The organism is Hyphomicrobium facile (assembly GCF_900116175.1).
GTDB classification, from domain to species: domain Bacteria; phylum Pseudomonadota; class Alphaproteobacteria; order Rhizobiales; family Hyphomicrobiaceae; genus Hyphomicrobium_B; species Hyphomicrobium_B facile.
In genome coordinates this window covers 574,938-632,608 of sequence record NZ_FPCH01000001.1, presented here as the reverse complement: position 1 = coordinate 632,608, position 57,671 = coordinate 574,938, and the positions used below count along the sequence as shown (strand labels likewise).

The following is a 57,671-nucleotide window of genomic DNA, read 5'->3' as shown; positions in this document are numbered from 1 at the left end:
GTTCCCGATACGCGATGCGGTGGCTTCGCTTCGAGCTTGCGCACGAGCCAATCGAGATCCGCTTCGTTGCGCTTCGTGACTTTGGCGAGAACGCGCGTTCCGCGAACCCACGTAAACATGATGATCGCCAGCATGCACGCGATCGCGAGCGGCACCCAGCCGCCTTCGAAGAGCTTCAGAATGTTGGCTGAGAAGAACGCCTGTTCAATGAGCAGAAGCGGAATGACGATGAGCGCCACGCGCCAGAGCGGCCAGCGCCAGCACTTCCAAATGACGAAGAACGCCATCAGCGTGTCGATGACCATGGCGGCCGTAACCGAAACGCCGTACGCCGCCGCCAGATTGGACGACGTGCGGAACGCGAAAATCGCGACCAGGACGGCGATGAAGAGGATCCAGTTGACCCTCGGCATATAGATCTGGCCTGCCATGCTCTCGGACGTATGCCGGATCTCGAACCGCGGCACGAGACCGAGCTGGATGGCCTGCCTCGTGAGCGAAAATGCGCCCGTTATCACAGCTTGGCTGGCGATCACCGTTGCGAACGTCGAAAGAATGAGCATCGGGATCAGCATGAAATCGGGGTAGAGGCGGTAGAACGGATTCTCGACCGCGGCCGCGTCGTTCATGACGAGCGCGCCTTGCCCGAAGTAATTGAGAACGAGCGCGGGCATGACGAAGTACACCCACGACGCGGTTATCGGACGGCGGCCGAAATGCCCGAGATCGGCGTAGAGCGCTTCGGCGCCCGTGCAGGCCAAAAACACGAGGCCCATCACGGTCAGTCCCAAGAACCCATGATGGTAGACGAACATCATGCCGTAGACCGGGTTCAGCGCGTACAGCACGTGCAGATTATCGGCGATGTGCGCGAGACCGCCGAGCCCGAGCACGACGAACCAGATCGACATGACCGGACCAAAGAAACGCGCGACCCGATCGGTGCCGCGTGATTGCATCCAGAAGAGAAAGGCGAGGACGATGATGGCGACCGGAATAACCGCTCGCTCGAATTGCGGCGCGATCAGTTTCAGTCCCTCGACCGCCGAGAGCACCGAGATCGCCGGCGTGATGACGGCGTCGCCGTAGAAGAACGATGCGCCGGCAATGCCGAGCGCGCCGAGCAACGGAGCGCTGCGCCGGGCGACCGTCTGACCGAGGGCCATCAGCGCGAACATGCCGCCTTCGCCCTTGTTATCGGCACGGAGCAACAGCAGCACATATTTTATGGTGACGACGAGCGTCATGGCCCAGAAAATGAGGGACAGCACGCCGAGCGCAGCTTCGGCAGTCGTCAACCCGCGATGCGCGGCGGCGGTTATGGCTTCCTTGAACGCATAAAGCGGGCTGGTTCCGATGTCGCCAAAGACGACGCCGACCGAGCCGACTGCCAATGCCCAGAAGTTCTTACTATGATGCCCCTCGCCGGCGCCGTATTCGGCGCCGGATTGAACTGAAGCGGGCGCTTGTGCCATCTAGGCACCTCGACCTTATTTAAGGCTGCATCGCAGCAAAGTGGCGGGCTTCTACTCCCACGACAGGACATTGGGAAGCGGCAAATTCGCCTCCCGCCCCCCGTAAACGCCCGTTCTCCGCTTGACAATGCGCTGCGAAAGGATTCGTTGCCTTCCCTCACAAAGGATTTCCGGCCCGGTCCTGACGCACCGCCCTCAGCCGATTTTTTCCAGTTCGTCGATCATGCCTTCGATGACCTTGAGCCCCTTGTTCCAGAACTCCGGATCGCGGGCATCGAGCCCGAATGGAGCAAGAAGTTCGGAGTGGTGCTTCGAGCCACCGGCCTTCAAGAGGCTGAAATATTTCTGAACGAACTCGGGGTGTGCTTCGGCGTAAAGACCGTACAGAGAGTTCACGAGGCAATCGCCGAAAGCGTAGGCATAGACATAGAACGGCGAGTGGATGAAGTGCGGAATGTAAGTCCAGAAGACTTCATAGCCGGGCTTCAAGTCGATCGCCGGTCCTAAGCTTTCCGCCTGCACCTCGAGCCACAAGCTGTTGATCTGGTCGGACGTCAATTCGCCCTCGCGGCGCGCCTCATGAACCTTGCGTTCGAACGTGTAGAACGCGATCTGACGCACGACGGTGTTGAGCATATCCTCGACCTTGCCGGCGAGCATGGCTTTCTTCTCGCGCGGATCCTTGGTCTCGGAAATGATCGAATTGAACGTCAGCATCTCGCCGAACACGGACGCCGTTTCGGCAAGCGTCAATGGCGTCGGTGCGAGCAGCGGACCCTGATCGCGCGCCAGCCATTGGTGCACGCCATGACCAAGCTCGTGCGCGAGCGTCATGACGTCCCGGGGCTTACCCAGATAATTCATCATCACATAGGGATGCACCGACGGGACCGTCGACGCCGAGAACGCACCTGGCGCCTTGCCCGGCCGCACCGGAGCATCGATCCAGTTCTTGTCGAAAAACTGCTTGGCGATCGTCGCCATCTCGGGCGCGAAACCATTGTAAGCGCGCAGCACGATCTGCTCGGCTTCGGGCCACGAAATCGTTCGCTCCGGCTTGTCCGGCAGCGGCGCGTTCCGGTCCCATGATGCAAGCTTCTTCTTGCCGAGCCACTTTGCCTTCATCGCGTAATAGCGATGCGAAAGCAGCGGATAGGCAGCCCGTACGCTCGACACGAGCGCATCGACCACCGGGCCTTCGACGCGATTGGCGAGATTGCGGCTATCCGCAACGTCCTTGAAATTGTGCCAGCGGTCGGAAATCTCCTTGTCCTTCGCGAGCGTATTCGTGATCCGCGTGAACAGGGGCAGATTGGCTTTGAAAACCTTGGACAGCGCTTCTGACGCCGCCTTGCGCTTCTTCTCGTCCGCGTCCGACAGGAAGTTCAGCGTCGGCTCCAGCGACAACGGCTCCTTGTAGCCTTTGACCTGGAAGCGGAGCGACGACATCGTCTCGTCGAACAGACGGTTCCACGCCGCACGGCTCGTCTGCGATTTCTCCGTGAAAAGCGTCTCGATCTTCTCGTCGAGCTGATGCGGCTTCTCTTTCCGGAGATCGTCGAACCAAGGCTTATACCGCTTGAGGCTTGCGTGCTTCAGCGCCTCATCGATGACCGCGTCGTCGATCTGGTTGAGTTCCAGCTCGAAGAAAATGAGATCGGTATAGAGCTTCGTCAGCGCTTCCGAGATATCGGCGTTGAACTTGGCGCGCGCCGGATCCGTCTGGTTCAGGACGTAGTACAGCCCCGAATAGGAACCGAGCTTGCCCGTGAGATCGGCAAGCTTCTCGTAGTCCTTGATGGGCTCGATCAGTTTGTCGCCGTCTTTCGCGAGGTCCGCGAGACGACCCTGATATGTCGCCTTGATGCGCGTCGCCTCAGCGGCAGCCTCTTTGAGATCTCGCCGGATTTCAGGCGCATCCGGACCCGAGTAGAGGTCGCTCAAATCCCATTCAGGCATCGTTCCAAGCGACTGCCCATCTGCGGGCGATTGCGAAGGAGCTTCGGGGGCGAGGTTGATGTCCGAAAAAGACTGGCGTCGCATGGGTGTCCTTTACAAACGAGAATTTCGTGGTGGCTTACCACAGGCTCGCCGAAACTGAAATTCGAGCGGCCCATGGCCTCTTTTGCGAAACTGACGGCGCCTCGAGTGGGCTCTGCAACGTCCAAAGCAGTCATCGCGAGCAAAAACTTCCGCGCCACATCAGCCGCTTACCGATGCGCGAAGAATATTGTGCCAATCCGAAACCTTACATTTACCCTTGTCGGGCAATCTTCACTCGTTGCGTAAGTTCTAGGTCACCGCGTGTTTGAAGCTGGGTCAATTCCAGCATCCGGCCGCCGCAGCTGACCGGTGTATCCGTAAGAGTAAAGTTGCGTGCAAATGTCCAAGCGTATTCTCATCGTCGATGACGATCCTGCCCAGCGTCGCATTCTCGAAGAAACGATCAAGCGGTTCGGTTTCGAGACCAGAACCTGCGGTTCCGGCGAACAGGCGATCCAAATTCTCGAAGGCCCTGAGCATTCTCAGATTGGCTTGGTGCTGCTCGACCTTGTCATGCCCGGCATGGACGGCATGGCGGTTCTCGATCGCATCGGCCGTGTAGCCGGCATGCCGCCGATCATCGTTCAAACGGCGCACGGCTCGATTGAAACGGCCATCAACGCAATGCGCCGCGGCGCAGTCGATTTCGTCGTCAAACCGGCGTCTCCCGAGCGGCTCGACGTATCGATCAAGAGTGCACTGAAGATCGAAGCACTCGCTGACGAGATCAATCGCATCAAGAAGACAGTCGACGGCACGTTGACCTTCGGCGATCTCGTATTGCGCGGCGAAGCCATGAAGCGCGTCATCACGCTCGGCAAGCGCGCTGCGGCTTCGAACATTCCCGTCCTGATCGAAGGCGAGAGCGGCGTCGGCAAAGAGCTGATCGCACGCGCCATCCAGGGCGAAAGCGATCGCGCCGGAAAGCCGTTCATCACCGTGAACTGCGGCGCCATCCCTGAAAACCTCATCGAAAGCATCCTTTTCGGCCACGAAAAGGGAGCCTTCACCGGCGCCGTCGACAAGCGCACGGGTAAGTTCCAGGAAGCCGACGGCGGCACGCTCTTCCTCGACGAGGTCGGCGAGCTTCCTCTCGACGCACAGGTGAAACTGCTGCGCGCCCTGCAGGAAGGCGAAATCGATCCGGTCGGCGCCAAGCGCCCGGTGAAAGTGAACTTCCGCCTGATCTCCGCGACCAACCGCGACATGATCCAGCAGGTGAAGGACGGCAAGTTCCGCGAGGACCTGTATTACCGCCTCAATGTCTTCCCGATTTTCGTGCCGCCGCTGCGTGAGCGCGTGGAGGACATTCCCGAACTCGCCCGGCACTTCATCGCCCGCTTCGCGGCAGAAGAAGGCAAGCGCGTCGCGACAATCTCCGACCGTGCGATGCGGCTTCTTCAGTCGTATTCGTGGCCGGGCAACGTTCGCCAGCTCGAGAACGCAGTTTTCCGCGCCGTTGTTCTGGCCGATGGACCGGAGCTTACTGTCGCCGAGTTCCCGCAGATTGCAGCCCACGTGGAAGGCTTTGAGACGGAGATCCCGGCAGCGCCCGCAGCCGTTCAGAAACCACCTGCGTACACCGGACCGGCTCTGCTCGGCGCCGAGAACACCGTGCCGCACACGGTCGAAATGAAGTCGCAGATTTCCGGAAGCTCGCTCGGCATCCAGGCGGTCGCCGAGGACGGCGAAATTCGCTCTCTCGAAGCGATCGAAGCCGACATGATCCGATTGGCCCTCGGCCGTTATCGCGGACACATGACGGAAGTGGCGAAACGGCTCAACATCGGCCGCTCGACACTCTACCGGAAGATGCAGGAATACGGATTAGAGCCCCGCACCAACTAGCCCAGAAATGACCCCGGCATGAATTCGGCAGAGTTCCGATCGCATGCCGGACGCCGAGTCTTGTCTGACGGGCTTCCCCTCGTCGTCACATTCTCGCCCGGCGGTCGACCTATCTAATTACGTGAGAGCGGAGGCCCCTTCGTCCTCACCCGCAAAAGCCCTGGCTGCATCCGGGGCTTTTGCATTTTTGGGATACCGCGACATGAAGCTGCGGCCTGACACGGCACAGACTTCAATAAAATCGCAACTTTCTTCTCCCTATTTTGTTAGCTAAGCGCATTCGTCGGACGGGCAGCGTTTTTGTTGCCGGCATACGCTTCGAGAGCACGAAACAGCAACAGTTTCGCCACAGCGCTGTGCAATACAGCCATGTCGCGCGATCGGGCTGGTAAGGCGGAGTGCTGGCGCGTATCTAAGGCCGGTAACTAAGAGGTGAAAATTCTTATGCGTGTCGCGACACTTCTGGCGGTCGGCGTAATGCTGACCACCGGCTCGGTATCTGCAGCCTTCGCTGTCGAATCCGATACTGCACAAACCGATGGAGCGGATCGCGCATCGACTGCAGTCCCCGCGCCCGACGATAATTCAGCTGGCAGCACTTCTGCTGCTCCGCAGACCGCGATGCGGCCAGAGGTGACACCGGAAACACCGCAGGTTGCACCATCCCCAACGACGCCCGCCGAGGGCGCTGGTGCTCCCGCTCCGGCAGCCGCACCCGCTTCCGCCGAGCCCGCCCAGAATGAAACCGCTGCGCCCGCGCAAAGCGCCGCTCCTGCAGCACCTGCAGCGCCCGCTGCTGCGGCACCCGCCGAGAGCACCGCGGCGGCGCGCACGATCGTCCCCTTGGACGACCTCCTCTATCTTCCCGTTTCCCGCTACTTGCAGGACAACGCCAAAAAAGCGTTGGCAGGCACCGACCAGGCGGATCGCCAAGTCCTGATCCAATTCTACGATTCCCGCATGGGCTCGACGCTTTGGGTGAGCAAGACCGGTTACAATGACGCCGCAAAAAACGTCATCGCGACCCTCAAGGACGCTGACAGCTGGGGTCTCCGCGCGGCCGACTTCAAAATCGCCGATCTGAAACCTGGCGCCAATGGCGAGTTCAACCTCGACGACCTGACAGTCGCCGAGACACGCCTGTCGCTCGCGGCGATGGAATATGCACGCGATGCGCGTGGCGACCGGATCACGGACCCGTCTTCCCAGCTCGGCACGTATCTCGACCGGAAACCGGTGGTTCTCGATCGCAGAACCGTCATCGATAGCCTAGCGAGCGTTCCGGACCAGGGCACGTATCTGACCGAGCTTCACCCGAAGCATCCGCAATTCATTCGCCTGCGCGAAAAGCTGCTGGCACTTCGCGCCAATGCCAAAGAAGCGGAAGCTCTGAAGATCCCGGACGGCCCGAAGCTGATGCCCGGCGCCAGCCATGCCCAGATCGCAATCCTCCATAAGCGCCTCAAGGTCGCCGCCGCGACCGCGAAGGACGACGGCACGCCGCCAGACGACACCTACTACGACAAGGCGCTCGCCACGGCCGTCGTGGCTTACAAGGAAAGCAAGGGAATTCAGCCGGCCAATCCCTCGATCACCCAACCGCTACGCCGCTCCCTGAACGCCAGCAACGATGTGAGCGACGCGAAGCTTGTCGCCAACATGGAAGAGTGGCGCTGGATGCCGGACGACCTCGGCAAATACTACATCATGGTCAACATTCCCGAGTTCAAAGTCCGCGTGATCTCGGACGGCGAGGTCATCCATGAGGAGCGCATCGTCTCGGGACGCCCCGATACGCAATCGCCGATCTTCTCCGAAATGATGCGGACCGTGGTCCTCCAGCCGCGCTGGAGCGTGCCGGATTCGATCAAGATCAAAGAGCTGTTGCCAAGTCTCAGAGCCGGTGGTGATCCGCTGCGCCGCCAGGGGCTCGTGATCGAGCGCAACGGCCGGAAGATGGATCCCTACAGTGTCGATTGGAACCGGACTGACATCCGGAACTTCAACGTCTATCAGCCGCCCGGCGGCGGCAATGCCCTCGGCGTCGTGAAGTTCCTGTTCCCGAACAAGCACGCGGTCTATTTGCACGACACGCCGAGCAAGAGCCTCTTCAACGAAAGCACGCGTGCGTTCAGCCACGGCTGCATGCGCGTCCGCAATCCCGTGAAGCTTGCCGAAATCATCCTTGGCAAGGACAAGGGCTGGGATGCGTCGATGGTCCAGAACCTTATTGCGAAGGGTCCTGAGGAAAACGAAATCAGCCTCGACCAGCCGATCCCCGTCCACGTCACGTATTTCACGGCTTGGGTCGACGACGGCGGCGAAGTCCAGACCTTCGGCGACGTCTACGGTCACGAGAAGCGGATCAATCTGGCGCTTGCCGGCCGCTGGAACCAGATCCAGAAGGCCGACGAGAAGAAAGTCTCGCCAGAGGATATTCCGCAGGGTGACGGTTGGGGCGGTGACGGCTTCGGTGGTCTGTTCGGCAGCTACGACGAACGCGATAGTCGTGGCAAAAAGAAATACGATCCCGGCCTCGGTAACTTCTTCAAGCAAGTTTTGGGCGGGTTTTAACCTCCGCTAACTGATCTTCCGCAGCCGGCCGATCCCTGATCGGCCGGCTTTCGTTTGTCCGTGCCTGAGCATTCCGGCCTTTTTATCGCCCCTTCCAACCCTTTAAATGTTCGAACAGGATAGTTACCGCCTCTTAACGGTTCGGGATTAACCGTTAATGGCCGAGCATTTTTGGCCCCAGTCGGGCTCGGGGATTTAGTAGGGACGGGGGAATTCGTGGCCTTTCGCCGATCAGGCCTGGTTTTGGGCTCGTTGACGCTTGTTGTGTCCGTGTTTCTGCACGCCGATAAGATGACGGCGGCAGGCGAACCCGAAGAACGCACGATCTCGTTCTATCACATTCACACCCAAGAGCGCCTGACTGTCACGTACAAGCGCAACGGCCAATACATTCCCGAAGCGCTGAAGCAGATCAATTGGATCATGCGCGATTGGCGCAAGAACGAGGTCAAGGAAATCTCTCCCCAAACGCTCGATATCGCGTGGGAGATGCACGAAGAACTCGGCTCCAAGGAGCCCATAAGTATTATTTGCGGCTACCGCTCCTCAGGCACCAATGAAATGTTGCGCCATACCCGCGGCGGGCAGGCCAAGCAGAGCCAGCACATCACCGGCAAGGCGATCGACATCACGTTCCCCGACATTCCGCTGAAAAAGATGCGCTACTCCGCATTGATCCGCGAGCGCGGCGGCGTCGGCTACTACCCGACGTCAGGCATCCCATTCGTTCACATCGATACCGCAAACGTCCGCATGTGGCCGCGCATGCCGCGCCAGGAACTCGCCCTGCTCTTCCCGAACGGCCGCTCGAAATATGTCCCCGACGACGGCCGGCCGATCACGCCGAACGACGTCAAGGTCGCCCAGAGCAAGTACAGCGAACTCGCAACTCAGGTCGCCGAATTCTTCCACGATCGCCGGACGCCCGGCACGTCCAGAACGATGGTCGCGTCTGTCGGGATCAGCCCGCCGAAAAAGAGCCTGAACGTCGTCGCCTCTCTCGGAAACCCCTCACGGCCCGCGACGCAAACGGCGGACGGCGCGCAGCGCCGAAACGTCAACCTGACGACCGAACCCGATCCGGCCCTGACGGCGCCGCGCCCGTTTGCACCGGCGCAAGTTGCTTCGCTTGAACCCGATGCTCAACCGAAGCCCCAACTCAAGTCCGCGCCGAAGCTCGTCGATCGCTCGTCACGCTTCACGCTTCCCTCAGAGGCGGATCGCGGCAAGCTCGACGCCTTGGTGACGGCCGCAGCCTCCATGCCGGTGCCTGAACTCGTCCAAGGACCACGCCCAGCGGTCCGTCCGCAAAAGGCCTTGGCCGCCGTCGCCCTGGCTGAAACCCGTCAACCCGCCGCGCCGTCACCGGCGGCGCGCGTCGCGAGCCTCGATCCCGCAGCCGGGACCGCGACCGACATGCACCCCGCAAGCCTCGGCAACGGCTGGGCGCAAGCCCCCCAATTCGACGACGACCACCCTGACGAACTCGATTATCGGCCCTTCCCGCTCGCGCCGCTTCTGAGCGACACACCGGCCTCGCGCGATCAGCTCCTCGCCGAAATGCAGGCACCCAACGTCGCGGCGACCCTCGATGTTCTGGATGACGTCGGCGGCATCGTGCCGATGAAGTTCAGACCCGGCCGGCAATTGGCGGAATCATCGAAGTCCGACCAATTCCAGGGCAAAGCCGTGCACGCCGAAGCCCTGCTGGAGATCGAGCAAAATAGAATGCCAGCCGGTATCGAAAGCAGGCCGGTTCAAACCAGCGCCCGCTGACCCGATCAGGCCTGCCCAATTAAACCTGGACCGCCTGAGCGCCGCGCTTCAGCGAGAGCTCACCCGCTTCAGCCACGAGTTTTCCCAGCGCGAGAAAATCTTCGCGCCGCGGACTGGAGCGCCGCCATGCGAGCCCAATGGACCGCGCCGGCTCGGGGTCGACGAACCGGATGATCTTGATCTCCCGGCTCCGGCCTTCCACACCGAGGCAGATTTCAGGAAGCAACGTGATACCAAATCCTGCCGACACCATCTCGACGATGGTCGAAAGACTGGATGCACCGAACGTGTTGACGTCGTCGACCTGCTGCAGACTGCAGTACGTGAGCGCCTGATCGCGCAGGCAATGCCCCTCTTCCAGCAGAAGCAGCCGATCGTGCTCGACCATTTCCTTCGTCGCGCGAACGCGGCCCGAGAGCTTCCTCGACTTCGGCAGAGCTAGCAAAAACCTGTCTTCGAAAATCGACAGTGTTTCGATGTCGGGATTCTTTATCGGAAGAGCGAGAAGCAGAACGTCGAGCTTACCCTCGACGAGTTCTTCCGTCAGAGGCTGCGTTTGCGTCTCGCGAACGTGCAGCTCGAGGTCGGGATACTTGGCCTTGAGAAGGGGCAGCAGCGGCGGCAGGAGATAGGGCGCGACCGAAGGAATGACGCCGAGCCGAAGCGTGCCGGAGAGAATGCCGCCGGCGTGCTGGGCGTAATCGACGAGATTGCGGACATCATTGAGCAGCCGCTGCGCGCGAATGGCGATTTCCTCGCCTTTCGGGGTCAGCTTGACGCCGCTGCGCGTGCGCTCGACGAGCGCGATCCCGAGAGACGCCTCCAGATCCTGGATTTGCATGGAAAGCGCCGGCTGGGTCACCGCGCACGCATCGGCCGCGCGGCCGAAATGCTGCTCGCGCGCGAGAGCATCGAAATACCGAAGCTGCTTCAGAGTAACATGGGCCATCAGCGAGACTAATGCATCGGACAAGAAATGACGATTTGTCCTTATCACAGTCGGGCGGTACCGTGAATAATCCGACGCGTGGAAACGATATCACTTTTCCGCGCGCAGATAGACGACTGCCGTGAGGCTGTCATCGCCAGCACCGTCCCGGCCCCCAGCGCCGAATGGGGATGGGGCGGTGCTGTTTTCAGGTTGTAAGGGACACCAGAGTAACCCCACGCAGAGAGCCCCGATCGGCACGCGAGCAAACGGGCCGCAAGCACGGGGCAGGTGCGGTGCCTACTCGGCGGCCATCATCTTATCGACGACGGAGGTGTCGGGAACTGTATCCAGCATGCCAAGCGCATGCATGTAGACTTCCAGAATGCTTTCCTCTTCCTGCCGCTCCTCGTTCGACTTTTTGCGAAGCCGCACGATCTGGCGCAGTGCCTTGACGTCGAAGCCGACGGATTTCGCCTCGGTGTACTTGTCGCGAATATCGCTCGCGAGCTGCTTCTTTTCCTCTTCCAAGCGTTCGATTTGCTCGACGAACTGGCGCAGCTGATTTTGCGCCGAGGCTTGAAGCGTGCTCATGAAGGCTCCTACTGATATCAAGTGCGGGGCCGACGCTATCGGCCGAGCCTCTTCACAGCAAGGCGACGAGCGCAGCTATCCCAAGGGATAATATCGAGCCGAGGACTTGACGTTGTATATGTCGCGGCGCGACTCACTTGATCCCCGCGAGCAGCGCCGGCGGCCGGCGCGCGGAACGCGTGTCGCCGGTGCCAAACTAAACCAACTAATGATCCCGCGGCCTGCTCTGCTCGAAGGCCGCCTGCTTCTCGGCAGGCGCATCGGTCTGATATTTGGCTTTCCACTCTTTGAACGGCATGCCGTAGACGATCTCGCGGGCATCATCCTTGGAAAGCTCGAGACCCTTGGCCTCGGCCGCGGCCGACATCCAGGTCGAAAGGCAGTTCCTGCAGAACCCGGCCAGATTCATCATATCGATGTTCTGAACGTCCGTGCGCGACTGTAAATGCTCAACCAGGCGCCGAAAGACAGCTGCCTCGAGCTCGATCGTCGTCTGCGGATCGAATGTTTTCATATTGAGCTCCTTGCTTCTCCGGCTGTCTCGAAAGGCCATTACGACATAAGCACCGCGCCAGCCATCCGAAAGCCCCAACCGTCCCCGTGCCAGACCCCCCGGTCAAACCCGAAGTCTGGCTGCGGCCTCTGATGCCTTGACGCGCGTCAGCCGTTTGCGCAAACCAAGATCAACAATCACAAAACAACCAGGAACCGGCCAGGGCAATATGATGAATGACGGGTCGAACGGCGGCGTCCGCGAAACTTTGAGCACGCTGTTCGAAGCCGCGCATCGAACAGCTCACCCCTCGGTCTGCCTGCCGGCCCACCTTCCGCCCGTGCCGAAGGGTGGCCGGATTATCGTCATCGGCGCCGGCAAGGGCTCGGCCGCGATGGCCGTCGCCGCGGAAGCGCACTACATCGCCACCGGGCAAGAGAACAAGATCTCGGGCCTCATCTCGACCCGCCACGGTTTTGGCCTCCCGACCGGCATCATAAAGATTCTGGAAGCTGGCCACCCGGTCCCCGATGCGAACTCGATCGTCGGTGCTGAACGCGCCATCGCGCTTGCCAAAAGCGCCGGACCCAACGACCTCGTGCTCTGCTTGCTGTCGGGCGGCGCATCCGCCATCTGGGCGGCACCCGTCCAAGGCGTCAGCTTCGAAGCGAAGCAGGCTCTGACGAAACAGCTTCTCAAATCCGGCGCGCCGATCTCGGAGATGAATTGCGTTCGCAAGCATCTGTCCGAAGTCAAAGGCGGCAAGCTCGCAGCCGCCGTCTATCCGGCACGCCTTCTGACGCTCGCGATTTCCGACGTGCCGGGCGACAATCCCGACGAAATCGGTTCCGGCCCGACGGTCGCCGACCGCTCGACCCTCGCCGATGCACGCGCCGTCCTCGAAAAATGGAAAATCACGCCGTCGCCCGAAATCGCGAAGGCCCTCGCCGACCCTGCGAATGAAACGCTGAAGGCCGGCGATCCAAGGCTCGCGAATTCGACCTACGAAATCGTTGCGGCTCCGCGGGCGTCGATCGAAGCGGCGGCGACAATCGCCCGCGAACTCGGCTACCGCGTCGTATCGCTCGGCGACGACCTCGAAGGCGAAGCGCGCGACGTTGCACGCGCCCATGCGGAAATGGCGCTCGAAGCCAAGCGCAAGCACGAGAAGGTCGCGATCATGTCGGGCGGCGAGTTGACCGTGACCGTCCGCGGCGACGGCTCGGGCGGCCCGAACCAGGAATACGCCCTAGGCCTCGCTTTGGCGCTCGATGGTGCGACTGGAATTGCAGGTCTTGCTGGCGATACCGACGGTATCGACGGCGGCGGCGGCAACGCCGGCGACCCGGCCGGTGCACTGGTTTTCCCCGATACGCTGAAGCGTGCGAAGGCTGCCAATCTCAATGCCGCCAAGTTCCTGGAGAACAACGACTCGACCGGATTTTTCCGTCCGCTCGGCGACCTTATCCTCTGCGGCCCCACCCAAACGAACGTCAACGATTTCCGGGTTATCCTTATTGACCCGTAAAATGCGAACGACATCGGCGACGGACTGGATTTACGACCGGAATTCTCTCCTTCGAGACCGGAGGCTCTGACGTGCCACTCCGCTTCCGCATGCGCACTCTCCGACGGAACTTTGCGCTTTTATTGGGCTTTTGCCTCTATGCGACGGCCGCGCACGCCGACTTGAAGCTATGCAATGCTACGTCGAGCAGGGTCGGCGTCGCGATCGGATATCAGGACACGTCGGGATGGGCGACGGAGGGCTGGTGGAACATCGCCTCGCAGACCTGCGAAACGCTTCTGAAAGGCGCGCTGCCGAGCCGCTTCGTCTACGTGCATGCCGTTGATTACGATCGCGGCGGCGAATGGGGCGGCAAGAACGACATGTGCACGACTGAAAAATCCTTCGCCATCAGGGGGGTTCAGGATTGCATCAAACGCGGATATAAGCGCACGGGTTTTTTTGAAGTCGATACCGGCGAAGCAAAAGAGTGGACCATCCGCCTCACTGATCCCGGGCAAGGAAAAGCAGACAAATGAGACGTAATAGGCGGGTCAAGATTGTAGCGACGCTAGGACCCGCGTCTGCTGCACCGGAAATGATCGAGCGGCTCTTCTTGGCGGGCGTGGACGTTTTCCGCATCAACATGAGCCACTCCACGCACGATGGCTCCAAGACGCTTTACAACGCCGTCCGCGCTTGCGCCGCGCGCCACCGCCACCCGATCGGCATTCTCGCCGATCTCCAGGGCCCCAAATTCCGCATCGGCAATTTCGAAACCGGCCGCGTGAACGTCGCGACGAAATCGATCTTCAAGTTCGATCGCGACGAGACGCTCGGAACCGAAGAGCGCGTCCATCTGCCCCACGCGCAGATCTTCGAGGCGATCCAGCCCGGCCACATGCTCGTTCTCGACGACGGCAAGCTGAAGATGCGCGTCGTCGAGACGACGCCCGTACAGATCAAAGCCGAAGTCCTGACCGGCGGAATGCTGGCAAGCCGCAAGGGCATCTCGATGCCCGATACGCTGCTGCCGATCAGTCCGCTCACTGAAAAGGATAAGGCCGACCTCGCGCACGCGCTGAAGCTCGGCGTCGATTGGGTCGCACTGTCGTTCGTACAGCGCGCCGAAGACGTCCACGACGTCAGGAAAATGATTGGCACCCGCGCGGCGATCCTGTCGAAAATCGAAAAGCCATCGGCCGTCGCCGACCTCGAGGACGTCATCGCGGCGTCGGATGCGATCATGGTCGCGCGCGGCGATCTCGGCGTCGAGATGCCCGTCGAGAAAGTTCCAGGAATTCAGAAGCGGATCACGCGTCTTTCACGGGCGGCCGGCAAGCCCGTCATCATCGCGACGCAGATGCTCGAAAGCATGATCTCTTCCCCCATGCCGACGCGCGCGGAAGTGTCAGACGTCGCAACCGCCGTCTTCGATGGGGCCGACGCCATCATGCTTTCGGCGGAAAGCGCCGTTGGCCAATATCCCGTCGAAGCCATCCAGATGATGGACAAGATCGCGGTCCAGGTTGAGCACGATCCCGTTTACGAGCCGATGCTCTACGCGACGCAGACGGAGCCGCAGCCGACGGGCGCCGACGCGATTGCGGCCGCCGCGTCCGCCATCGCCGACACGGTCCGCCTCGGCGCGATCGTTTGCTATACGGCGACCGGCTCGACGGTTCTCCGCGTGACGCGCGAACGCCCCGGCATCCCGGTCATCGGCCTGACGCCGATCGAATCGACCGCGCGGCGCTTGGCCCTCGTCTGGGGCGTGCACACCATCCTGACCGGCGATCCGGAAAACCTTTCGCACATGGTCCGGAAAGCCTGCCGTATCGCGTTCGAGGAAGGTCTCGTCAAAGCCCGCGAAGGCATCCTCATCACGGCCGGCATTCCGCTCGGAAGCCCCGGCGCAACGAACATGATCCGCATCGCCTTCGTCGACGAATCCGGCGCCCCGATTGCTGAAGAGGTCTAAGGTCGTTGAAATCTTGCGCAACCCGCCGAGGGTTTCGCTAGGCGCGCACCCTTGAGCATCTCAGTCGCAATAGACGTGACATGTTCGCGGCTATCCATCGTGTTATGTCCCACACTGGCTCGTAGCGATTGAAGTCGGGGGACACCTAATGCGATCTAGATTTGTGCGCTTCCAGCTCCGCGATTTGCTGCTCATCGTGGTGCCGGTACTGATAGCCGTCGCAGGCGCCACCTGGTTTACAATTCGTTTCGCCCATCCGGCGCCGCCCGATAAGCTTGTGCTGTCGGCAGCTGCTTCAGGCAGCCCCTATTATCATTATGCCGAGCGGTACCGGGCAGTCCTTGAACGCAACGGCGTCAAGCTCGAAATCCGCGAATCTGGCGGATCGCTGGCCAATCTCAAATCTTTATCTGACCCCGGCTCTGGCGTGGACGCGGCCTTCGTCCAAGGCGGACTTGCCTTGAATAATGACACGCATGGGCTGCTGTCCCTCGGGCGCATCGCGTACGAGCCGCTTTGGGTTTTCTATAACGGCAGCACGCCGCTTGAGCGGCTGACCGAGCTCAAAGGCAAGCGCATACTGGTCGGCCCTGAAGGCAGTGGAACCAGTAGCTTGGCCTTGCGGCTCCTCGCGGCCAACGGCATCACCAATGAAACGGCGACGCTGATCAATCACGAGTTACCGGATTATGTCGACCTGCTCGCCAAGAAAGAGGCGGACGCGGGCTTTCTCGTGCTCGCGCCCGAGGCGAAGACGATCCAGCGGTTGCTGAGAACTCCCGACATTCACTTTATGAGTTTTGCGAACGCCGATGCTTACGCCCAGCGCTTCCCGTTCCTTTCACGACTTGTATTGCGGGAGGGCGTCGTCGACTTCGCGGCCAACGTCCCACATAGCGACACCACCCTCATTGCGACGACCGTAGCCGTGGTGGTGCGGGAGAGCCTGCATCCAGCACTCGTCAACCTCCTCGCCCAGGCCCTGCAGGAGGTGCATGGACAGTCGACGGTCAACGAGGCCGGCGAAGTGCAATTGTTTCAGAGCGCCGGCGAATTCCCGACGGCCAATGATCCCGAGTTCGCATTTTCCGATGAGGCACGGCGGGTTTACCGCTCGGGAGCGCCGCTTCTGCAACGTTACGTGCCATTTTGGGTGGCAACGACTGTCGATCGCTTGATGATTTCTCTTGTGGTCTTGGTGCCGATTCTCATTCCGCTGCTGCGTTTCGCGCCCCAGATTTATGATTGGCGCATCCGCCGCCGCATCATCCATTGGTATGGAGAGCTCAAGCGTTTGGAGGCCGCCGCCAAGAGCGCATCAACCTCCGAGGAGCGGACGGCAAAATTGCGAGATCTTGAGACGATTGAGGCAGCTGTCGACAACCTGCCCATTCCGCTCGGCTTTGCTGATCGGCTGTATCAACTGCGCCAACACATTGAACTGGCGCGCCGCCGCCTCACGGTCGCCGCGGCCGACGATGCTGCCGCAGCACGGTCCTGACGCTCTGAATTTCAGGAGTCATTGAACGAGCCAAGCCGAACGGGCCAAGCGCAGGGACTCAGATCCCCTGCCCCTGGATTTCTTTCTTGAGCTTATCGCGCGCGGTCTCGCCGCCTTCGATGTTGGGGTGCACCTTGAGAAGCTGGTTGTAGACCTCGAGCGCGGCCTTCTTCTCGCCCATCAGAACGAGAATCTTCGCCATGCCGTCCAGCGCCCGGAAGTGGTTCGGCTCGATAGCAAGCGCTCGCCTGAGATCGCCCAGCGCAGCCGGATAATTGTTCAACCGGTATTCGACATAGGCGCGATGGCTCCACGCCTCGGCGAATTCGGGCGCGAGTTCCACCGCTGCGTCCAGGAACGGCATCGCCTTCTCGTTCTCGCTTCGAGAAGAGAAAATCTCGCCGCGATCGATGAGCAGATTGACGGTGTCGCCACCTTCGAGCCGCCACAGCCGCTCGATGGCCGCGCCGATTTCGCCCGCCTGGCGATGGTCGCCCTCGGTTGCGAGGAAAGCATAAAGGTTGTCGAGGGTCTTGGCTGTTTCTTCCGGCGTCTTCGGCCAGGGCAAGCCCATCATGCCCGGGTCGCCCTTCTGCTGGGCAGCAGCACCGGGCGAAGGCGCGACCGGAGGCGGCTTCTTCTTTACCGGCAGTTCGTCCCGCGGCCGCGCGGGTGCAGGTGGGGACGCATCGGGGAAAGGTTGGGTCTTCAACAGCTCATCGTCGGCTGCAGCGTTAGCCGCGCCGGCCGAGACCGCCAAAAGAAGGAGAAGAAGGCGTGCGCAAAAAATCATGCCTCGAAGCTAATCGAGGCATGGGATTTGGTCAAAAAGACTCTCGTGAATTCGCCGTAACGTCGCGCTCTGGCGCAACGATCTCAACCCTGGCGGGCCTTGAAGCGGCGGTGAGTCTTGTTGATGACGTAAACCCGGCCTTTGCGGCGGACCACGCGGTTATCGCGGTGCCGTGAGCGCAGGGACTTCAAAGAGTTTCTAACTTTCATAACGACACCGGTTAAAATGGTAGGCGCGAGAGAGATCGACCCTCCGACCCTGACCATGTCAAAAGAGATGGAAGCCGGGCTTGTACCCGCCAGAAGCCGGGAAAACAAGGCCATTCCGACGAAAAGCCGCGCTAGAGCGAGCGGAAAAGCCTGAAGTCCCGAAAACGACGGCCAATTCAGGCCTAAGCCACCGGAATCTGGGCGAATTTACCCTCACGCTACCTGAGCACCCCGCCCCTTGCATTTCGACGCCCCAGACGGCGGATTGAACGCTCAATCGCAGCCAATATGAGCTTGGACCTGCATATCCATTACAACGGATTTGAGCCCTCTGACTTCCGGATTTTCTGTGGATAAGCAGAAGGCGAAAGCCTGAATAGGCCGGATGACAGCTTTTCGACTCCCTCGCACCCGTGCTTCTTTCCGCCGGGGCTTGCCTGGATTTTTCGGCACTCCGGGCATGTCACTGATTTTTCGACGGTAATGTTCGCATAAGCCCGCATTTTTATTGAACCGGGTCCGACTTTTTATTTCGCACGAATTTTTACTTCATCAGGCACCGATATTGGGAGCCGCCAATGCTTTCTGTGAATCCGTCGCTCGAAGTTTTTAGCTCTACCATGTGGAATGACTCATTCGCGCCTGAAGATCAGCGCCGGGCGGTCAGCAACTTGGAAGACGGGCGCATCCTTTATTTCAGACACCTTTCGTTTCAACTCGATGAGCCGGAAAGATTTCTGCTTGCCACATCCTGGTCCAACCAGAAGGCAAAAAACATCAGCCTCGATCCAAACGAGGGCAAGTTGCGCGGCACTAAGATCGAGGGACCGGACAACGATCAACTGACGGCGATGATGCGGCGGTATGCATCTTACGCGCAGCAATTCATGCATGCGCTGTTGCCGGGGTACGCACCCCGTCTGCAGCTAGGGCGAACCAGCTTTCGGCCGGAGGAGATCGAAGGCAGAAAGCCCGCCTCCTATCGCAAGGATGATCGGCGCCTGCATCTCGATACGTTTCCATCGCGGCCGTGCCGGGGAGCGCGCATCTTGCGCGTGTTCACCAACATCAATCCCGCCGGCAAGCCGCGTATGTGGCTGGTGGGAGAACCTTTCGAAGCATTCGCCGGACGGTTTCTGCCGCGCGTGAGACCGGCGGTGCCCGGTCTTTCGCGCATCGAGTATGCGCTCGGCATCACCAAGAAGCCGAGAACACCCTACGATCACATCATGCTGCAATTGCACGACCGCGCCAAAGGCGACACCCGCTATCAGCGCGAGGCGCCGCGCCAGGAGGTCGCCTTCGCTGCAGGCAGCACCTGGGTGGTCTTCACGGATCAGGTTGCGCACGCCGCAACGAGAGGCCAATTCGCATTGGAGCAAACGTTTGAGCTCCCGGTCGCAGCACAACAACGGCCTGACCGGTCTCCTCTGCGCGTTCTCGAACGGATGACCGGCCGCTCGCTGGCTCCGGCAACAAACTGAAGCAAGGTTCTCCGGCGCAATGCGGGTAGCGTTACGAATCTTTGCTTAAGTGAGACGGCCGCCTTGCGTATCAGGCGGCCGTTTGCTTAGAAAAAATGCATGTAAAGTTGAAATAACGAAGCTCGCATGCGGGAACCTCTTCAGAACCCGAGCAAATATCCGCTGGTTATTTTTTTAAAACGACTTCGAGACGATCTGCGCGCCGTTTGGCTCCGAATTTCTTACCAGAAAACGGCCTAGACTATCGTCGGATAAGCGCGCATATGCCCATATTGCATGCACGCTGATCAACATGACACGGATCGGCACCCCAAAAGCGACGGCACTTAAGTAAGCAATGTTGGGGGGATTCTCGCGTCGGGGGGACAACCGATAAGGAGGTTGCCCCATGGACTTGGTCTCCAACATCACTCAGATGCTCAGCTCTAGTTTGGTCTCGCGTATTGCTTCGAGCCTCGGCCTCGATAGGACACTCACAGAAAAAGCAATCAGCGCTGGTGTCCCCGGACTACTGGCGGCTCTCACATCACTCGTTTCCAGACCCAACGGCGCCGCGGCGCTCAATGGCGCCGTTGCGCGACAACAGCCTGGATTGCTCTCGAGTTTAGGCACCATGCTCGGCGGCTCTACGCAGTCGAACATTATCGAAACAGGCACCAGCACCCTCACGTCTCTTCTTGGCGGCGAGACGATATCTGCACTCACCAACGCAGTCGGCCAGTACGCAGGGATCGGGAGCGTCGGCTCGAAAAGCCTCATGGGCCTGCTCGGACCTGTCGTGATGGGCGTGTTGGGACAGCAGCAGCGCGCAAGTGGGCTCGATGCGACGGGCCTGGCAAACCTCCTCACTTCACAGAAAGATAATATCGCCCGTGCGCTTCCCTCTGGCTTCTCGAATTATCTTAGCGGCACGGGCATTCTGGATGGTCTTGGTGGTGCGACCGATGCGCGGGCCGCATCGGCAGCGGCGAGACCGAGTTACACGACGATGCCACCACCGACCCCGAGACCTTCGGACCGGTCTCCCTATATGCAATCATGGGGCTGGGTACTCCCGGCAATCGCCGCGCTGATACTCGGCGGCCTCGCTTGGCACTGGTGGCGCCCAAACCCAACGGAAACGGCTCTCAATACGCCTCCGCCATCCACGGCACCATCGAGCACCGGAACCAGCACAGGCGCCGCTGGTCTCGGACCGAAGCCTGCATCCATCGAGGCGCTCGAAAATCTGCGAGGCATCAAGGTTGGTGACGTCGACCTTGGCACCCAACTCGCCGACGCGGAGACCCGCATGCGCTCCGCGATTATCAGCGTTCAGGACGTAAATTCGGCGCAAGCGGCAATTACGCCGCTGGCAAATTCCACGAACGATTTTGTCAGGCTGACGAAGCTCCTCGATCAGCTTCCACCCGATACCCGCATTACGGTCTCCAAGACAGTCGTCGCCACGAGACCGGCACTTGATCAGCTCTTCGACAAGGCACTCGCGATTCCCGGGGTGAGCCCGATCATCAAGCCGACCATCGATAAAGTTCACTCTCAGTTCGATGCGCTGACGACGGCCTGAGCCACTCGAGAAGTGAGCCACGCGAGAAGAATGCGCGAATGGGCTGGCCGAATTAGAAAGGAACACGGTCATGGCAACGACTACGACAAAGCATCCAGCCGTCGAAGAACATCTTTCGGCGGCTGCACATCACGCTGCAGCGGCTCATCGTGGACGACAGGCGGCAATTTGCGGTCCGGATTTCCAAGCTTTGCGAGAAGGCTTAGAATTTGATCAAGAGAAAGATCAGTCGTCCGAGGGTGCAGCCCGCTTAGCCGCTCTAGCAGCCTAGCGCTGCCCCGCTCGCTCCCGCGCTTTCCAAAGCTGCTCGATAACATGCTTGTAGACCGTATGTTGATATTTCCGACCCTCCGCCAGAAGTCCCGTCACGCGATTAGTCATTTCATTTTTGTACTTCTCGTCTTTGATTGGCGGGAGGTTGATCTGAACGTTCATGATTGCACCCTCGAGACCGGCGAGCGCTTGCTGGCCAGCTACTCCAAGATCGCCAATGGCGTTAGCGTTGGCTTTTCCCACGATCTTGTTTGCGAAGAAAACGACGTCCCGGCATTCCCTCGCAATCATCAAGGGCGACTGAACTGCTTCTTTGTAAGCTCTCTGAATTTCAGCAGCACGAATCTGCTTTTCGTCGTCGGTGTCCTTGGGCATTCCAAAAGCTGCCATCACGCCGGCAAAAGCTTCCGCGTCGAGATCAACCCGCCTCAGAAGACTCGCCGCAAGTGCTTCAGTTTTTTCCAATGTATCGGTGAGCGTATTTGCATATGGCTGGTATTCTTTGCGCCCGATGCTCAGTCGACAAACCATTGCCACGAGACTCGCCGCCAACGCACCTGACAAGGCTGCAACGCTTCCACCACCCGGCGCCGGCACGCTCGAGGCAAGAACTTTGCATAATTCTTCGGCCGACTGCTTCACCAACATTCGATATCCTCTCTTCAACCTGCGATCCTTAGCCAATTTTAATTAATCGAACAATTATAATGTAGCGTCATCTTTTGCCTCACACGCAAAAGCCGGCGCTATGATCATGTTACGCGCTCTTGGATGTCGCACAGGCGACCAACACCGGTAGTGGGCGCACGCCAAGATAAGCGATGAGAATCGGTCCAAGAACGGGCATCTCTGCGACGAAATCGAATGCGAAGCCCAGGACCAACAGGAATCCCGGAACGGCAACGGTCGCACAGAGCCACACCGGTTGCCCGCTGTCGGCCAAACGTTGAGCGCAAAGCGCAGTGATGACATACGAGAAGGCCGTACTCCATACGACGAGCCACAAGCTGAAGTTAACGCGGCTAGCGATCTCTCCTTGCCGAATCGCCAATGAGAGGCAGAGGTAACACCCACAGATATAAATTGCCGTCGCTGCCGCCGTCGCCCATCCCCACTGCTCTTGGGTGAGCCTTCTTTCAAAGCTTAAAAAAATGCGGAGCATTCTGCCGTACCTACGTTTCTCAAATAAACGCATCTCGCGATCCTCGAGCTCCGTTTCGACCGAGGAACTTACGCGAGATGCGTCATCCGAATGCGCTCAGTGGGTCATCGCCTTTGCAATTTCATCGGTCATCTTCTTGGCGTCGCCGAGCACCATCACCGTGTTGTCGCGATAGAACACCGGGTTGTCGATGCCGGCATATCCCGACGCGAGCGAGCGCTTGTTGAAGAACACAGTGGCGGCCTTCCAGACTTGAAGCACCGGCATGCCGTAGATCGGCGAGGTCTTGTCGTCCTCTGCGGCAGGGTTCACCACGTCGTTCGCGCCGATAACGTATACGGCATCGGCCTGCGAAAACTCAGAGTTGATGTCCTCGAGTTCGAACACCTCGTCGTACGGTACGTTGGCTTCAGCCAATAGTACGTTCATGTGGCCGGGCATGCGACCCGCGACCGGATGAATTGCATACTTCACCTCGACGCCGGCCTTCTTCATGGCATCCGCCATTTCACGAAGAGCGTGCTGCGCCTGCGCAACCGCCATGCCGTATCCGGGCACAATGATGACCTTGGAAGCGTTCTTCAAAACATAGGCAGCATCTTCAGCCGACCCGATCTTCACCGGCTTCTGCTCGCCGCTCACGGTCCCGGCACTGCCCGCTTCTCCGCCGAAACCGCCGGCTATTACGGACAGGAAGCTACGATTCATGCCCTTGCACATGATGTACGAGAGAATTGCACCCGAGGAGCCGACGAGCGCGCCAGTAATGATGAGCGCGATGTTGCCAAGCGTGAAACCTATGCCCGCCGCAGCCCATCCCGAATAGGAGTTGAGCATTGACACGACGACCGGCATGTCCGCGCCGCCGATCGGAATGATGATGAGCAAGCCGAACACGAGCGCCACCAACGTGATCGCCCAAAACAACATAGATTCGCCGCCCGAATTGCAGAATGCATGGATGAGCCAAGCGAGCAGTAAAAACAGCGCCAAATTATTCGCGTGACGCATCGGCAGCAGGATTGGCGCTCCCGACATGCGGCCTGAGAGCTTGGCAAACGCGACGACGGAGCCCGCAAACGTGATCGCGCCGATTGCGAGGCCCAACCCCATTTCGACAAGGCTTGCCGTCGCGATCGAGCCCGGATGTCCGATACCAAACGCTTCGGGCGCATAGAGCGCCGCAGCAGCGACGAACACGGCTGCAAGACCGACGAGCGAGTGGAACGCGGCCACCAGCTCCGGCATCTGCGTCATGGGGATTTTCTTCGCGATCACAGCGCCGATGACGGCGCCGATGCCAAGGCCACCTAGGATAAGCAGCCACGTTATGAAATGTTGCGGCGATGATACGGCGAGCGATGTAAGTATGGCTATGGTCATGCCGACCATGCCGTAAAGATTGCCCTTGCGGCCCGTCTCGGGGTGCGAAAGCCCCCTGAGCGCCAGAATGAATAACACACCGGCAACGAGATAAAGCAAGGCAGCGATGTTAGCGATCATTTCCAGTCCCTTATTTCCTGGCTTTATCTTTTTTTTTGTACATCGCGAGCATGCGGCTCGTGACCAAGAAGCCCCCGAAGATATTGATTGACGCCAGGACGAGCGCGAGAAACCCGAAGAATCGAGCAAGCGTCGTGCCGCCCGCAACGAGTTCCAACCCTACCGCCAGCAATGCACCGACGACGATCACCGAACTGATGGCATTCGTGACGCTCATTAGCGGCGTGTGCAATGCTGGCGTCACGCTCCACACAACGTAATACCCGACGAAGATCGCCATCACGAAAACCATGAGGCGATAGATCGACGGATCAACCGATCCCCCAATACCTTCGCTCGCGCTCGCCATCGAAGGCAGCAGTACCATCGCAGCCGCTAGTGCAATTGCTTTCCCGTTCATGTCAGCTCCTCAGGCCGCAGGTTGCGAAATGAAGTTGGGATGCACGATCTTGCCATCCTTGGCGAGCAGCGTGCCCTTGATGATCTCGTCGTCCCAATTGACCTTGAGAACCTTCTCCTGCTTGTCGAAAAAGAGCTCGAGAAGCGCGAATAGGTTTTTTGCGTAGAGACTCGAGGCATTGACGGACACCGATCCTGCGAGATTGATTGGAGCAATGATCTTGACGCCATTGACGTCGACCGTCTGACCCGGAGCGGTCGCCTCGCAATTGCCCCCGCGCTCCGCCGCCAGATCGACGATGACGGAACCAGGCTTCATGCTTTCGACCATCGCGCGCGAAATGAGCCGTGGCGCGGGACGCCCTGGAATAAGCGCTGTCGTGACGACGATGTCTTGTGTCTTAATGTGGTTCGCCACCAGCTCCGTCTGCTTGGCCTGATACTCAACCGACATCGCTTTTGCGTACCCAGCCGCTGTTTGCGCTTGCTTGAATTCCTCATCCTCGACGGCAACGAACTTGGCCCCGAGCGAGGCCACCTGTTCCTTGGTTGCCGGACGAACGTCGGTTGCAGAAACTACGGCGCCGAGCCGTCGCGCCGTCGCGATGGCCTGCAGCCCGGCAACACCAACACCCATGATGAAAACTTTTGCAGCTGGTACAGTGCCGGCGGCAGTCATCATCATCGGAAGCGTCTGGCCGAAGTGCGACGCCGCATCGACCACGGCTTTGTACCCGGCGAGATTAGCTTGACTCGACAGGACGTCCATCGACTGCGCCCGGCTGATGCGCGGCACGAGTTCCATGGAGAACAGGCTGGCGCCCGTAGCGGCCAGAGGTTCAATTGCGGCTTTGTCGTACGGTTCGAGAATTGCTGCGACGATAGCACCGGGCTTGAGCGCCCGGATCTCGTCACCTGAAGGTCGACGCACTCTCAACAGAATGTCCGCGCCCGAAAGCGCGTCGGTCGCGTTTGTGGCAATCTCGGCACCCGCTGCTTTGAGTGTCTCGTCCGAGATGCGCGAACGGGAGCCCGCGCCCGATTCCACCCGCACCCTCGCGCCAAGCGCCACGAGCATTTTCGCCGTCTCCGGCGAAATGGCGACACGCGGCTCATCCGGCCCCTCGGCCGTGACAGCTATCGTAATCATCGGACCACCAAACCCTTCCTGCCCATAATTGAATTTTACCTAGCTTGCCTGGAGCACCCGCGCCGGAGCCGGCGCAGGTGCCAACTAATGATGAAAATTCTATAATTAATTGCTCAATGCATTAATTAAATGGAATTAGCGCTACCTACCCGCGTCGAGAGCCATTACGTCAGCAAGCACGAGTGGCGATTGGCTGCTCGACCGCGATTCCCAACGCACCGCATCAGAATTCGCCTCATGCTACTTCTGCGGATCGCAAGCCGAGCATATGGCAAATGCCGTAGACTAGGTCCGCGCGGTTGAGCGTGAAGAAATGGAATTCCGCGACGCCCCGATCAACGAGGCCCAATACCTGCTCCGCAGCAAACGCCGCAGCCGCAAGACGATGGGTCTCGGGATCGTTTTCCAATCCCTCGAAACGGCGCACCAACCAGCTGGGGATGCTGACCCCACAACGCGCAGCGACCGCAGCGACCTGCTTGAAATTATGGATTGGAAGAATGCCTGGAATAATCGGCGCCTCCACTCCGAGTGTTCTTGCCTGCTCTTCAAATCGGAAGAACAGCTTATTGTCGAAAAAGAACTGCGTAATGATCCGATCTGCCCCCGCATCAACTTTGTCCTTCAGGGCGGCGATATCAGCCGCAACAGTGCCCGCTGCCGGGTGCTTTTCTGGGTAACCGGCGACCGTGATCTCGAAGTTTGCAATGCCTTTCAGGTCGGCAACCATATCGCAGGTGTACTCGTAGTCGTCAGGACCTAGCTCATAACGATCGCCTGTGGATGCATCTCCCTGAAGAGCGACCAGCTTTCGAACGCCTAGGTTCCAGTATGCGGCAGCGGTTTCAGCAATCTCCGCGCGGGTGTTCCCAACGCGTGTGAGATGAACCGCTGGCGCAAGAGTCGTTTCACGAAGAATTCTCTCAACGGTTACGCGAGTGCGTTCTCGCGTCGTTCCATCGATGCCAGAAGTTACCGCGACGCTCGTAGGTCTCAAAGGGCCAAGCCTGTCAATCGCGCGCCATAGCGATTTTTCCATCACTGCGGTCCTCGGCGGAAAAAACTCGAACGAAACGTCGATGTCTCCCTGCCCGAGAAATCGGCTTCCCCGTCGTGCCGGCGCGATGCGTAGCATATCGGGCGGCAAGTTTGACTTTCTTATCATGCCCACGATGCTTTCCTCTATCCTACAGCACGCCCTGCGTTAGATCCGATGCATGCTCAAACTTCAGCACATGCCCCGCCAGGTAAAGCGAACCGAAGATAAGGATGCGACCCGGCTCACTCATGGCTGCTTTGGAAAGCAACAGAGCGTGGAGAAGGCCCTGTGTCGGGACAACGTGAAAGCCCTCCCTCACGGCAATCTCTGCAAGATCCCCGGCAGAGAGAGCGTTCACTTCTCCGGGAATCGGGACCGTGTAAACACGGGAGACGCGCCCCTGAAAATGCCGAAGCACTGAGGCAGCATCCTTGGTTTCCATCATGCCGCAAATCAAATGCACTTCTCTAGGATCGCGGGCATTCAAGGCGTCGAGATGCGCTCCCACGACTGCACCACCCGCTTCATTGTGACCTCCGTCGAGCAACAGCTCGGTGTTCGGCCCTAGGTACGTCTGGTATGGCTCCTTATTCAGGCGTTGCAGTCGCCCGGGCCACGATGCCGTAGAAAGCCCCTGTTCGAGCGCATCCAGCGACAGCTTCTGATTGAAAAGAAGACACGCCGTAGCAATGGCTGTCCCAGCATTGTCGATCTGGTGCGCGCCTTCGAGCTTAGGCAACGGGAGATTGATCATGCGTGTATGCGATTGGAATATGAGCCGGCGGCCGCGTTTAAAGGCAACGAAGTCGCGCCCGAAGACGTGCAATTGGGCACCTACTTCCGCAGCCTTTGCTTCGATGACTGCTAAAGCCTTCGGTTGCTGCCGACCGACGATGCAGGGCACACCAGGTTTGAGGATACCGGCCTTTTCAGCGGCGATAGAAGCCAATGTATCCCCGAGGAATGAGACATGATCGATCGAAATGGGAGTGATCACGGTGGCCCGAGGTGATTGGACGACGTTGGTTGCATCAAGCCGCCCACCCATCCCTGTCTCGAGGAGCAGAAGGTCGGCGTTTTCCCGGGAGAAGGCGAAAAAAGCAGCCGCTGTGGTGATCTCAAAATGGGTAATGGGATGATTGCCATTGACTCTCTCTACGAGAGACAGACATTCAGCCAACTTCTCCTCCGAAATCGGTGCGTGCCCATCCTCCTGCGCAAGGCCAATGCGCTCGTGGAAAGATACGAGGTGTGGCGACGTGTACGTGTGCACACGCCGTCTTTGAGCTTCGGCAATTGCTCTCACAAACGCGACGAGCGAGCCCTTCCCGTTCGTACCAGCGACATGCACGACCGGTGGTAGACGGCGCTCGGGATTTCCGAGCGCCGCGAGCAATCTGATCATTCGATCGAGCGATAGATCGATGGTCTTCGGGTGTAGCCCGTTCAACCTCTCGAGCAGGATCTTACTGCTAGGAAGCAGAGCGGGCGCACTGGCCGCCTTAAAGTTTTTCGCTGACGAAGTTGTAGACATCATCCTTAGCCTCGCGACCGTACTTGAGGAGTTGAGAAACCTCGCCCGAAGTGGAGGAGTTGAATTGCTCGTCCTTGATGGACGGCAGGTTGATCTTGACGTTCATGATTGCGCCTTCGAGACCCGCGTAGGCCTGTTGCGCTGCGACGCCGAGATCGCTCAGGGCATTGGGATTGGTTTTTCCCAAGAGACTTTTGGAGAGATTGAGTACGCTGACGCACTCGCGCGCGATGGAGAGGGGCGACTGGACAGCGTCCTTGTATCCAGTCTGGATCGCCTCGGCGCGCTTCTGCTTCTCGGCATCGGTCGTCTTCGGCAACTTGAATGCTGCCATAACTGAATTGAAGGCTTCCGTATCGAGATCGACGCGGCGCATGAGGCCAGTTGCAAGCCCATCGGCCTCAAGTAGACCGGTTTTGATTTCTTGCGCGTGAGCCTCAAGATCTTTCCTTCCGATACTTAGGCGGCACACCATCGCTACAAGCTCAGCGCCAAGTGCGCCTGACAGAGCAGCCACACTGCCGCCTCCAGGTGCTGGAGCATCGGACCCCAGTACATCTCCGAATTCCTCGAGCGTCATTTTAACTAGCATTTCTTTCCTCCTAGTTTGGTCGGCGCCCGCTTAGAAGCGCCGACGTCTGTTTGATAGTTGTTCGCAACCGTTTATTTCCGCAGCGCAAATCCGGAAACGGCTGCGCGACCTAGAACAAGCCTTCTATGTCGCCTTTTTCGTTGAGCCGAATGGTTTCGGCAGCAGGCACGCGCGGAAGGCCGGGCATGGTCATGATCTCTCCGCAGATCCCAACCACGAACCCAGCGCCTGCCGAGAGACGCACTTCACGAAGAGGTAAGGAGAACCCTGTCGGCGCCCCGCGCTTGTTTGGATCGGTCGTGAAGGAATACTGCGTTTTAGCCATGCAGACGGGGAGATGGCCGTAGCCGGCTTGCTCCCATTGTTTCAGCTGGTCGCGGATCTTCTGGTCGGCCACCACGCCCTCTGCGCGATAAATCTCACGCGCAATGGTTTCGATCTTTTCAAAGAGGCCTAACCCCTCCGGATAGAGCGGCTTGAAAGCAGCCGAGCCAGCAGCACAGAGCTCGACCACCTTTTGTGCAAGTTCTTGAGTGCCTTCGGACCCATCCTGCCAATGTTTGCAGACGATGGCCTCCGAGCCCTGAGCGGCGACATATCGCTTGAGAGCTTCGATTTCGGCAGGCGTGTCCTTGGAAAAATGATTGATTGCGACGACGGTAGGGACGCCGAACTTGCGCACATTTTCCAAGTGACGTCCGAGATTTACGCAACCCTTCTCGAGAGCAGCGACATTCTCGGTACCAAGGTCCTCTTTCTTGACCCCGCCATTCATCTTGAGTGCACGAACGGTTGCAACGATGACAGCGGCTGAGGGGGTCAGGCCTGCTTTGCGGCACTTGATGTCGAAGAACTTCTCCGCGCCGAGGTCGGCGCCGAAACCTGCTTCCGTCACCACGTAATCTGCAAGCTTCAACGCTGTGCGAGTCGCCATCACAGAGTTGCAGCCGTGCGCGATGTTGGCGAAAGGTCCGCCATGCACAAACGCAGGATTGTTCTCGAGGGTCTGCACGAGGTTCGGCATCAGCGCGTCCTTGAGCAACACCGTCATTGCGCCATCTGCCTTGAGGTCACGGCAATAGACTGGCGAGCGGTCGCGGCGATAGGCAACGATCATGTCACCGAGTCGTTTTTCGAGATCCTTACGATCTTTGGCGAGGCACAAGATCGCCATGACTTCGGACGCCACGGTGATGTCGAACCCAGCAAGGGCCGGGAATCCGTTTGCGGCGCCTCCAAGTGAGGTCACAACCTCGCGAAGTGCGCGGTCGTTCATGTCGAGAACGCGCCGCCAGGTAACACGGCGCGTATCGATATCCAGCTCATTGCCCCAATAGATGTGATTGTCGATCAACGCGCTGAGCAGGTTGTGCGCGCTGGTGATTGCGTGGAAATCACCAGTGAAATGGAGGTTGAGGTCCTCCATGGGCACGACCTGGGCATAGCCACCACCGGCAGCGCCACCCTTCATGCCGAAGCACGGACCGAGCGAAGGCTCGCGCAAACAGATTATAGCTTTCTCGCCGATGCGATTTAAGCCGTCTCCGAGTCCAACGGTCGTCGTGGTCTTGCCCTCGCCGGCCGGCGTCGGGGAAATAGCGGTCACCAGCACGAGGTGTCCATCAGGACGTGACTGAACCTCATCGATGAATTCAAAACGGACTTTCGCCTTATGCGGACCGAAACGCAGCAACTGCGATTCAGAAATCCCGACCTTCTCTGCAACCTTCTCAATCGATTGCAACTTTGCGGCGCGCGCCACATCGATGTCGCTGCCTACTACCTTGACCATCTCGTGTATTCCTCAAGTTGCGTTAGTTCTCGGCAGCAGGGCGCTGGAGGGGTTTCCAAAAGCGGAAGCCTCTTTCGCCATGCACAGTTGTTTTGAAAAAGAAGGGGAGATGCGACCTCGATCACCGGGCAAGAAATGGGAAGAGGCCCTGCGGAACCGAAGCCGCATCTCCGTCAGCACATCACCCAAAAGATGATGTAGCCACAGCCAATGTTACGAATGGATTCGCGATCAGCTCCCCCAGAAGATCTGGTACCCGATCAATATTGCGAGCGCATTGCCGGCAAGCGCGAGATAAGGGAGGATGCCTGCTCGGGTAGGAGTGAGTTCGGTCTCGCCTGGCGGGATCAGATCCGACAGCATATAGTCGGGAAACTTGCCGCCGTCGGTTACGTAGTGCCGGTAAAGAAAGACCGGCACGGCGGCAAACAGGACCGTAAAGCCGAGAGGAAGCACTCCATCCCCCCACACGTTTGCACCAGCGCCGATCAGGAAGGCGTTCACAAACGATAGGCATCCCACAACGACCAACCAGAACATCGAAGCGCGATACGGCCGTTTGGAACGCGGATTGTCAATGCGGTGAATCCATGCCGCACTCATGTTGAGTGTATGGAACATCAAGTAGTTGACGGCGGAAACAGCAAGCACGAACAGATAGTCAGACATGAGTAGAAGAAAGGCATTGAAAAAGAGGTCTACCCACATTGCGCGAGTGGGGACACCGTGCTCGTTGAGGTGGTCAAGGTATTTCGGAAACCAGCCATCATGTGCTCCCTGATAAAGGGTTCTGGCAGAGTCCGCCATGGCCGTCATCACGCCCAGCAGAAGGCTGAAGATCAGCATCACAACCAGCAGGTTGGTGAAGAATGGGCCAGCTCCAACTAGGCCAGCAAACGCAGCGCCTACACCTTCTCCACTTTGGATTCCCGGTGACAGCATGCCTTCGGTCCCCAAGCCACCTTGGAATACGAAGGATACGAGGGCGTATACGACCAGGCAGATCACACCAGTCGAGATGACCGCCTTTGGCCCGCCAGTTTCTGGATCGCGCATCTCGCTCATAAAACAGACCGAACTTTCGGCAGCGTATGCCGACCAGGCGGCTATAAACAAACCGCCGAAGAACAGCTTCCACCCTTCAAAGTCCCAGGCTCCATTTAATGGTACGAATGGCGTGAAGTGCTCCATCGTGACTTTGCCGCCAAACAACGGCAGGAAGCAAACGAGCACCAGCGGGAAGAGCCCACCGAGTGTCAGCGCGATCTGAACGCGTGCGGTTCTCGTGATCCCTGCATGTTGAATAGCCCAGATCGTCAACATGATGAGGGTGCCAAGAACGAATTGCATGTTGAGGCGGAGAGTCAGACCCGGCTTGATCGCGTTCAGATCGACGAGTGTGAAACTCCAAGTGTTCAAGACGTGATCCGGCGGGACGAAGACCGAAAGCACGTAGCCTGCCCCCAAACCAGAGCCGATAGCCAGGATTGGGCTGTATGCGATCCAGTTGCCCCAGACGGACATCGGCGCAACGACCTTAATGTGCCGGATCCAGGCGGTTGCACCATAGTTCGCGGTTCCGCCGGATTTGTTTGGCAGCATCGCCGCCATTTCGGCATAGACAAACGTGGCTATCAACCCGATCGTAGCAGAGACCGTCCAAACCAGCGGTGACACGGTTCCGGTGACCGCGGAAATCCCCCCGAGACTGAACATCACCAGCGCGCACGCGCCTAGTGCAATGAAAACGACTTCCCACCAGCTTACCGCTCGAACCATATTTTCTTTGTGCGATGATGACACTATGACGTGTTCAGGATTCGCAACTTTAGAATCCATCTGATTTTCCTCCCATAGTTGCCGGCCCTCCCTAGGCGCCGCGTAATGGAATCAAAGCCGGCATCCATTTTCTCGGTGGTTGACACCGTTGTCGTGATGGAGCCGGCTTTGAATTCCTGTTATTTTTTTTGTTGAGGTTTTACGTGGGGCGTTACGCTCTAGCCCTCGAGCTCGAGCAGATGGTTTTCGAGGATTTGCGTTTTGTAATCCCAGGGCCCATTGATGGCCTCGAGCTGCAAGTACCATTCCGCAGTCTGAACGAGGACTTCCGCCGCGATAGTTCCACAAATCTGTCCGGCTAGAACGTTCACGCCGTAGCGTGCAGCTTCAGCCTTCAGAAGATTGTAAATTCTATGCAGCGGCGTCTGCAGCGGATTGCTGACTTCGATCGAAATGATGGCGACGTCTTTTCCGGTTCGGCGATGCTTATTCGGCAGACCGATAGTGCCCTGGATGTTGGTAAAGCCGCCGGTCCTGCCTCTGATATAGCTCGCAAGCTTCTTAGCGATGGCGACATCCGTGGTATCGAGCACAACGTTGAAATAAGCGTCATGCTGTTCAAGAGCTCCGACGATCGTCGCTCCAGCGGTTGGATGCAGCTTAGCGGGACCGAGGTCCGGCGCGCGGCTCGGATCCTTGAGGACTGCGTCTCTCAGCCCTTCGTAGTTGCCCTTGCGAATGGCCGTCAGCCCTTCGCGGTCAGGACGGCGAGCGTTTTTGCCCGTGAAGAAGACCGGAACCTGGTGCCGCTTGAAGATCTCCTTGCCGATCTCCTCAGCCAGCTCCCTGCATTCCTCGATCGTGACGTCCTTTGCCGGGTAAATCTCGATGGTATCGACAGCACCGATGCGCGGATGGTGGCCCGTCTGCTTCTCCATGTCGATCAATTCGTAAGCCTTGGCGCAAGACTCCAGAATCGCGTCCTTCATCACTTCAGGACGGCCAAGGAGCTCCACCGGAAGGCGATCGAAATCGGCATCAGGCTCATAACCAATCAGTTTCAGTCCGGGCCTGTTGCGATACGGAGCAATAATCTGGTCGATGACCTCCTTACGCTTACCGTCGCTGAAATTCGGATCTGAAAGAATGTACTTCGCCATAAAGTCCTCCTGCCCGGACGTAACGATTTGTTACCGGGATATCCCTGTGGTGTTGGGCACCCTGTGCGGATGCTTGCTTTTGAGAGAGCGGCATCGCCGAACGAACCTCCCGATCGCCAAAAGCAAGAAATCGGAGGGTGCGGCTTGCCGTCCCCAAGTGAGGCTAGTTTCGACTTTTTATTTAATCAAGCGATTAATTATATGCGGTGCATCATAGGAAACGGCGCTTCGTGACGTCGGAATCACTGATGCGATATCCAGGCCGCAGCGCACGGAGCGCAACCGCTGCGAGAAGAGGTGCAGAGTGATGATTTCGATTTCTGGCCGCCTTGTGCGCCGGTCAAACCGCCGCATAAACTAGGAAGCGCAGAGTATCATTGAGGGATTCGGTCAGACGACAGCAGATGAGTTATCCGTGCGAGAGGGCAACCTGAGATCGGCGGCACGAGACGACATCGAAGACGAAGGCGTCATATCAACTGGGATGCGCCATGAGAGAGTGCGAAGCAGCAATCCAAGAATCCGCAGTCAAACTTTTTTTAGTTGCACATAGATCCTAGGAGTTTGTTGCGGCTCACCTTAGGGTTTCGCCACGGGCAAGCCGGCGGCTCGCGACAATGAAGTGCTTGACGCTGGGAAACTCTGTAATTAATCCATCAATTGATTTTAGGACGGGGCATCATGGGCCGAAAACGCAAAGAAATTGAACCAAAACTTGGGCGAAGAGCGGCAGTAGTCGCAGGACCCGATGCCGATGAACTTGCACGGATCGCTCTCGATTTATTTGCGGAGCGTCATTACTCGACAGTGACGATCAAGGACATCGGCAAAGCCGCTAACGTCAATAGCGCCATGATTTACTATCACTACCGGGACAAGCTCGCCTTATTTAACGCAGCGATTGACAGTGCGACGAGCGAGGCGTTCCAACACTTCGACGATAACATTCACAACGGCAAGCATGAGAACGCGGCTTCAGCGATCAATGCATGGTTCGACGTGCATGTGACCTTGTACAAGCGTCTGCGCAACGTCATCAAGATAAGCATGGACTGCAGTGGCCCAGAATTTTCGGACGCGAGAAGTACAATCAAAAACTTCTACAGCCATGAAAAGAAGATCCTCGGGGACATCATAAACGACGGCATCGACTCGGGCATTTTCCGTAAGGTCGATGTGTCGGTTGTGTGCACCATGATCTCCGCGTTCCTTGACGGCATCCTGGCGAGATCACTCATGCTCAAGGATTTCGACATGCTTAAGACAGTCGAAGAGTTCAAGCGGACACTCTGGCTTCATCTGGGGTATCGCACAGTGCCCGTCCGAACGTCGTCTCGCTCCAACACTACAGATCGCAAATCGGCCTGACACACATGCTTCCCGTTCTCATCGTCCAAAACGACCCCCTAGAAGGGGCGGGTTCGCTCGCCACTTTAATGGCCAAACGCGGTCTATCTCAGTTCATTGTCCAAGGCTTCGACGCGCCGTATGCGGAGTTGACGCCTGAGCGTTTTAGCGCGCTCATCATATTGGGCGGAGCTCAGAGTGCCTATGAGACCGAGACCTACCCCTACCTTGAACGGGAAATGGATCTCGTAAATTCCTTCATAAAAACTGACATGCCCGTCGCTGGCTTCTGTCTTGGTGCGCAAATTCTCGCTGCAGCACTTGGAGGAGATGTTGGGCCTGGCGCGCAAAAGGAAATCGGCTGGTATGACCTCACGCTATGTGATGAGGCGGCGGACGATGCCCTCCTAAAGGGGCACCCCAAAACGCTGCTTTCTTATCATTTCCATGGCGACGTCATTCGCAATGTTCCCAACAGTATTGTTCTCGCTTCATCCGCGATGACGCCTTGGCAAGCATTTCGTCATGGCCAGAAAACATATGGGTTCCAGTATCATGCCGAGGTGAACAGATCACTGCTTGCCGACATGTGTCGTAACAACGAAAGTTATCTTGCCTCCAACGGCATCGACGCTGACACTCTTATTGTCGCTAGCCAACCGCACCTACCCGACTTCGAACACCATTGCGCAGGCGTACTCGAGCGATGGCTCGATCTGTTTTCAATTGCCAAATAAGCCCGGTGATCTTGCCTTCATTGGTCAATCGAATTCACTGTCCAATGCCTCGAATCCTAATAACTGCGGTAACGGCTTTAGCGCGTGGAAACCGTTGAACGCTGTCCGGCATTACTAGTGAAAATCTCCATTATCGCTACCAATATCTACTGTGCCATATCCCAAGGACGGGCATCAGAGAAAGCGTGATGAATACTAATTCGTGCTTCTTAAAATTGACGAGGCACGGCACGCGGATGTTTCAACGTTCGCTGATGCGCTAGAGCAATTCGGATTGCTCGAACTTGCGCTCATGAGCCAGCACGCTATGCATCGCGTTGCCTTTCTCGATAGCATTGATGATCTTGTCACAGATTAACCGACGACTTGAAAAGCTCCCGGAGCATCGCCGGGCGTTTGCTGAGAACGCCATCAATCGTGTGCTGCCGAAGTTTTTTGGGGAACGGCCCGAGAGCATATCGACGGTCGCCAGCGTCGTGCTCGATGCAATGGAAGTGCCGATCGCTACCTCCTGATCGAGTTCAAGCGTCCCAAACATCCGGTCGATCGCGATAACGAGGCGCAAGCCCGAGAGTATCGTGACGAGCTTTCACGCCATTTCCCGGGCAAGGCGATCGACATATTGCTTCTAGGCGGCGGCAGAGCGCAGGTCGATGCGCGGTATGATACACCTGACGTGCGGGTGCTTTCCTATACGGAGGTTATCTCTCAGGCGCGGCACGAGCTGGAATGGGAATCTCGCAACGCGGGAGATTTGAGTGCATGCGACTCTAGGCTGATGCTACCGCAACGATGAAATTCGTAGGGAAGGCCAAATTTGGAGACGTTAGAGCCCGATGGAAATCGTGGCCCCACTCCGGTCCGAATGGGAACAGTCGAACTCATGAAAAGGAAATGCACAAGGCGCTTGAAAATAGCCTTTGGGTGCTCGGCAGTCGTTACCAAATGATGGCTTCCAATCGTTCATTGCGCCGTATCGTGAATGAATATAGCGAGACTAAGCACGCTGGTTCCAAGGGCACGAAGCGACCCGATCTGTTGCTCGCGACGGACTATTCACCAGAGCGCGTGTTCACCTGACTTCAACCCGACATGTCGAAGGTTATGAAGTCGCAATTGGCCTTCTCCAAATTGTCGAGGGATCAGAAATCGACGCTCCCTTGAAGTAGTTCGGACCGGACGTCCGCTAGCAGCTCGGCAGTCGCCCGCAAATGGCGTGGCTGCATTCCAGCGTTCGAGCGGCGTTGGAAGACGTCTACAAGAACGAGATCGGTCTTCAGAAGGCGCGCCTCAAGCAAAACCCAAGCCCTCACCTCCGCAAACAACTCGCTGTTCTCGACAACGGCGCCCCAGTCGGAGGTTACGTGACCTTCTAGGCTATCCACTTCTACCTCGCCATACACCCTCTTAAGGAGCTTGGGCGGTATCTCCGGGTCTTCATCGAGCCCAAAGAACATGGGCTTTCCGCCTACAACCTTCCTCCTGACCGAAGCACGATGCCGGGATACTTCGGGGGCTTTTCTTCCGCGACGGTAAAGCGGAGCCGGGAACTGCCCGCGAGAGGCAGTCTTCTTTCATCGCTTTTCGATGGTCCGAAAACGTCTTCGACGGTCAAGACCGAGCCGTTCACATAAATTGAAAAGCCTTGCTCTGCCATACTCGTGGACCAGCGCTGCGCGCCTCGCTTCTTCTTTAGGGAAGGACATATTCTGACTTAGCGAGAGAGTGATCCACGTGCCGTGCTCATTTTCGCTTGCCGGCACTTCGTCGACCGGGAGTGGGATCTGTTTCGAGATCCTTATTGGCCTCCGGCAAGACTTGCTTATCGATGCTAACCGTGGAACGTACTCCTGCCGCACATGTACTGATTAGCATCTTTTGTGCTGCGGCAAGGCCCGCGAACTTGCCTATTCCCTTACGGCCTTTGATGCGGCGCTTGTATTTTGGAGAGCGCTGACCTTTCTTGCTTCGCCTGTCTCTGGCAATCGTGAGGTATTCTTTGGCCACATCCAAGGGAGTCATGCCGCTCCCGTCGTCCCTTATGACGATGGGTTCATTCGACATCGGCGCGGGCAGCGTGATCCAGACGTTATCGGCGCCGGCATCCCACGCATTGTCGACCAGCTCCTTAAGCGCCGCTTCTGTGGAACGGTAAGTTTCTCCAAGGAGGGCCGTCAGTCTCGTGTCGACAGAGAAATATGCTGACTTCGTCATGACTGCACCGGCGAGTGCTTGCTTGCGAGAAGCTGAGGAGTAGATACGGTCATGACGTTCCGCGTGGCACCGGCCTCGAAGACTGGAAGTACAGTCCGCCGGAATGCATCCGAACGAAGAAGACGCCGATCATCGACGAGTCAGACGCCGCGCATAACAGCACGTAGTAAGTCGCGCGTCAGAACCTGATGCGAATGAGCATGAAACGCTTTTGCACGGCTCTCGAACGCATTCTCAATGAAGCTCGCCAGCCATCGCCACGCGGTGGCGCTCTCTCGAAGGAAGGGTTGACGCCGATCGAACGGCACTCTCACGCACCCCATTAGACGCTCACTCCCTCTAATGCTGCCGCTTGCAACGTCAACCACCGAAGGATGCACGATTCAGAGAGGGAAGACGCAAAGAACAAAACAAAAACAGCGTTAACCCCCAATTGGGGATTATGGCCATCTTCTAGGAGGGTGAGAAATGCGGTTTTTCTCAAGAAGTTCCGTGGTGGGCACTACAGGGATCGAACCTGTGACCCCTACCATGTCAAGGTAGTGCTCTACCGCTGAGCTAAGTGCCCGGAAGAAGCGAGCTTCTAGAGTGTTAGCGATACCCCGGTCAAGCCCTGGAATACAGCAAATCGGCCGCAGGTAAAAATAAGCGCGCCTCAGACCGCCAGAAGACGGTCAACCTCACGCACCAAATCCTTCAGATGGAAGGGCTTCGAGAGAACGCGGGCGTCCTTGGGCGGCTGGTTTTCGCTGTTGAGAACGACGGCCGCAAAACCCGTGATGAACATGATCTTGAGGTCGGGATCGATCTCGCTGGCGCGCCGGGCGAGTTCGATGCCGTCCATCTTGGGCATGACGATGTCGGTGAGCAGAAGCGTGAAGGGCTCGGTCTTGAGGCGGTCGTACGCGTCCTCGCCGTTCTCGAAGGCGACGACGTCGTAGTTCGCTTTCTCGAGCGCCTTGACGAGGAAACCGCGCATGGAGTCGTCATCCTCGGCGAGCAGGATGCGGCGGATCGGCAGGCTGGAGGGCTTGGCTGTCATGACTACTCTGATGTGCGGAAGGTCCCAGATGAGAAGTACCCGATATCTCATCTAATGCAAACTTGGCCCGACTTTGGTAAACGGAGCATGAAACTGTGGAAATGCCGAACACAGCGCGGCAGTACTGCATCACTCGGGCATGACGCCGGCAAACTTCGCTCCGCAAGTTATGTGCAATCGACGCGCGCTTAAGTCTTCCATGGACTTACGCGTGCTGCATTGGCAATGTATTCCGCAACGAAACACCGAATTGCGGCCGGGATCTGAACGAGACACAACTGACTATGGCCGACGATAGATCTCACGACGTACCGAGAGCATTTTTCCCGTCATTCGACGTACTGGCGCCACGCGTTCAATCGGCGCCCTTCGTGTTCTCTTCGCCTCACTCCGGCAGGCTCTATCCTCCTGAGTTCCTTGCGATCTCGCGCCTCGATCCGAAAACGCTGCGCCGTTCCGAAGACTGCTTCGTCGACCGGCTTTTCCGGCCAGTTGCGAGCTTGGGAGCGCCGATCATCAGCGCCCGCTTCCCGCGCGCCTATCTTGATCTGAACCGCGAGCCCTACGAGCTCGACCCGGAACTCGTCGGCGAGCCTTTGCCGGCTCACGCGAACACGCAATCGATTCGCGTGGCTGGCGGACTGGGCACCGTCGCGCGCATCGTCGCCGACGGCGAAGAAATTTATCCGGACCGCTTGAGCCTCGATAGCGTGCTCGCACGAATCGAGCAGCTCTATTTTCCCTTCCACGCCGAGTTGTCGAGGCTAGTCGCGGCAACCCGCGAGACCTTCGGCTACGCCGTCCTCATCGACTGCCACTCCATGCCGTCGACGGCGATGGCCCCGGGAGGCGCGCAACGGCCCGATATCGTCATAGGCGACAGGTTCGGCGCCGCTGCCGATCCGCGGCTGACGCTGCTGGTTAGAGACGAGTTTCAGCGCCGTGGCTTCAAGGTGCAGCTGAATCGGCCGTACGCCGGCGGCTACATAACCGAACATCACGGCCGGCCGGCGCGCGGAACGCATGCCATACAGGTTGAAATCAACCGCGGCCTCTACATCAACGAACTGACGTTCCAAGAAACGGCTGGCTATGCGCGTCTTGCAGAAGCGCTGAAAGAGATCGTCACGGCTCTGTTTCGCGAGGTGCCGACACTGCTCGACTATCGCGCCGCAGCCGAGTGACGCGCGCCGCGCTTTACCAAATTTATAAAGAAAAAGGGCCGTCCGAATTTTTCACGAACGGCCCAAGTCTAGGGAGGAAACGCCCAAGGAGGGCTGCGAAGCGCGAGCCGAGCTCACATATCGCACTGCAAAAATTAAAGGTGCAGCGCATTATCGGCAATTGCGATTTGCGCAGATCTGACAAGCTTGAAACGCGGACCTCGCCGCAAAGCGCATTTTTTCGGGCGTGCTAGTTGCAACTGTCGCGCGAAGGGCCATTCCCATAAAGAAAGGCCGTCCGAAGCCGAACGGCCCAAGTCTAGGGAGGAAACGCCCAAATTGGGCAGCGATTGCGATGAAGCGTGTCAACGCAATCACCTCATAACGATGGGCTGCTTCGACCCTCGCCGCAATCTCTACGAGTATTATATTAGCACATTGGGATGCGCGTGTATCAGGCCCGCAACAACTTACGTTACTAATGTGTATCTAGCTCAAGATTGCAGTATCTCGAAGTAACGTCTGATAGTAATTGGGGCATCTAGCAAACACTTGAAATCTCAGGATGAGCGCGTGCCGGGAACGTCCCCCGCAGCGGAACTTCAGGCCATTGTCCGCGTGGCCCACGAGCTGGCCGATATTTCAGGCCCAGTTATCCTCAAGCATTTTCGCAAGACAATGCCTGTGGAAAACAAAGCCATAGGCGGCGCCTTTGACCCGGTAACCAAGGCCGACCGCGGCGCGGAAAAAGCCATATCTGAAGCGCTGGCAACAAGATTCCCTGATCACGGCATCGTCGGCGAAGAGTTCGGAACGAAATCCGGAACGAGCCCCTATCAATGGATCGTCGACCCGATCGACGGCACGCGATCGTTCATCATCGGGTCGCCGCTGTGGGGCACGTTGATCGGCGTTCTGAAGGACGGCGTGCCGGTCTTCGGCCTCATGGATCAGCCCTTCACCGGCGAACGCTTCTGGTCCACCGATAAGGCAGCCTATCATAGCGTCCGAGGCGGCCGGCCCGCGCGGCTCAAGACGCGCGAGTGCACACGCATCGAAGACGCCGTGTTGACGACCACGCATCCCGAAATGTTCGAAGGGCCCGAACAGCAGTCGGCCCTTTCCACGCTGAAGGAAAAGGCGCGGCTCACGCGCTACGGCGGCGATTGCTACGCCTACTGCCTGCTCGCCTCAGGCCTCATCGATATCATCATCGAGCCCGGTCTGAAGTCCTACGATATCGCGGCGCTCATTCCGATCATCGAACGTGCTGGCGGCGTCATCACGACGTGGACCGGCGGCAGCCCAGCGAGCGGCGGAAACATCATTGCGACGGGCGACGCCCGCCTGCATGAAGACGCCCTCGCGATGATCAATAAGCTCTAAACCCGTTCCGACAACGACGTTTCGATGCCCATGTAAGCGTCGAATGCCGCCCAGAACCGCTGGCGTATGGCGTCGGTCTCTTGCAAAATTTCATGTCGCGAGCCCGGCATGAGGATGTGCCCGCCGGATTTGAGATCCACGGCGAAATCCTCGATCGCTTGCGATGAAACGACATGATCTGCACCGGCCGCGAACACCATCATCGGCACAGAGACGTATTTCGGATAGTCCGGCCGCGAAAGCATCGCGCAGCTGCGAAGAGCAGCCCTGAGCCAGCCGACCGTCGGCGCGCCCAGCGCCAGATCAGGAGCAGCTTCGATGATCGATTTGACGCGCGACCAGCGCACGCGGTCGGCCGTCAGCCTGTTGCCTTCGAATTCCCCAAGGTCGTTCGGCTCATCCCCGCCGCCGCGAACATAGGTGGTCGCAAACCCGCAGAGCGACAGGATCGAAGAATAGGCTTTCGCAACCGGCCGGCTGGCGCCGAGCATCTGCTCATGGATCTCGATCATCGGCGATAGCAGGATCATCCGCGCGAAGGGGCTCGCTTCATCCTGCGCCCCGCGCAACAGGATATTGCCGCCGAGCGAATGACCAAGCCCGATCAATGGCTGCGGCAACGCCGGCTTCACGATCTCATCGATGAAGATTGCGAGATCGCGGTCGTATTCGGTGAAGGCCACGACGTGCCCCTTGCGCCTGTTCGAGAGCATGCGCTCCGACCCGCCCTGCCCGCGCAGATCGAAGGTCGCGACGGCAAACCCGCGCCGGCGCAAGTCCGCGATAACCTCGAAATACTTTTCGATGAACTCGCCGCGGCCCTGCACGATGCAGACCGTTCCCCGCGATGGTCCCCGCGTGGCTTCCCAGAGAGCACACCGGAGTTTCAATCCGTCGTAGCCGTCGAAGGCCGTCACCTGCGCGCCGCTCGGCACGGGATTTATTGAGAGTGAAACGAGTTTCATCTGCCTCTCTGAATGGACTGCATCCGTCGGCCGGCGAGGTTGATTCCGGTACCTACGAATAACGCCGTAGCACACGATATCGGCGGAAACTCTCGCGAAACCCTCTTGAAGCCCTTTTTCCGCTTCCTACCTCTCTGCTGTGGTTGCCGCAAAGCGGGGCCGCACAAAGAAAAGGGCCGGTCCAGAAGGCTGGCTCACATGTCGCTTCTCAAGAGGATATGTCATGAGACACGCAGAATTCGCTCCCTTTTATCGCTCCGCTATCGGCTTTGATCGGCTCTTCCAGCTATTGGATCAGTCCGCCGGCTACGACAGCGAATCCACGTACCCGCCATATAATATTGAACGGACCGGGGAGAACGCGTACCGCATCACTCTGGCGGTCGCGGGCTTCGCGCAAAATGAGCTGACGATCGAGGTCAAGGAGCAGACCCTATCGGTTGCCGGTGAGAAGGCTCCAGACGCCGCCGAGAAAACATATCTGCATCGCGGCATTGCAGCCCGAGCGTTCGAGCGCCGCTTCCAGCTCGCCGACCACGTCGACGTGACCGGCGCCAAGTTCGAGAACGGCCTCCTCCACGTTGATCTGGTTCGCAACGTCCCCGAGAGCAAGAAGCCCCGGACCATCGCGATAGGCACGTCGGGTGGCGTCCAGCAGCTTGAGGCCAACGCCGCCTGAGACCCGGCGGACGGCCAGTCTCACCAATTAATGCCACGTCTTGAGCGGCAGCTGCGTACCAACGCGGCTGCCGTTGGCATTGATCGGCGGCTGGGGGAAATTTTGTTGCTGCGCGAGGTCCCGAACCTTGCCAAAAACGATTGCGACGCTCAGTGCTTCTTACCGCTTGTGCCGCAGTGCCAAATCTGTAGAATTTGTTAGATAGGTCAATAATGCTGTCCTTTGTGCGCCGATCAGGCGAGCACGAAGAGCGGTGCAGACGTTACACGATCGGCCGAGGCATTGCTTTACGGCATGACGTGGCGTGGGAGAACATTAGGTGTTTGAAAGCAGGATGTGCGGTTCGCAGAGCCGCGAATTCGGCCGCGGGCTTCATACCGTACGCCGCAGCGCGTTGGCCCGATGTGACCGAAAACGCCCGCGCTACGCGTGACCGGCGGTTATCCTCCGGCGGCGTAGCGCTGCACCAAACATTGAATGAGCCGCGCCTCCAATAGGCGTCCTACCACACCGAAGTTCTGAAATTTGGGCCACCCAGGCCATGCGAGGCATCAGATGAGCGAAGGTTACCAGTATCCGCTGGATGACGAGATCGGCGATGGCACCCGGCCGGCAGCGGAAGGCCTTTTCGATCCGGCCCTTGAACGCGACGCATGCGGCGTCGGTTTCATTGCAAACCTCAAGGGATTGAAGTCGCACGCCATCGTCGAAGGCGCGCTCAAAATTCTCGAGAACCTCGAGCACCGCGGCGCTGTAGGCGCCGATCCTCTCTCCGGCGACGGCGCCGGCATTCTGATCCAAATTCCGCACGACTTCCTGGCCGCCGAGACGAAGGCCGCCGGCTTTGAGCTCCCGGCGCCGGGTCACTATGCGGTCGGACAGATTTTCATGCCGCGCGATGACCGGCTTCGCGCCCACTGCGAGCGCGTCTGGTCGCGCTGCCTCAAGGAAGAAGGTCTCGAGCTGATCGGCTGGCGCACGGTGCCCGTCGACAACAACTGTCTTTCGGTAATGGTGCGCGACGTCGAACCGGTGCAGCGGCAGGTATTCATCCGCCGTCCCGCATCGATGACCGATCAGGAAGAATTCGAACGCCACCTCTATATCGTTCGCAAGGTCGTCTCGAACGCCATTCACGACGCCTATAAGGGTCGCGACATCGGCCATTACACCGTGTCCCTGTCGACGCGCACCGTCGTCTACAAGGGCATGTTCCTGTCGTTCCAGGTGAAGGCCTATTACAAGGATCTCTCGGATCCGCGCCTGGTGTCGGCGCTTGCCCTCGTCCACCAGCGTTTCTCGACCAACACCTTCCCGTCTTGGAAGCTCGCCCATCCCTACCGGATGGTTGCCCATAACGGCGAAATCAACACGCTGCGCGGCAACGTCAACTGGATGGCCGCACGTCAGGCATCCGTATCGTCGCCGCTTTTCGGCGATCGCATTTCGAAGCTCTGGCCGATCTCCTATGAAGGCCAGTCCGACACGGCTTGCTTCGACAACGCCCTCGAATTCCTCGTCATGGGCGGCTACAGCCTTTCACACGCCGCGATGATGCTCATCCCGGAAGCCTGGGCTGGCAATCCGACGATGGATACCAAGCGCCGCGCGTTCTACGAATATCATGCCTGCTTGATGGAGCCGTGGGACGGCCCCGCCGCGATGGCATTCACCGACGGCCGCCAGATCGGCGCGACGCTCGATCGCAACGGTTTGCGCCCGGCACGCTATCTCGTCACCAAAGACGACACCGTCATCATGTCGTCGGAGTCGGGCGTGCTCCCGGTCGCCGAGGAAAACATCGTCAAGAAGTGGCGACTGCAGCCCGGCAAGATGCTGCTGATCGACCTTGAGAAGGGTTGCATCATCTCCGACGAGGAGCTGAAGGCCGAGATCGCAGCAAGCCATCCTTACGAAACGTGGCTGAAGCGCACGCAGATCAAGGTCTCTGACCTGCCGCTCCCGTCAAAAGGCATCATTGCGCCGAAGTCGAACGTCGCGCTGCTCGATCTACAGCAGTCGTTCGGCTACACGCAGGAAAGCATCAAGTTCCTGCTGACCCCGATGGCCGAGAAGGGCGAAGAAGCCACCGGCTCGATGGGAACCGACACCCCGATCTCGGCGCTCTCGTCGAAGTCGAAGCTGCTGCACACCTACTTCAAGCAGAACTTCGCGCAGGTGACGAACCCGCCGATCGACTCGATCCGCGAAGAGCTCGTGATGAGCCTCGTCTCGTTCATCGGTCCGCGTCCGAACCTCCTCGATCTTCAGGGCACCTCAAACCAGAAGCGCCTCGAAGTCGCTCAGCCGATCCTGACGAACGAAGACCTCGAGCGTATTCGTGGCATCGGCGCCGTGAAGGACAACGATTTCGATTCGATCACGATCGACATCACCTACCCGGCAGAAAAGGGCGAAGGCGGCATGGGCCCCGCTCTCGACGGCATCTGCGCCGAGGCGGAAGAGTACGTTCGCGCCAAGGAATACAACATCATCATCTTGTCCGATCGGCGCGCCGGTCCGGACCGCGTGGCGCTGCCCTCGTTGCTCGCAACGTCGGCCGTGCACCATCACCTGATCAAGCAGGGTTTGCGGACCTCGGTCGGCCTCGTCGTCGAGACGGGCGAAGCCCACGAGATCAACCAGTTCTGCACGCTTGCAGGCTACGGCGCCGAGGCGATCAATCCGTATCTCGCCTTCGAGACGCTCTACACCATGCTGCCTGATCTTCCCGAGGGAACGACCCCCGAGATGGTCAAGAAGCGCTTCATCAAGGCCATCGGCAAAGCCATGCTGAAGGTCATGGCGAAGATGGGCATCTCGACCTATCAGTCCTATTGCGGCGCTCAGATCTTCGACGCCGTCGGCCTGCGTTCGAGCTTCGTCGATCGCTACTTCACCGGCACGCATACCCAGGTGGAAGGCGTCGGCCTCCGCGAGATCGCCCGCGAAACGGTAGAGCGCCACAAGATGGCATTCGGCGACGTACCCGTTCTCGCCAACGCCCTGGAAGTCGGTGGCGAATACGCTTACCGCGTCCGCGGCGAAGCCCACATGTGGCGGCCGGGAACGGTGGCTGATCTTCAGCATGCCGTTCGCGCGACCGACAACAAGGAAGCGATGAGCGGTAGCGTCCCGCCGAAGTTCCGCGAATATTCGAAGTCGATCAACGACCAGTCGGAACAGCTCATGACGCTGCGCGGCATGTTCCGCCTGCGCTCGGCGGAATCCTTGGGCCGCAAGTCCATTCCCATCGACCAGGTGGAACCGGCAGCCAACATCGTGAAGAGGTTTGCGACCGGCGCGATGAGCTATGGCTCGATCAGCCGCGAAGCTCACACCACGCTCGCGATTGCTATGAACCGCATCGGCGGCCGCTCGAACACAGGCGAAGGCGGCGAAGAATCCGATCGCTTCAAGCCGATGGCGAATGGCGACTCGATGCGCTCTGCAATTAAGCAGGTTGCTTCCGGCCGCTTCGGCGTGACGACGGAATATCTCGTCAATTCCGACGTGATGCAGATCAAGATGGCCCAGGGCGCCAAGCCCGGCGAAGGCGGCCAGCTGCCCGGGCACAAGGTCGACGCGACGATCGCGAAGGTCCGTCACTCGACGCCCGGCGTGACCCTCGTCTCGCCGCCGCCGCACCACGACATCTATTCGATCGAGGATCTCGCGCAGCTCATCTACGACCTGAAGAACGTCAACCCGACAGCTGACGTCTCGGTGAAGCTCGTGTCCGAGGTCGGCGTCGGCACCGTCGCGGCAGGCGTCGCCAAGGCGCGCGCCGATCATGTGACGATTTCCGGCTTCGAAGGTGGCACCGGCGCGTCTCCGCTGACGTCGATCAAGCACGCCGGCTCCCCGTGGGAAATCGGCCTTGCGGAAACGCATCAGACCCTGGTCGCCAACCGTCTGCGCGGACGTATCGCCGTTCAGGTCGACGGCGGCATCAGAACCGGCCGCGACGTCGTGATCGGCGCCCTTCTCGGTGCCGACGAGTTCGGCTTTGCAACTGCACCGCTGATCGCGGCCGGCTGCATCATGATGCGCAAGTGTCACTTGAACACCTGCCCGGTCGGCGTCGCCACGCAAGACCCGGTCTTGCGCGCGAAGTTCTCCGGCAAGCCCGAGCACGTCATCAACTTCTTCTTCTTCGTCGCCGAAGAAGTCCGCGAGATCATGGCGCAGCTCGGCTTCCGCAACTTCAGCGAGATGATCGGACAGAGCGACCAGCTCGATAAGGATCGTGCCATCGAGCACTGGAAGGCGCGCGGGCTCGACTTCACGAAGCTCTTCCACAAGCCCCATGCTCCGAAGGGCGTCGCGGTGTTCAACAGCGAACGCCAGGACCACGGCCTCGACAAGGTTTTGGACGTCAAGCTCATCGACATCGCGAAACCGGCGCTTGAATTGAAGAGGCCGGTGAAAGCCGAACTCGAAATCAAGAACGTCAACCGTTCGACGGGCGCCATGCTCTCGGGCGAAGTCGCCAAGCGCTTCGGCCATGCCGGTCTGCCGGAAGACACCATCTGGCTGTCCTTCAAAGGCACCGCCGGACAGGCGTTCGGCGCGTGGGTCGCGCATGGCGTCACGCTCGACCTCGTCGGCGAAGGCAACGACTACGTCGGCAAGGGATTGTCGGGCGGCAAGCTGATCGTCCGCCCGGATCCGAAATCCGGAATCGTACCGGAAGACAGCATCATCGTTGGCAACACCGTGCTTTACGGCGCCATCACCGGCGAATGCTATTTCCGTGGTGTCGCCGGCGAACGCTTCGCCGTCCGCAACTCGGGCGCATACGCTGTCGTCGAAGGCACTGGCGACCACGGCTGCGAATATATGACCGGCGGCGTTGTCGTCGTTCTCGGAGAGACTGGGCGCAACTTCGCAGCCGGCATGTCAGGCGGCATCGCCTACGTGCTCGACGAGAAAGGCAGCTTCGAAGGCCGCCTCAACAAGGAGATGGTGCAGCTCGAAGCGCTGACGGCCGATTCCGGCTCGCTGCAGAAGCTTGCCCAGCAAGGCGGCGATGTAGCGATCGCGGTCCGTAACGTCATGGTCGATATGCGCGAGCAGGATGTCGAACGCCTGCACACGCTCATCGCGCGCCATGCCCATTACACCAACTCGCGCCGTGCCCAGGAAATCCTGAAGGATTTCCCGGCCTTCCTGCCGAAGTTCAAGAAGGTGATGCCGGTCGAATACCGTCGCGCACTGACTGAGCTGGCGAAGGCCCGCGAAACCAATCGCGAGGCTGAGCTTGAGGCCGCAACCAAGCAATAGCTATCGCTCTGCCAATCGCGAATTAGAAAGACGAAAGAAGAAATGGGCAAGCCGACTGGTTTTCTGGAAATCGACCGCGCCGACCGCAAGTACAAGCCGGTCGATGAGCGTTTGAAGCACTACAAGGAATTCGTCGTCCCGCTGACCGAGCCTGAGGTCAAGAAACAGGCTTCGCGCTGCATGGACTGCGGCATTCCCTATTGCCACACGGGCTGTCCGGTGAACAACCAGATCCCCGATTGGAACGACCTCGTCTATCACGGCGATTGGAAGGACGCGGCCGACAACCTCCATTCGACGAACAACTTCCCCGAGGTGACGGGCCGTATCTGCCCGGCGCCGTGCGAAGCGGCCTGCACGCTGAATATCGACGACAAGCCGGTGACGATCAAAACGATCGAGAACTCGATCGCGGATCGTGCCTGGGAAGAAGGCTGGATCCGTCCGCTGCCGCCCGAAAAGAAAACCGGCAAGAAAGTCGCCATCATCGGCTCAGGCCCCGCAGGGCTCGCGGCAGCCCAGCAGCTCGCGCGCGCCGGTCACGACGTTCACGTCTACGAGAAGAACGCCCGCCCCGGCGGCCTGCTCGTTTACGGCATTCCCGACTTCAAGATGGAAAAGGCGATCGTCGCCCGCCGCGTCAAGCAGATGGAAGCGGAAGGCGTGACGTTCCATTGCGGAATTCACGTCGGCCAGGATCTCTCGGCAAAGTATCTCGAATCGAAGCACGACGCGGTGTTGATCGCCATCGGCTCCGAGCAGCCGTTTGACTTCTTCGCCAAGTCACCGGGACGCGACCTCGACGGCCTTCACTACGCAATGGACTTCCTGCCTCAGCAGAACCGGCGCAATGCCGGCGAGCCGCAGAAGCCCAAGACTCACGAGATCTCTGCAAAGGACAAGCACGTCATCGTCATCGGTGGCGGCGACACCGGCTCCGACTGCATCGGCACCTCGTTCCGCCAAGGCGCGAAGAGCGTGACGCAGCTCGAAATCATGCCGATGCCGCCTGAGAAAGAGAACAAGGCGCTCTCCTGGCCGCATTGGCCGCTGAAGCTCCGCGTTTCCTCCTCGCAGGCCGAAGGCGCGAAAACCGAGTACTCGATTTCGACCACCGGCTTCTCGGGCGAAGGCGGCAAAGTCAAGAAGCTCCACTACACGCGAGTGAACGCCAACCTGCAGCCGATAAAGGGCACCGAAGGCGCACTCGACGCCGATCTCGTTCTCTTCGCCATGGGCTTCTCGGGCCCAATCGAAAGCGACATCGTCAAGGAGTTCCAACTCCCCGTCGTGCCGCGCGGGCGCTTCAAGGGACTGGACGCGACGGACAAGGATTACAAACTCGCGACCTCGCCGAAGCTCTTCTGCGCCGGCGATATCCGGCGCGGTCAGTCGCTCGTCGTGTGGGCGATCCGCGAAGGCCGTCAGGCGGCCCATACCATCGACAAGTTCCTGATGGGCTCGACCGTTCTGCCGCGCTAAACGCCGGCGTTACGCGAGAGGCGGCGCAATTACGCCGAGACCGATAAGGCATGCGCCGGCAATCCGTGCCGGCCCCAGCCGGTGCATTCTCGCGAAGCGGATGACGCATCGGCGCAGTCCGCCGCTCGTTCAGGCGGGAACGTACGTCAATCTGATCACGTCCTCGCCAATTCGATCGCTGGCCACAAGGCGGAGCGGGGGCCGGGGGCCGGCGAAGAATGGCTTGCCGCGACCGAGCACGACGGGGTGGAGGTACAGGCGATACTCATCAATAAGACCAAGGTCAGTCAGGCTTCGTGCCAAGTCTGGTCCGCCAACTTGAATCTCCCCAACGAGCTGAGCCTTGAGCGCGCGTATCGCCGCCTCGATGTCGTTGTCGACAAGTGTGGCGTTCGGACCGACTGACTTCAAAGAGCGCGACACGACCCACTTCTGTTGGCGCCGCCACGCAGCCGCGAAGTCGCGCCGAGCCGCATCCCACTCGGGATGATCCTCGTCCCAATAACACATGAGTTCGTACAAGCGGCGACCGTAAACGCTACCTACCTGGTCGCGCGCCTGCTCGATGTAATGATGGAAAAGCGTTGGGCTTGGCGCATACGCCATGTGATCGACGTAGCCGTCCAAGGACTGGTTCATTCCAAAGACGAGCTTCGCCATGCTGCAAATCCTCCACCCCAACGCACAGCGCTATCGCAAAATCATGTTGGAGACGGCCGGGGAATGCGTTGCCACCCTCAACCCCGTCCCGGAACTTCTGCAGGCTTCGACTGGCTGGTCGTGTCGGGCTTTGGCGGCCACGTCACATCGTCCGCGCGACCGGCTTTCGGTTGCAGCCGCTCGCCCTTCACCAGCAGCCGGAAATACGGCGCCTGCGTTGGCGACAGACGTCCGCGATCCTTGTTGCCCGCAGGCGAGATCGAACTCATCAACGTCAACCCGCCCGCGATCTGATCGACGAGAAGATCACCCCTCTGACCCGATCCTTCGCGCCGCGCCATCAGCGTGACGACCGACGCCGGGATAGCGGGCCTGACGATTTCGACCGTCTGAGATTCCTCGCGGCCGTTGTTGCCGATCATCTTGAGCGTGATCCGGCCGTTGTCCGCTTTCTGATCGCCGGTACCGTCGCCTGCTGCCGACGGCAGCGATCCATCGAGCGAAGCCCCACGCACGACCGGCGCATGCGAAGCGGCCTCCGGTTTTTGCGCCACGGGCGACGACGGCGCGGGCGTCTTCACGGCATTGTCCGGATTGATCTTCGCCTGCTCTGCTTCGGCGCCGAGCAACGGGATGTTGCGATTGGCCTTCGCCTGAATAAGATCGGGCCGCAATTCCTTCTCGACGAAATGCGCAAGCTTGCGATTGCCGGCATCCGTGAAGTTGACGCCGTCGCGGAGACGCAGCAGCCGGATCGCACCTTCGAGATCCGGGCCATAGGACGAGTAAGCACCGTTCTCGTCTGTGAAGCCCTGATAGGCGTCGATGTATTTATAGCCGTTGAGATACGCACGCTCGCGGATGACATCATTCATCTTCTGCGCGAGTTCGTTCGCATCCGAACGCGCCAAATTCGGTAAGCCGACCCAGTAAACGCCTGCATTCTTGCTTTTGAAGGCCCGCATGAGCCGATCGACGCGCCGCGTATATTCGGCGAGCCAGGCATCGCCTCCTACCGGCAATCGTTTGCCGTCGGGGCCACGGAATGACATGCGGTCGTCTTCGCCGACCATGACGATGGCGATGTTGAGCGGTTGCGCGGCGATCGCCTTTTCGAGGGTCGCGACTTTCGCGTCGAAGTCCCCAAGGCCGATGCCCGAAAATGGCGTCACCTGACGCTGGATGTTCAGCCGGATGTCCGGACCGAAAGCGGCGATGAGGCCGGCGAGCAGACCTTCCGCAAACCCGTCGCCATAGACGCTCACCTGATAGACGTCGTTATCCGGGAATGACGTGAGGAACGTCCCGCCCTGATCCTCGTCTCCAGCGCGCGCGGGTGAGCCAAGCACGACCGCGAGCGCCACGAGAAACGCGGCGAGCATGGGGGTCATATACTTGGAGAAGGCGCTCATCCGGTCGTGTGCCTTTTGCAACCCGCAAGACTGCCGAGGGCTTGATTCCGAACTCCACCATACAGCGCCTGAGCCGGGTCTCCAACCGCCGCAACCGGCAACCCAAACGTCCTAGCGCGTCGCCTGCGAATTCGCGTGCGCCAACACCCCGTCGGACGGCCAGCAATCGATTTTCAGCCCATTGGCCTTCTGGTAGAGACCGATCTGCTTACGCGTGTTGGAGCCGATTTTTCCGTCGGTCTTGTCCATCGGATAGCCCAGCACTTTGAGCTTGGCCTGCAGGTTATGAACCGTCTGCGTCTTCGGCTGCGCGAACGACTGCCAAGGCGCCACGAAATCCCCCTCGCCCCGTATGCGGTCGCCGAGGTTTCCGACGAACAGCGCGTAAAGATCGGACGTGTTGTAGAGCCGGATGACGCGAAAGTTCTGGGCCGCCAAAAACGCCGGGCCATAGGCTCCGGCCGGCATCATGAGATAGGCATCGTCCGCAAGTTGGGCCTTGCTGAACGGCGCGCCTTTCGCCTTCCGGAAGCCCATCGCCACCCAATCGCCGATCGGGCGGGCATCGGGCGGTCCCTCGAGCGAACAATCGGCTTTCGGCGGCGCGATGACTTCATAGCCCCAGCGCGCGCCACGAACCCAGCCCTTGCCCTCAAGCTGACGCGCGGTGAACGCGAGCGCATCCGCGACGGACCGCCAGATGTCGACCTTACCGTCGCCATCGCCGTCGATAGCGTATTTGAGATATTCGGTCGGCATGGCCTGCGTGAGACCGAGCGCCCCGGCCCAGGAAGATTTCATATCCGAGCGCGGCACGCCCTGTTGCAGCATCACGAGCGCCGCGATCAGCTCCTCCCGAAACTTGTCCTTGCGCTTTCCGGTGTAAGCGAGCGTCGCAAGCATGCGGATCGCATCGTTCGGCGGATGATATGAGCCGTAAGCCGTTTCGCGGCCCCAGATGGCGACCAGCGTATAGCGGTCGACGCCCGTCATCTTCTCTATGCGCTCGAGGTCGGCCTTGTGCTCGTCTAGAAATTTGCGGCCCTGAACGGCAAGCTTTTCGAGATAGGCTTTCGACAGGTAATCGGCCGCCGTCTTCGTGAATTCCGCCTGACCGCTGTTGTCGACTTTGGGCCGTCCGGGAATATCGAGATCGGGAATCGTTAGATCGGGTTCGACACCGGCAAAGGCGGCGTCGAACGTCTGGCGGCTGACGCCGGCGCTCTTCGCATCTGGCCACAAGGTCTCGATGAAGGCCCGGAACTCGTCCGCCGGTTTCGCGTGAACAGCAGGCGCCGCAAAGTTCATCGCAACCGCCAAGAAGGCGGCTGACAAGATCTCGAAATAGCGTCGTCTTAACAGCATTGAATCGCTGCCTTCCTTAGCAAAGCGGACCGCAGTGCGGATGACAGCGCGTGACCGATTTTCAGGGCATTTTTGGGGCTCACCCCTCGTGAGCCTCAGCCTTTAAGGCGTCGACACGCCGCTCCCAGTTAAGCGCCTGCGCGACGATCTGTTCCAAATTGTCATGCTGAGGCTGCCAGCCGAGCTTCTCGCGGATTTTGGCAGTGGCGGCGACGATGGCCGCCGGGTCGCCCGGCCGCCGCGGCGACAGCAGAACCCTGAAATCGACGCCGGAGACCTGTTTCACCGCGGCGATGACCTCGATGACCGAATACCCCTTCGAATAGCCGCAGTTGAAGATGTCCGAAACACCCCCCCGGCGCAGATGGTCGAGAGCGACCGAGTGGGCGTTGGCGAGGTCGCTGACGTGGATGTAGTCGCGCACGCAGGTGCCGTCGGGGGTCGGGTAATCGGTCCCGAAGACCTCCATCTGCGGCCGTTTGCCGAGAGCCGTTTCGCACGCCACCTTGATCAGATGCGTCGCGCGCGGCGTCGACTGGCCGGATCGGCCTTCGGGATCGGCGCCCGCCACATTGAAGTAACGAAGTGCGACAAAACGGAAGTCATGCGCGCGCGAGGCGTCCGACAGCATGATCTCGGTCATCAGCTTCGAGGAACCGTAGGGCGACATCGGTGCCGGAGGAGCGCTTTCCGAAACCGGATTGTCCTCGGGGTTGCCGTAGACGGCAGCGGTCGAGGAAAAGATGAAATTCCTGACGCCGGTCTGGACCGCAGCCGCGATCAGTCCTCGTGATTTGACCGTATTGTTCAAATAATAGCCGAGCGGGTCGGCGACGGAATCCGGCACCACGATCGACCCGGCGAAGTGAATGATCGCATTCACGCCATGGGCACGGATCGTTTCCTCGACGAGAGCGTTATCGGCAATGTCCCCCACCACCAGCGTCGCCCGGCGATCGACTGCCCACCGAAATCCCGTAGACAGATTATCGATGACGACGACGTCCTCGCCCCGATCCACCAACTCCAGCACCATGTGGCTGCCGATGTAGCCGGCACCGCCCGTGACGAGAACGCTCATGGTTGCATTGGACTCCCGAGTTAGATACCCACACTCGCGGCCGATTTTCCGTCAAAAAGGCCGTTCAGACCTAAAGGAGACGGCGACCCGGCGCAAACGACCCTCCCGCGTTCCCCGCGAGAAACTTCTCAAATTCGGGGATTAGACATAATTCGTTACCAAATGGGCTTAGACCGCTTCTGCTGTCCTCGGAGCATATGATGAGCGTTGTGAAAAGACCTATCCGTAAAGCCGTCTTCCCGGTCGCCGGTCTCGGAACCCGATTTCTTCCCGCGACGAAGGCAGTGCCGAAAGAAATGCTGACCGTGGTCGACCGGCCCGTCTTGCAGCATGTCGTCGACGAGGCGCGCGCCGCCGGCATCGAGCATTTCATTTTCGTCACTGGACGGAACAAGGGCGTCATCGAAGACCACTTCGACAAGCAGTTCGAACTGGAATCGACGCTTGCCTCCCGCGGCAAGACCAAAGAGATCGAGGCCCTTGCCCGCGACCTTCCACAGGCTGGCCAAACGAGCTTTACCCGCCAGCAGTCGCCACTCGGCCTCGGCCACGCCGTATGGTGCGCGCGGGAACTCGTCGGCGACGAGCCGTTCGCATTGCTGCTGCCGGACATGCTCCATCATGGCCGCTCGTCATGCCTCGCCGATATGATCGAAGCGTACGCCAAGACAGGCGGCAACCTCATCGCCGTCGCCCCCGTGCCCGATGATCAGACGCATCAATACGGCATCGTCGGCGTGACCGATGCAAAGGCGAAGGTCTCCCCGATCACCGGAATGGTCGAGAAACCGAAGCAAGGCACCGCGCCGTCGAACCTGCACATCACCGGCCGCTACGTCCTGCAGCCTGAAATCTTTGGCCTTCTCGAGAAGCAGGAACGGGGCGCCGGCGGCGAAATCCAGCTCACTGACTCGATGATCAGCCTGATGCACGGCGCCAACCAGCCATTCCATGCCGTCCGCTTCGACGGCGAGATTTATGACTGCGGATCGAAGCTTGGTTTTCTCACAGCCAACGTCGCGCTGGCCCTCGAGCGTCCGGATCTTGCCGACGACTTCCGGCGTGATTTGAACCGGCTGCTCGGGACCAATAAATAAGGCGCAGCGCAGCCCTATTGGCGCAACCGGACGCCGAAGTGGACTTCGTCTCCGACGTAGTCGTTCGGCGCGCCGACGCCGTTGAAATCGACGTGCGCGTACTTTCCGAACAGCACGGTGTTGCGGTTGGCATAATATTCGATGCCCGCCGTTTGTCGCCATTCGGTATCGTTGATGACCCCATCTTGCGAGTTCTGGTTGGAATAGATCAACCCGGCCGAAGCGACGAGATAGCTCTTGAACTCGTGACGAATCTCGACGCCGACCGTGCGATAGAACGCGCCGCCGACGTTGGCGGTTGTCGTCTCGGAAACGTCCGTGCTGGCGTTGAGCAGAACCGACGTCAGCGCCGTCGCCCGCCACGTCGCATTGGCATCGAACGTCAAGCCGTCGACCGCGTGCAGGCGTGAATCTTCGGGCGTCTGAATGCCGTAGCCGAGGCTGATGTCGCCGCGAAGAATTTCGCCCGTATTTCCAAAGGACACGCCAAACCGGTAGCGCTGGCCGTTCGAAGTACGGTTGATCAAATCGCTCTGCGCCGCTTCGCCATAGTCGCGATGGTTATAGGCGAACTCGAAGTAGGGTGAGAACGACGGCTTGAACTCCCACGACGTCCGGAACGTCTCTTCGTAGATCGTGTAATCGCGATCACTGTTGGACGTCACCACACCGGCATCCTCGACGCTGCCGTAGGTATAGTCCTGCACACTGCCGCGCAGCTGATACGACAGGCGATTGAAGCGCTGATTGTAGGCGAGCTCCGCACGATCCGTATCGATGACCGATCGCGTACCGACCGAACTCGAATCGAGCGCCGAGCGGCTCTCGAGATATTGCTGCCGGGAAATGAGCGCCTGAATATTCGCGCGTTTCGTTATGTCGAGGCGTCCGCGCGCCTCGAGCGTATAGTCGCGATCGTCTTCGGTCGGAAAGTCGTTGTAGAAGCTCAACACGCCGACGGCTCTGAACTCGAGTGCATGCGTTCCCCAGTTCGAAACGAGCCTCGCGCCTGGCTTCACATCCATCGCCCAGTCGGACGGCGAGCCCGGCGCATGAAAGACATTGGAGTAATAGGACGCGCCGAACTCCACCTCGGGAAAGAGCACGAAACTGCCGACCTTGATGCCGACCGGGTCATAAGGCTCCTGACGGAAGAGGCGCCTCGGCGTTCGGTTATCGACGTATGGATTGAGATCTTCGATCTGGAAGAGCAACGGGTCGTAACCGGCAGGCGGATTTTCGACGAGCGTTATGTCGCCGCCGTCTCGCGCCTCGCGGGCCGCCGGATCCGTCTCCTCAAACGGCTCCGCCGTGTCGACGCCCCCATCGACGGCACCGGACGTATCGGCCGCAAGACCCGCATCGCCATCAGCCGGCAGGTTAGGTTCGAGAAGGTCTTGTTCGGTCGTCTTGGAATTTGGATCGTCGCCGGACGCCGCGGCATCGGCATCGTCATCGTCTTGGGAGTCGGATTGGAGCGAGACCGGCCGCGTTGGCCCGGACGCATAACTTTCGCTGATCGTCGTCTCGCCGCCTTGTGCGGCATTAGGTACCTGAGCGCGGACAGACGGAACCAGCACGCCCGAAAGCGTTACAGCCACAATTCCACTTATCAACCAGGCGATAAGCCGGTCGACCATTTCAGCGTCCCCATGCGCGACTTCCACTCGAAACGCTACTAACGATTGGACCGTAGGAAACGGTTGGTTAATGTCCCTTTAAAATGCTCGCGGGGGTTGCTTCGCGCGCCGCCAGACGCGAAAGTGTTAACGCGGTTCGGCCGAGTCCTTTGAGGATGTCGATCAATCGCGCAACGGGGGAACATCGAGCGGATGCAGAAGGTCATTCCATTCCAGCTGCCCGAAGGCGAGCGCCGGGAAGCTGAAAGCGAAGCCGACGAGACGACGCCGATCTCTTCAGCGCTTCGAACGCTCAATCTCGGGGCCGAAGGCTTGGCCCAGCTCGCCAACGAAATCGCCGGCCCAATGGCGCCCGCGTTCGATGAAGCCGTTCGCCGCCTCAAGGCCGTCACAGGCCGCGTCATCGTAACGGGCATCGGCAAGAGCGGCCACGTCGCCCAGAAAATCGCCGCGACGTTCGCCTCCACGGGAACGCCCGCCTTCTTCGTTCATCCCAGCGAAGCCTCACACGGCGACCTCGGCATGATCACGCGATCGGATATCATCCTCGCGCTGTCGTGGTCCGGCGAAACCGTCGAACTCAAGTCAATCATCACCTACTCTCGCCGGTTCGCGGTTCCGCTGATCGCGATAACCTCGCAGGCGAATTCCGCGCTAGGAGAGCAGGCCGACACTCTGTTGCTTCTGCCACGCGTGAAGGAAGCCTGCCCGCACGGCCTTGCGCCGACGACCTCGACCACCATTCAGCTCGCGATCGGAGACAGCCTCGCAATCGCGTTGCTGGACGCGCGCGGCTTCACGGCCCACGATTTCAAGATCTTCCATCCGGGCGGTTCTCTCGGCGCCAACTTGAAGTACGTCGCCGACGTCATGCATCCGTCCGATCAATTGCCGTTGATCGGCAGCGGCGCGCTGATGTCGGAAGCACTCGTCGCCATGACCGAGAAGAGCTTCGGCTG

46 protein-coding genes and 1 tRNA gene (2 of these 47 cut by a window edge) are annotated in these 57,671 nt (G+C 59.3%); 18 read left to right on the top strand and 29 right to left on the bottom strand.

What is annotated here, in order from left to right:
- Together BM399_RS03005 and BM399_RS03000 are read right to left on the bottom strand one after the other, a co-directional pair.
- A protein-coding gene (locus BM399_RS03005) for a potassium transporter Kup (RefSeq protein ID WP_092864028.1) crosses the window boundary here: on the bottom strand, nucleotides 1-1,475 show its 5' portion. The gene continues 442 nt to the left of window position 1, outside the view; the window shows 1,475 of its 1,917 coding nt (coding positions 1-1,475); it begins with the start codon at nucleotides 1,473-1,475; the stop codon falls past the left edge of the window.
- Nucleotides 1,476-1,670: 195 nt separating this feature from the next.
- Nucleotides 1,671-3,518 carry a M3 family oligoendopeptidase gene (locus BM399_RS03000; RefSeq protein ID WP_092864025.1) on the bottom strand — a complete coding sequence of 616 codons (1,848 nt, stop codon included), beginning with the start codon at nucleotides 3,516-3,518 and terminating at the stop codon, nucleotides 1,671-1,673.
- A 339-nt stretch (nucleotides 3,519-3,857) separates the two neighbouring features.
- On the opposite strand from BM399_RS03000, the gene BM399_RS02995 reads away from it, so the two are divergent.
- The 3 genes from BM399_RS02995 to BM399_RS02985 all read left to right on the top strand — a co-directional run bounded on the left by BM399_RS02995 (nucleotide 3,858) and on the right by BM399_RS02985 (nucleotide 9,716).
- Complete coding sequence (locus BM399_RS02995) at nucleotides 3,858-5,366, top strand: sigma-54-dependent transcriptional regulator (RefSeq protein ID WP_092864023.1); 1,509 nt, start codon at nucleotides 3,858-3,860, stop codon at nucleotides 5,364-5,366.
- Nucleotides 5,367-5,810: 444 nt separating this feature from the next.
- Nucleotides 5,811-7,940 carry a L,D-transpeptidase family protein gene (locus BM399_RS02990; RefSeq protein ID WP_244531039.1) on the top strand — a complete coding sequence of 710 codons (2,130 nt, stop codon included), beginning with the start codon at nucleotides 5,811-5,813 and terminating at the stop codon, nucleotides 7,938-7,940.
- A 216-nt stretch (nucleotides 7,941-8,156) separates the two neighbouring features.
- Nucleotides 8,157-9,716, top strand: a complete 1,560-nt coding sequence (locus BM399_RS02985) for a peptidoglycan L,D-endopeptidase MepK (protein WP_092864020.1) — start codon at nucleotides 8,157-8,159, stop codon at nucleotides 9,714-9,716.
- A gap of 19 nt (nucleotides 9,717-9,735) precedes the next feature.
- Here BM399_RS02985 and BM399_RS02980 read toward each other — a convergent pair whose 3' ends face one another.
- The 3 genes from BM399_RS02980 to BM399_RS02970 form a co-directional block, all read right to left on the bottom strand.
- Nucleotides 9,736-10,665, bottom strand: a complete 930-nt coding sequence (locus BM399_RS02980; protein WP_092864017.1) for a LysR substrate-binding domain-containing protein — start codon at nucleotides 10,663-10,665, stop codon at nucleotides 9,736-9,738.
- A gap of 279 nt (nucleotides 10,666-10,944) precedes the next feature.
- A complete protein-coding gene (locus tag BM399_RS02975) occupies nucleotides 10,945-11,238 on the bottom strand; it encodes a DUF2312 domain-containing protein (RefSeq protein WP_092864014.1) in 294 nt (97 codons plus the stop codon).
- Between the two features lie 205 nt (nucleotides 11,239-11,443).
- Complete coding sequence (locus BM399_RS02970) at nucleotides 11,444-11,752, bottom strand: DUF1244 domain-containing protein (RefSeq protein WP_092866184.1); 309 nt, start codon at nucleotides 11,750-11,752, stop codon at nucleotides 11,444-11,446.
- 211 nt (nucleotides 11,753-11,963) lie between these two features.
- Here BM399_RS02970 and BM399_RS02965 point away from each other — a divergent pair, with 211 nt between their 5' ends.
- The 4 genes from BM399_RS02965 to BM399_RS02950 all read left to right on the top strand — a co-directional run bounded on the left by BM399_RS02965 (nucleotide 11,964) and on the right by BM399_RS02950 (nucleotide 16,720).
- The gene (locus BM399_RS02965) at nucleotides 11,964-13,259 is read left to right on the top strand and encodes a glycerate kinase type-2 family protein (protein WP_092866181.1); all 1,296 of its coding nucleotides are present in this window, start codon (nucleotides 11,964-11,966) and stop codon (nucleotides 13,257-13,259) included.
- An 89-nt stretch (nucleotides 13,260-13,348) separates the two neighbouring features.
- Nucleotides 13,349-13,777: a DUF1036 domain-containing protein gene (locus tag BM399_RS02960; protein WP_092864011.1), complete on the top strand. Its 429-nt coding sequence runs from the start codon at nucleotides 13,349-13,351 to the stop codon at nucleotides 13,775-13,777.
- Nucleotides 13,774-15,219 (top strand): pyruvate kinase, encoded by a 1,446-nt coding sequence (gene pyk / locus BM399_RS02955; protein ID WP_092864008.1) that lies wholly within the window; start codon nucleotides 13,774-13,776, stop codon nucleotides 15,217-15,219. The genes BM399_RS02960 and pyk overlap by 4 nt, the downstream gene beginning before the upstream one ends.
- 163 nt (nucleotides 15,220-15,382) lie before the next feature.
- On the top strand, nucleotides 15,383-16,720 hold the full coding sequence (locus BM399_RS02950; RefSeq protein ID WP_177228024.1) for a TAXI family TRAP transporter solute-binding subunit: 1,338 nt from the start codon (nucleotides 15,383-15,385) through the stop codon (nucleotides 16,718-16,720).
- Between the two features lie 58 nt (nucleotides 16,721-16,778).
- On the opposite strand, the gene BM399_RS02945 is transcribed toward BM399_RS02950, so the two are convergent.
- Together BM399_RS02945 and ykgO are read right to left on the bottom strand one after the other, a co-directional pair.
- A complete protein-coding gene (locus tag BM399_RS02945) occupies nucleotides 16,779-17,432 on the bottom strand; it encodes a tetratricopeptide repeat protein (protein ID WP_244531123.1) in 654 nt (217 codons plus the stop codon).
- Nucleotides 17,433-17,596: 164 nt separating this feature from the next.
- Entirely contained in the window at nucleotides 17,597-17,722 is a 126-nt protein-coding gene (gene ykgO / locus BM399_RS02940) for a type B 50S ribosomal protein L36 (RefSeq protein WP_013216601.1), read from the bottom strand.
- Between the two features lie 578 nt (nucleotides 17,723-18,300).
- Between ykgO and kdoO the strand changes: the two genes are divergently transcribed.
- Nucleotides 18,301-19,206 (top strand): Kdo hydroxylase KdoO, encoded by a 906-nt coding sequence (gene kdoO / locus BM399_RS02935; RefSeq protein WP_092863999.1) that lies wholly within the window; start codon nucleotides 18,301-18,303, stop codon nucleotides 19,204-19,206.
- Between the two features lie 388 nt (nucleotides 19,207-19,594).
- Nucleotides 19,595-20,773 (top strand): DUF937 domain-containing protein, encoded by a 1,179-nt coding sequence (locus tag BM399_RS02930; RefSeq protein ID WP_092863996.1) that lies wholly within the window; start codon nucleotides 19,595-19,597, stop codon nucleotides 20,771-20,773.
- Nucleotides 20,774-21,040: 267 nt separating this feature from the next.
- On the opposite strand, the gene BM399_RS02925 is transcribed toward BM399_RS02930, so the two are convergent.
- From BM399_RS02925 to ftcD, 11 genes are all read right to left on the bottom strand, one after another.
- Nucleotides 21,041-21,694, bottom strand: a complete 654-nt coding sequence (locus tag BM399_RS02925) for a cyclodeaminase/cyclohydrolase family protein (protein ID WP_092863993.1) — start codon at nucleotides 21,692-21,694, stop codon at nucleotides 21,041-21,043.
- A 109-nt stretch (nucleotides 21,695-21,803) separates the two neighbouring features.
- Nucleotides 21,804-22,241, bottom strand: coding sequence for a hypothetical protein (locus BM399_RS21040; protein WP_177228023.1), 438 nt, complete (start codon nucleotides 22,239-22,241; stop codon nucleotides 21,804-21,806).
- Nucleotides 22,242-22,304: 63 nt separating this feature from the next.
- Nucleotides 22,305-23,711, bottom strand: coding sequence for an NAD(P)(+) transhydrogenase (Re/Si-specific) subunit beta (locus tag BM399_RS02915; RefSeq protein WP_092863985.1), 1,407 nt, complete (start codon nucleotides 23,709-23,711; stop codon nucleotides 22,305-22,307).
- Between the two features lie 10 nt (nucleotides 23,712-23,721).
- Entirely contained in the window at nucleotides 23,722-24,078 is a 357-nt protein-coding gene (locus tag BM399_RS02910; protein ID WP_244531122.1) for a proton-translocating transhydrogenase family protein, read from the bottom strand.
- A gap of 42 nt (nucleotides 24,079-24,120) precedes the next feature.
- The gene (locus BM399_RS02905; protein WP_425284064.1) at nucleotides 24,121-25,257 is read right to left on the bottom strand and encodes a Re/Si-specific NAD(P)(+) transhydrogenase subunit alpha; all 1,137 of its coding nucleotides are present in this window, start codon (nucleotides 25,255-25,257) and stop codon (nucleotides 24,121-24,123) included.
- Between the two features lie 238 nt (nucleotides 25,258-25,495).
- Complete coding sequence (gene metF / locus BM399_RS02900; protein ID WP_425284048.1) at nucleotides 25,496-26,425, bottom strand: methylenetetrahydrofolate reductase [NAD(P)H]; 930 nt, start codon at nucleotides 26,423-26,425, stop codon at nucleotides 25,496-25,498.
- A gap of 22 nt (nucleotides 26,426-26,447) precedes the next feature.
- Entirely contained in the window at nucleotides 26,448-27,704 is a 1,257-nt protein-coding gene (locus tag BM399_RS02895; protein ID WP_244531038.1) for a bifunctional folylpolyglutamate synthase/dihydrofolate synthase, read from the bottom strand.
- A gap of 97 nt (nucleotides 27,705-27,801) precedes the next feature.
- Nucleotides 27,802-28,425 carry a cyclodeaminase/cyclohydrolase family protein gene (locus tag BM399_RS02890; protein ID WP_092863970.1) on the bottom strand — a complete coding sequence of 208 codons (624 nt, stop codon included), beginning with the start codon at nucleotides 28,423-28,425 and terminating at the stop codon, nucleotides 27,802-27,804.
- A gap of 109 nt (nucleotides 28,426-28,534) precedes the next feature.
- Nucleotides 28,535-30,217 carry a formate--tetrahydrofolate ligase gene (locus tag BM399_RS02885; protein WP_092863967.1) on the bottom strand — a complete coding sequence of 561 codons (1,683 nt, stop codon included), beginning with the start codon at nucleotides 30,215-30,217 and terminating at the stop codon, nucleotides 28,535-28,537.
- A gap of 231 nt (nucleotides 30,218-30,448) precedes the next feature.
- Nucleotides 30,449-32,056, bottom strand: a complete 1,608-nt coding sequence (locus tag BM399_RS02880) for a trimethylamine N-oxide permease (RefSeq protein ID WP_210186947.1) — start codon at nucleotides 32,054-32,056, stop codon at nucleotides 30,449-30,451.
- Between the two features lie 158 nt (nucleotides 32,057-32,214).
- On the bottom strand, nucleotides 32,215-33,156 hold the full coding sequence (gene ftcD, locus BM399_RS02875) for a glutamate formimidoyltransferase (protein WP_092863961.1): 942 nt from the start codon (nucleotides 33,154-33,156) through the stop codon (nucleotides 32,215-32,217).
- A gap of 681 nt (nucleotides 33,157-33,837) precedes the next feature.
- Between ftcD and BM399_RS02870 the strand changes: the two genes are divergently transcribed.
- Together BM399_RS02870 and BM399_RS02865 are read left to right on the top strand one after the other, a co-directional pair.
- Nucleotides 33,838-34,524, top strand: coding sequence for a TetR/AcrR family transcriptional regulator (locus BM399_RS02870; RefSeq protein WP_092863958.1), 687 nt, complete (start codon nucleotides 33,838-33,840; stop codon nucleotides 34,522-34,524).
- Nucleotides 34,525-34,529: 5 nt separating this feature from the next.
- Nucleotides 34,530-35,240, top strand: coding sequence for a type 1 glutamine amidotransferase (locus BM399_RS02865; protein ID WP_092863955.1), 711 nt, complete (start codon nucleotides 34,530-34,532; stop codon nucleotides 35,238-35,240).
- Between the two features lie 259 nt (nucleotides 35,241-35,499).
- Here the strand turns inward: BM399_RS02865 and BM399_RS02860 are convergent, their stop codons facing one another.
- From BM399_RS02860 to cpdR, 5 genes are all read right to left on the bottom strand, one after another.
- Complete coding sequence (locus tag BM399_RS02860) at nucleotides 35,500-35,805, bottom strand: hypothetical protein (RefSeq protein WP_092863952.1); 306 nt, start codon at nucleotides 35,803-35,805, stop codon at nucleotides 35,500-35,502.
- A 577-nt stretch (nucleotides 35,806-36,382) separates the two neighbouring features.
- Nucleotides 36,383-36,625, bottom strand: coding sequence for a hypothetical protein (locus BM399_RS02850; RefSeq protein WP_143111309.1), 243 nt, complete (start codon nucleotides 36,623-36,625; stop codon nucleotides 36,383-36,385).
- Nucleotides 36,626-36,983: 358 nt separating this feature from the next.
- On the bottom strand, nucleotides 36,984-37,454 hold the full coding sequence (locus tag BM399_RS02845; protein ID WP_092863942.1) for an ATP-binding protein: 471 nt from the start codon (nucleotides 37,452-37,454) through the stop codon (nucleotides 36,984-36,986).
- A gap of 493 nt (nucleotides 37,455-37,947) precedes the next feature.
- Nucleotides 37,948-38,022, bottom strand: a tRNA-Val gene (locus BM399_RS02840).
- An 87-nt stretch (nucleotides 38,023-38,109) separates the two neighbouring features.
- Nucleotides 38,110-38,496: a cell cycle two-component system response regulator CpdR gene (gene cpdR / locus BM399_RS02835; RefSeq protein WP_045837081.1), complete on the bottom strand. Its 387-nt coding sequence runs from the start codon at nucleotides 38,494-38,496 to the stop codon at nucleotides 38,110-38,112.
- 284 nt (nucleotides 38,497-38,780) lie between these two features.
- Between cpdR and BM399_RS02830 the strand changes: the two genes are divergently transcribed.
- Together BM399_RS02830 and hisN are read left to right on the top strand one after the other, a co-directional pair.
- The gene (locus tag BM399_RS02830; RefSeq protein WP_092863939.1) at nucleotides 38,781-39,680 is read left to right on the top strand and encodes an N-formylglutamate amidohydrolase; all 900 of its coding nucleotides are present in this window, start codon (nucleotides 38,781-38,783) and stop codon (nucleotides 39,678-39,680) included.
- A 531-nt stretch (nucleotides 39,681-40,211) separates the two neighbouring features.
- Nucleotides 40,212-41,045 carry a histidinol-phosphatase gene (gene hisN, locus BM399_RS02825; protein ID WP_244531037.1) on the top strand — a complete coding sequence of 278 codons (834 nt, stop codon included), beginning with the start codon at nucleotides 40,212-40,214 and terminating at the stop codon, nucleotides 41,043-41,045.
- On the opposite strand, the gene BM399_RS02820 is transcribed toward hisN, so the two are convergent.
- Complete coding sequence (locus BM399_RS02820; RefSeq protein ID WP_092863936.1) at nucleotides 41,042-42,010, bottom strand: alpha/beta fold hydrolase; 969 nt, start codon at nucleotides 42,008-42,010, stop codon at nucleotides 41,042-41,044. The two genes, hisN and BM399_RS02820, sit on opposite strands and share 4 nt — an antisense overlap.
- Before the next feature lie 223 nt (nucleotides 42,011-42,233).
- Between BM399_RS02820 and BM399_RS02815 the strand changes: the two genes are divergently transcribed.
- From BM399_RS02815 to BM399_RS02805, 3 genes are all read left to right on the top strand, one after another.
- Nucleotides 42,234-42,689: an Hsp20 family protein gene (locus BM399_RS02815; protein ID WP_092863933.1), complete on the top strand. Its 456-nt coding sequence runs from the start codon at nucleotides 42,234-42,236 to the stop codon at nucleotides 42,687-42,689.
- Nucleotides 42,690-43,244: 555 nt separating this feature from the next.
- Nucleotides 43,245-47,975 carry a glutamate synthase large subunit gene (gene gltB, locus BM399_RS02810; RefSeq protein WP_092863930.1) on the top strand — a complete coding sequence of 1,577 codons (4,731 nt, stop codon included), beginning with the start codon at nucleotides 43,245-43,247 and terminating at the stop codon, nucleotides 47,973-47,975.
- A 42-nt stretch (nucleotides 47,976-48,017) separates the two neighbouring features.
- Nucleotides 48,018-49,457, top strand: coding sequence for a glutamate synthase subunit beta (locus tag BM399_RS02805; protein ID WP_092863927.1), 1,440 nt, complete (start codon nucleotides 48,018-48,020; stop codon nucleotides 49,455-49,457).
- A 129-nt stretch (nucleotides 49,458-49,586) separates the two neighbouring features.
- Here the strand turns inward: BM399_RS02805 and BM399_RS02800 are convergent, their stop codons facing one another.
- From BM399_RS02800 to galE, 4 genes are all read right to left on the bottom strand, one after another.
- On the bottom strand, nucleotides 49,587-50,117 hold the full coding sequence (locus BM399_RS02800; protein ID WP_092863924.1) for a dihydrofolate reductase family protein: 531 nt from the start codon (nucleotides 50,115-50,117) through the stop codon (nucleotides 49,587-49,589).
- Nucleotides 50,118-50,194: 77 nt separating this feature from the next.
- A complete protein-coding gene (locus tag BM399_RS02795; RefSeq protein WP_092863921.1) occupies nucleotides 50,195-51,529 on the bottom strand; it encodes an SGNH/GDSL hydrolase family protein in 1,335 nt (444 codons plus the stop codon).
- Nucleotides 51,530-51,640: 111 nt separating this feature from the next.
- On the bottom strand, nucleotides 51,641-52,894 hold the full coding sequence (locus BM399_RS02790) for a lytic murein transglycosylase (protein WP_092863918.1): 1,254 nt from the start codon (nucleotides 52,892-52,894) through the stop codon (nucleotides 51,641-51,643).
- Between the two features lie 79 nt (nucleotides 52,895-52,973).
- On the bottom strand, nucleotides 52,974-53,975 hold the full coding sequence (gene galE / locus BM399_RS02785; protein ID WP_092863915.1) for a UDP-glucose 4-epimerase GalE: 1,002 nt from the start codon (nucleotides 53,973-53,975) through the stop codon (nucleotides 52,974-52,976).
- A 200-nt stretch (nucleotides 53,976-54,175) separates the two neighbouring features.
- Between galE and BM399_RS02780 the strand changes: the two genes are divergently transcribed.
- Entirely contained in the window at nucleotides 54,176-55,072 is an 897-nt protein-coding gene (locus tag BM399_RS02780; protein WP_092866175.1) for a UTP--glucose-1-phosphate uridylyltransferase, read from the top strand.
- Nucleotides 55,073-55,086: 14 nt separating this feature from the next.
- Here BM399_RS02780 and BM399_RS02775 read toward each other — a convergent pair whose 3' ends face one another.
- Complete coding sequence (locus tag BM399_RS02775; protein ID WP_092863912.1) at nucleotides 55,087-56,712, bottom strand: outer membrane beta-barrel protein; 1,626 nt, start codon at nucleotides 56,710-56,712, stop codon at nucleotides 55,087-55,089.
- A 192-nt stretch (nucleotides 56,713-56,904) separates the two neighbouring features.
- Here BM399_RS02775 and BM399_RS02770 point away from each other — a divergent pair, with 192 nt between their 5' ends.
- Nucleotides 56,905-57,671 carry the 5' portion of a KpsF/GutQ family sugar-phosphate isomerase gene (locus tag BM399_RS02770; RefSeq protein WP_092863909.1) on the top strand. Its footprint extends 265 nt past the window's final position, so only the first 767 of its 1,032 coding nucleotides appear in the window; its start codon is at nucleotides 56,905-56,907; its stop codon lies off the right edge, out of view.

Excerpts from the sequence above, each read along its gene's own strand:
- BM399_RS02995 (WP_092864023.1), top strand. The coding sequence starts at position 3,858 with ATGTCCAAGCGTATTCTCATCGTCGATGACGATCCTGCCCAGCGTCGC.
- BM399_RS02890 (WP_092863970.1), bottom strand. The coding sequence starts at position 28,425 with ATGCTAGTTAAAATGACGCTCGAGGAATTCGGAGATGTACTGGGGTCC.
- BM399_RS02815 (WP_092863933.1), top strand. The coding sequence starts at position 42,234 with ATGAGACACGCAGAATTCGCTCCCTTTTATCGCTCCGCTATCGGCTTT.
- ykgO (WP_013216601.1), bottom strand. The coding sequence starts at position 17,722 with ATGAAAGTTAGAAACTCTTTGAAGTCCCTGCGCTCACGGCACCGCGAT.
- BM399_RS03000 (WP_092864025.1), bottom strand. The coding sequence starts at position 3,518 with ATGCGACGCCAGTCTTTTTCGGACATCAACCTCGCCCCCGAAGCTCCT.
- pyk (WP_092864008.1), top strand. The coding sequence starts at position 13,774 with ATGAGACGTAATAGGCGGGTCAAGATTGTAGCGACGCTAGGACCCGCG.
- cpdR (WP_045837081.1), bottom strand. The coding sequence starts at position 38,496 with ATGACAGCCAAGCCCTCCAGCCTGCCGATCCGCCGCATCCTGCTCGCC.
- BM399_RS02895 (WP_244531038.1), bottom strand. The coding sequence starts at position 27,704 with ATGATCAGATTGCTCGCGGCGCTCGGAAATCCCGAGCGCCGTCTACCA.
- BM399_RS02880 (WP_210186947.1), bottom strand. The coding sequence starts at position 32,056 with ATGGATTCTAAAGTTGCGAATCCTGAACACGTCATAGTGTCATCATCG.
- BM399_RS02930 (WP_092863996.1), top strand. The coding sequence starts at position 19,595 with ATGGACTTGGTCTCCAACATCACTCAGATGCTCAGCTCTAGTTTGGTC.
- BM399_RS02975 (WP_092864014.1), bottom strand. The coding sequence starts at position 11,238 with ATGAGCACGCTTCAAGCCTCGGCGCAAAATCAGCTGCGCCAGTTCGTC.
- BM399_RS02800 (WP_092863924.1), bottom strand. The coding sequence starts at position 50,117 with ATGGCGAAGCTCGTCTTTGGAATGAACCAGTCCTTGGACGGCTACGTC.
- galE (WP_092863915.1), bottom strand. The coding sequence starts at position 53,975 with ATGAGCGTTCTCGTCACGGGCGGTGCCGGCTACATCGGCAGCCACATG.
- BM399_RS02980 (WP_092864017.1), bottom strand. The coding sequence starts at position 10,665 with ATGGCCCATGTTACTCTGAAGCAGCTTCGGTATTTCGATGCTCTCGCG.
- gltB (WP_092863930.1), top strand. The coding sequence starts at position 43,245 with ATGAGCGAAGGTTACCAGTATCCGCTGGATGACGAGATCGGCGATGGC.
- BM399_RS02790 (WP_092863918.1), bottom strand. The coding sequence starts at position 52,894 with ATGCTGTTAAGACGACGCTATTTCGAGATCTTGTCAGCCGCCTTCTTG.
- BM399_RS02820 (WP_092863936.1), bottom strand. The coding sequence starts at position 42,010 with ATGAAACTCGTTTCACTCTCAATAAATCCCGTGCCGAGCGGCGCGCAG.
- BM399_RS02775 (WP_092863912.1), bottom strand. The coding sequence starts at position 56,712 with ATGGTCGACCGGCTTATCGCCTGGTTGATAAGTGGAATTGTGGCTGTA.
- BM399_RS02870 (WP_092863958.1), top strand. The coding sequence starts at position 33,838 with ATGGGCCGAAAACGCAAAGAAATTGAACCAAAACTTGGGCGAAGAGCG.
- BM399_RS02915 (WP_092863985.1), bottom strand. The coding sequence starts at position 23,711 with ATGATCGCTAACATCGCTGCCTTGCTTTATCTCGTTGCCGGTGTGTTA.
- BM399_RS02805 (WP_092863927.1), top strand. The coding sequence starts at position 48,018 with ATGGGCAAGCCGACTGGTTTTCTGGAAATCGACCGCGCCGACCGCAAG.
- BM399_RS02910 (WP_244531122.1), bottom strand. The coding sequence starts at position 24,078 with ATGGTACTGCTGCCTTCGATGGCGAGCGCGAGCGAAGGTATTGGGGGA.
- BM399_RS02990 (WP_244531039.1), top strand. The coding sequence starts at position 5,811 with ATGCGTGTCGCGACACTTCTGGCGGTCGGCGTAATGCTGACCACCGGC.
- BM399_RS02965 (WP_092866181.1), top strand. The coding sequence starts at position 11,964 with ATGAATGACGGGTCGAACGGCGGCGTCCGCGAAACTTTGAGCACGCTG.
- BM399_RS02925 (WP_092863993.1), bottom strand. The coding sequence starts at position 21,694 with ATGTTGGTGAAGCAGTCGGCCGAAGAATTATGCAAAGTTCTTGCCTCG.
- BM399_RS02960 (WP_092864011.1), top strand. The coding sequence starts at position 13,349 with ATGCGCACTCTCCGACGGAACTTTGCGCTTTTATTGGGCTTTTGCCTC.
- BM399_RS02830 (WP_092863939.1), top strand. The coding sequence starts at position 38,781 with ATGGCCGACGATAGATCTCACGACGTACCGAGAGCATTTTTCCCGTCA.
- BM399_RS02970 (WP_092866184.1), bottom strand. The coding sequence starts at position 11,752 with ATGAAAACATTCGATCCGCAGACGACGATCGAGCTCGAGGCAGCTGTC.
- BM399_RS02845 (WP_092863942.1), bottom strand. The coding sequence starts at position 37,454 with ATGACGAAGTCAGCATATTTCTCTGTCGACACGAGACTGACGGCCCTC.
- BM399_RS02885 (WP_092863967.1), bottom strand. The coding sequence starts at position 30,217 with ATGGTCAAGGTAGTAGGCAGCGACATCGATGTGGCGCGCGCCGCAAAG.
- ftcD (WP_092863961.1), bottom strand. The coding sequence starts at position 33,156 with ATGGCGAAGTACATTCTTTCAGATCCGAATTTCAGCGACGGTAAGCGT.
- BM399_RS02780 (WP_092866175.1), top strand. The coding sequence starts at position 54,176 with ATGAGCGTTGTGAAAAGACCTATCCGTAAAGCCGTCTTCCCGGTCGCC.
- BM399_RS02865 (WP_092863955.1), top strand. The coding sequence starts at position 34,530 with ATGCTTCCCGTTCTCATCGTCCAAAACGACCCCCTAGAAGGGGCGGGT.
- kdoO (WP_092863999.1), top strand. The coding sequence starts at position 18,301 with ATGCTTTCTGTGAATCCGTCGCTCGAAGTTTTTAGCTCTACCATGTGG.
- BM399_RS02795 (WP_092863921.1), bottom strand. The coding sequence starts at position 51,529 with ATGAGCGCCTTCTCCAAGTATATGACCCCCATGCTCGCCGCGTTTCTC.
- metF (WP_425284048.1), bottom strand. The coding sequence starts at position 26,425 with ATGATAAGAAAGTCAAACTTGCCGCCCGATATGCTACGCATCGCGCCG.
- BM399_RS21040 (WP_177228023.1), bottom strand. The coding sequence starts at position 22,241 with ATGCGTTTATTTGAGAAACGTAGGTACGGCAGAATGCTCCGCATTTTT.